A 57671-nucleotide genomic window follows, 5' to 3' on the forward strand; every position below is an offset into this window, starting at 1 on the left:
CTGGGATCGCAGATTGTGGCTGTCCACCCGAAATTTGAAGTGGTGTCCAGATTGGACCAGGAGCCACCGTATTGACCCGAATGCCTTTTTCACTTAATTGAGCAGCTAGCCCTTTACTAAAGGAAGTAATAGCACCTTTCGTGGCTGCATAGTCTAAAAGATGGGCACTAGGCTCCGCACTTTGGATCGAAGTGGTCGTGATGATGCTCCCACCAGCTGGCAGATAATCCAACGCTTCTTGGACTGTCCAATACATCGAGATGATATTCGTTGTAAAGGTATCTTGAATTTGTTGTGTAGTCAACTCTTTGATGTCCTTCACCGCTTGTTGCATCCCAGCATTTAGAACCAACGTATCTAACCCGCCTAATTCTTTGGCTGCTTCATGAACCAATTGACGAGCGAAAGTTTCATCTTTCAAGTCTCCTGGGATCAAAACTGCTTTGCGTCCAGCTTTTTCAATGACTGCTTTGACTTCTTGCGCGTCTTCTTCTTCAAAAGGAAGATAGTTGATTGCAACATCGGCGCCTTCTTTGGCAAAAGCAATCGCTGCTGCTCGACCAATACCAGAATCACCACCGGTCACTAATGCTTTGCGTCCAGCTAATTTGCCTGAACCTGCGTAGCTTTCTTCCCCGCAATCAGGTACTGGCTGCATCTTTCCTTGAATTGCCGGTGCTTCTTGCACCTGTTTTTCAAATTTGCCATCATAATACTTCGTTAACGGATTGTTGATTTTTTCTGACATGCTCGTTTCCTCCTTGATTATTTCTACTTCTATTTGTCATAGTTTGTTATGACCTTACTTAAAAGTGTAAAGGAAGATGGAGGGAATGAAAAACGAAACGCTCACCAGAAAAAAAGCATCTGTAAGAAAACAGATGCCTAGTAAAACGAAAAAGCTGCGTGAATCAGTAGTGAAAACGCCCACAGGTATCTCACTATTCTTCTGGAAAATCGTAGTGAAATTTCTGGGTGCAGTGTTTGATTTTGCTACTTTTCTAGCAGTTCGAGGAGGGCCCGATGAAAGGCCTCCATCTCCTCCGCGGTCTGTAGAAAAACATCGGGATGACTGTGATGGCTGTCGATCATCCAGTGTTTCGTGTCTGTAACTTTAAGAAAATCTGCTACTACGGCGTCGGTTTGCTGCGGTTGTGCAGCTTGAGCGGTCTTCAAGAGATAGAAATCTTCAATCCCCCGCTGTAGTTGTTTATACCTTAGGGACAACAATAAATGTCCGTGATTGCCAGGATAGACGAAACAAAGATCACCGATCGGTAGTGAGCTCGTATTGTACCGAATATCGGACCGAGCATGTTCTGGCCAGCAATTGTAGGCCCAACGCAGAAAGCCGTCTGTTTTGAACTGATACGATAAGATTCCTTGCATTCGCGTCTCTAACAGGGGACTATGCAAAAAGGTATTTGGTTTGTCGGGATAATTGCAGACATAGTACTGCATCTTGCCCGGATGGCTTTGTGCTAGTGTTTCGTAATGGTTGCAAGTACAGTAATAGGAAGTCACAGGATGATCGATCACTGGCAGCAGCTCAAATAACACGTCTTCTTTATCAAAAGCAGCTTTGATCTGGATCGACGGATCAATTTCTTTTAAAACAGCTAACGAGGCTCGGAAACTGTCGATTTGATGTTTCTTCGGTTCGTCAGAAACGATGCGAACCTTCTCCCACAGATTCTTTCCTTTAAAATAATCAAATACTTGGCGTAGATACTCCTGCAACTCAGCTTTTTGATGAATAAAGCCAAAGGCGCCTTTCCCCTCATCATAAAAGCGAATCACCAATTTTTCTGGATGGTCCAAGTTGACTAACGGAAAAAATAGCGGTTCCCAGACCCCTAATAAACCAAACACATCAATTTCATCTTTGATGCCCGCAGCAAAAAAACAATCAAGGTAACGTGTCAGCACAGAAAAATCGCAGGAAAGTTCTCCGTCTGGTGTCTTTTTGACCTTTACCATCGAATACTCATATAAATTGGCGGGATAATCTTTGACGATGTAATTGAACCAGCCCTTCCAAGGAATCTCTCCGGCGATCACTGTGATCGCTTTTTGTCCGATCACAGCGAGACTCTCAGCCATTTCCTTGATCAAGTCAAAGTGGGCATCGCTCCATAACGGAACGTCAAAGGTGCGAGCCAAATTGCTGGGCTGCTGCCACATATTTAAGTGGAACGTCTCTAAATAATCTTTTGGAAAAGTAAAAGCGTCCACTTCAATCATTAGGTTCTTTTCTAACAAGCACTCCTCTTGGCTAGTCAGATGTGCCCGATAGACCTTGATTTTCACAGGATAAGCTTGCGGTTTGATCGTCTCATCGATCTGCCACTCCAAATAAAGTGGTGCAAAGCGATCGCCAGGATAGGTTTTGGCAGTTCGTTCAAGTAATTTATCGGCGTACGCCAATTCCTGCTGACCGACATAATAGTCGACGAATTGCGCTTTGACCGGCAATTCGCTAAAAATCTCAACGCGTATCATGGGAATCTCGATTTCATCGGGGATCGAAAACTCGTCGCCAATAATATAATGATTGCGGTTGCCATCGTGCAGCAGCAACTGACAAGCAGCAGTACTGTTACGAACAGCTGATAACTGTTCAATCGCTTGTGGCTCTTGGGTGATCAATTCTGTTGAAGCCTTATAGCTTTCATGGACCAGGATTGCTTTCATTTTTACTCTTCCTTTCTAGGATCAATCAGCTGCAAAACAAGCGCTTGATAAGAAACATTCTCAAAAGCTTCTGGCATGATCGTTAGTAGTTGCTGCAAGCTGATGTTTTTTACGATTTTTAAGCGGCTTTTGTCTGCCCCTGATGGAAAAGCCTGCAACAGCAAGCGTTTGTTTTCACCTGACTCGAGTAATGCCCGAATTGGCCACTGCCCTAAATCAGGAAACAAAGCTGGCTGGGCAACTTTATCTGCCCAGTTCAACTCTAGCCATTCGACGCATTCATCAAACCAACGGGCAAAACGTGGATCAACTATTTCTTTACGATTACCGAAGCGTTCGGTCGCCAAAGAAAGACCGTGACGTCCTTTTTGGAAAATATGACTTTCAAAGGGAACCTCGTGATCTTCTAGGGCCTGCAGATACGCCAATGAATTTTCGATAGGAACGACATTGTCTTCAAAGGTTGAAAACAAAAAGGTGGGCGGCGTATCTTTTGTGACACATTCCTCTAATGAAGGGGCATCGATCTTCATCACAGTAGCAAATGAAGACAATATCGCTGGGTAGCCTAAAATACATAAGCTCGGTTTCATTGAGGAGAGTGTTGATAACGCCGCTGCCAAATGGCCGCCGGCAGAAAAGCCGATCACAGCGATTTTTTCGGCATCGATTCCCCATTCACTTGCAAGTTCTCGGATTTTAGTAATCGCTTTTTCTGCATCTGCTAAGGAATGGCTGAAACTGCGATGTGTCCCTACATGATAGCGTAAGACCCCGGCGTGAAAACCTTGGGCAGCAAAATTTAAAGCAATCGGCTCAGCTTCCCGCTCACTACAAAAGGAGTAGCCGCCACCGGGAATCACCAAGACAAACGGACGATCGCCCACCCGTTCATACTCGGCTTTTTCCTCATGCAGGTACACTGTCAAACCGGCTTGCGCTTCTGGATCAAATAGATATTCCTGAAAAAACATCGCTTACTCTCCTAACCCGTTTTTATCGATGACGTTTTGATACCAATAAAAACTATCTTTCTTGTATCGCGCCAAGTCCAACAGCTGCTCGTCCGTACGATTGACATAGATAAACCCGTAGCGTTTAGCGATGCCTTCATGAGTACTGACTAGGTCAATCGCACTCCATGGACAATAGCCGATCACATCGACGCCGTCTTCGATTGCGAGCGCCATTTGTTCGATGTGCTGTTGCAAGTAGTCGATCCGATAATCATCGTGGATTTTACCATCAGTTGTCAAAACATCCTTGGCACCAATGCCATTTTCCGTGATCAAAAGAGGCAGACGATAACGGGAATAGATTTCGTTCAACGTAAAACGAAAGCCCTCTGGATCAATCGGCCAGCCGAATTCAGTCATGGGCAAATGGGTGTTTTCTACTGCTTGGAAAAAGCCGGGAATCCCGAAACCAGACTGTTGATCGAGTTTTGTCTCTTTTTGAAAATAGCTGCTGACGGTCATCGTATTATAATAATTCAATGCGATGTAATCACATGTTCCAGCCGCCAAAATCTTTCGATCTGCTTCAGTGACTGTCGGTGCTGCACCAATCGTCTCTAACAAATGCCATGCGTTATGGTTGTATGTGCCGAAAACAGCCGCATCTAGGAATAACCAATTTCTCAGCGCACTCATAGAAAGAGCTGCCAGCTGATCGGCTGGTTTTTCAGAAGCTGGATAGACACTGGCGATATTCGGTGCTGGGCCAATCTTGCCGCTAAAATTACCGGCATGAAACTGTTGGGTCACCAATGCTTGTGCCACTAGCATATGATGATTTTCTTGAAATTTTTCTTTCATGGATTTTTGACTCGTCCCAATGACCAAACCAGCAAGTGCCATCACATTTTGCTCGTTGATGGTTTGCCATAGCGGGACTTGATGGCCAAAGTTTTCGAACAGTACTTGGCAGTAATCAGCAAATGCTTGGATCGTCTCTCGGTTTTCCCACCCGCCTTGCTTCGCGATCGTAACGGGCAGATCAAAATGGAATACGGTGACGATTGGTTGAATCTCGTTTTCTAGTAGCAGATCGATCAGGTTTTGATAAAACGCCAATCCTGCTGGGTTGATCTGACCATCGGGCATGACTCGACTCCATGATATAGAAAAACGATAGGCTTTTAACCCTAATTCTTTAAACAATTTCACATCTTCTTCATAGCGATGATAGTGATCTGATGCTACTTTAAAATCAGTGGTCCCTTGCGGAATCTCTTTGATGTCTTGCACTGAGGGACCTTTGCCGTCTTCTGCCCATGCGCCCTCTACTTGATAAGCACTAGTGGATGCTCCCCACAAAAATGCTTCCGGAAATTTACTCATCCCACGGTTCCTCCTTGGCTGCGCCGATCAAGTTGGCGTCCGCTTGAAAATAAGTGGCTTGGATCGCAACTGGCTGCAGCGTTTTCTCAATGATTGGTGCGGTTTTAAAAATAGCTTGATAGCTGCTAGATATGGCTTCGATCAAGCGTGGCTGACGGCTGATCCCGCCACCGATAACGATTTTCTCCAGAGCTAAAAGACACTGAAGATCGAAACACAAGACAGCGATTTCTTTGGTATAAGCTAAAAATAAAGCCTCTGCCTCAGGATCAGCAGTTTTCGTAAGGGTATCAAAGACCAAAGGACCATCAGGCGCGATAGCCATACTAGCAGCCAAACGCTCAATTAATCCGACAGCCGAAAGACCGATTCCCACAAAAGAGTCCGCGCCTCTCATTTGTCGGTCACGAATCATAAAACTGACTTCACCAGCTTGTCCATGATGCCCACGATAGAGTTTTCCATTGAGACAAAGACCAACTCCCACACCTGTTCCTAAAATGATTGCCGCACCATTTTGGATCCCTTGCAGATTGCCGGCTTTCATTTCCCCTAGCGCGGCGGCTTTTGCGTCGTTTTCGACAGTAACCTCTGTCACCATGCCATCGCTTAACTGGCAGATCAATTCTGGCAAATTTACCCCATCAAGGTATGGCAAGGCACCACCAAAGAAGACCGTCCCTGTTTCATTAACTGAACCAGGGACTGCGATAGCCACTTTCGTGAAAGAAACTTGACGGGCATAGCTTTGCAATAGCCCTTTGATAGCTTCTTTAAAGGGTTCAAAAGCTACAGGGGTTAAAATGGTGCGTCGTTTACTGACCTCGTCGTGTTCGACCCATCCCGTTTTGATGTGCGTCCCACCGATATCAATTCCTAAATAAACCAAATGTGCCACTTCCTTTGTTTACGCTTGAATTTCTTCCACGACTTTTTCTGTCATTTTTGCTGCTTCACTTGCTTGCTTTTTTTCAGCAGCCATTTCTAATTCGTACTCTTTTTTATCCGCAATTTTTAGAAACGGATACCACATAACAATACCGATCAGCATACAGATGATCATTAAGATCGTGTAGTTAAGTCCTCCTGAAAAGGGCATTTTGATAAAAGTCGGTGTGGTCCATGGCAATAGACTCATGGTTGGATTCAAGCTGATTGGGAGGATCGTTGTTGCCAATCCCCAGGTCACAAAGCCAGCGATCAATTGTGTAAAGACTTGCGGAATAAAGAACAACGGATTCAAAATAATCGGCATCCCGAACATGATTGGCTCTGTGATGTTAAAGATCGACGGGATAAACGACAATTTTCCTAATTGTTTCATTTTTGCCGATTTGCTGCGGATCATAAAGAAGGTCACAAAGCCCATGAAGCCAGCAGCATACATGCCCATATAAATCACTGAAGGAATCAGATACGGCAGCGCTTGTCCTTGTTGGTAAGCGGCAATATTCGAAACGACCATGGTCATACTAATCGCGCCGAGCGGTCCTTGTAAAACTGCGTTATGAATTCCGAAGAACCATAAAACGGCTAATACTTCCATAATGATGATGATCGATAGCGGGCTGGCAACTAAGGAGTTTAATGGTGCATTAATTACATCAATAAAGAATTGGAAAATCGAGCCGGATGAAGTAAACCCAAACAAGACGCGTATGACAAAGACGACGACAAAAATAATCGTGACCACAAACACTGGTGCTAAGGATTGGGTTACCATTGGGGGAACACTATCCGGTAGCTTGATCATAATATTTTTTCTTGATAAGAAAGCATAGAAACGTGTCACCAATAAAGCGGTCAGCATGCCGATAAACAGTCCTTGTCCGCCTAAGAAATCAAGCTTCAAAGCTCCAATCGTTTGTTCCACTGCTTGACCATCTTGCATGACAGTCGTTGCAACGGTTTGAGGCATCAACATAATGAAACTAGCTAAAGAAATAATCGCTGAATTGCGTTCATTGCTTCCTAATTGTTTTGCGTAAGAATACGCCAAACTGTATACCACATACAAGGCAAAAACGCCAGTTGCTCCGTTGGTGATCGCTTCAACATGCTGGAAGATGCCAATTTTCGTCAAATAGTCCGTCCAACCAGGAATCGGAAAATTTCCAATGATCGTGATAAACGCAATTCCTAAAGTGATGGGACTTGTTCGAATAAAACCCTCCATCAAAGCGGCCAATACTTTGTTTTGTTGTAATTTTTGTGACATTGGTAATAGTTTGCTACTTAAAAATGCTTCTAATTTTTCCATTCTTTCTCACTCCTTTAGTTTAGATCGTTACACTAAGCATCGTTTCTTTTTGATCGATCCGCATTAGGAATCGATAAGTACCTTTGGTTATGTGTTTCTTCCCTTGATTGTCATAGAAAACAAGTTCTGACAACGGCAGTGACAATCTGCGCTCTTTTTCTTCTTGGGGCGCGAATGAGATGAGGTCACTCGCAATTAATTGGCGACTTGGACGAACCATTGCCGCTGGACGCTGCATGAGATAAAGTTGGATGACGGTTTCTGCAGCTATTGCCGATTGGTTTTTCACTCGATAAGCCAAATGGATTGTCTCGCTAGATACTTCACTACCAAGCCATTCACCAGTAAACGAACTGTAACTAAGACCTGTTCCGAATGCGAATAAGGGTTCATTTGATTCATCTCGGTATTTTGACAAAAAGCGATCAGAATGCTCACTATCTGTCAAAGGTCTGCCCGTTGGCAGTTGGGCACTGTATAGTGGGATCTGTCCTTCACTCCGAGGAAAGGTCATCGCCAGTTTTGCTGTCGGAGAAGCCTGCCCACTCAGCAGATTGCCGATTCCGATCCCACCCATCGTTCCCGGATACCAAACCAGCAACAGACTATCAAATAATGCTTCCACTTGCGTTAAGACTAACGGTCTGCCAGTGTAAAGCACGCCAATCAAAGGCTTGCCAGTCTTTTTCAACGCTTGGATCAAACGAATTTGTTTCAATGGCAGCTGCAAATGAGCTTTTGATGCCCCTTCGCCGCTCTCCAAAAACTGCTCTCCAAAAGTCAAGACGATAACTTCGGCGGCTTCGGCGGCTTCCATGGCTTCCAAAAGCAACTGATCTTCTGGTTCGATCGGTCCATTCAGCTGTTCGATCCCGGCTTTTAAAGGACCAAATTGCTCATACGAGTCGAATAGATTGTATCCACGAGCAAAGATCAAGTTTTCGGGTGCGAAATGCTGCAGCAAACCGGTTTTTAAAGGAATCGTGTCTTGTGGCTTGCCGCTGACTGACGCCCAAAAACCTAAGGTCAACCGGCTTTCTCCATAAGGACCGATCACAGCGACGGTTTGGTCCTTTTTCAAAGGTAAGCTGCCCTCATTTTTTAAAAGCACACAGCTTTTTTCTACTAGCTTAACGGCTAGCTCTTTGGCTTCATCCGACAAAACTTCTCCCGTCTGTTGCGTTTTCAACCCTCGATAAGGGTCTTCAAACAGTCCTAGTTGATTTTTTAATACCAGAATACGCCAAACTGCTTCGTCTAATAAAGCCGCGAGTTCAGGTTGCTTGATCAGTTCTGGTAAGTAAGTTGCATAGACCGATGTCATCATATCAAAATCAACGCCCGCTTCCAAACCTTTCTGAGCGGCCTCCCGTTCATCTTTGACAAAACCGTGGGGGACCAATTCTTTGATGGCGGCATGATCGGAGACCAGTACCCCATCAAAACCGAAACGTTCGCGCAAAATCTCTCGGTTCAGCCAGCGGCTACCCGTTGCAGGTTCACCATTCAATAGGTTGAAGGCCGTCATCACTAGCAGTGCTTGGGCTTCGATCGCCGCTTGATAGGGTTGCAAATATTCATTGAATAAGCGCTGATTGGACATATCGACCGTATTGTATTCTCTGCCCGCTTCGGGTGCACCATAACCAGCAAAATGTTTGATGCAAGCAGCAACGTGATTTTCTGCCACTCCTTGATCAAGATTGCCTTGGTAGCCGGTCACAACGCTTTTAGCAAAACGTTTTGCCGTATACACATCCTCTCCTGGCGACTCCATCACTCTGCCCCAGCGAGGATCGCGAACAAGATCCAGCATGGGTGAAAAGATCACATGAAGGCCATTTTGGTAACATTCTTTGGCGGTCATCTCAGCGGCTTGCTCGATCAAATTAAAATCGTAGGAACCTGCTTGGGCAAGGGGAATCGGAAAAATGGTCCGAAACCCGTAGATGACGTCCGACATAAACAGCATAGGAATCTTGAGTCGGCTGTGTGCTAACGTTTCCCTCTGTAACTGAATCAATTTTTGGTAATCGTTCACATTATAAATCGAACCAATCTCGTGAATCTTCAAATTTGGTGGAAGCCCTAAATCGTGCATCGGGCCAGTAGTCATCACCTCATTTTCAATGACTAAACTGCCATTCAATTGAATCGTCTGAGCGATTTTTTCTTCTGGCGTCAATTGCTGAAACAATTCTTTCAATTTTTTACTATCCATGTTTGCTCCTTCCTGTAACCGTTTTATTTATCTGAATTATAGAAAGAATCCTTCCTTAGATATACTAAAAAACTAGTGTTTATAATAAATTGTTTATTGAATGCTAAAAAATTTACGTTATACTAAAAGAAAAAACAATGTTTGGACTTTGAGGTGTCTCATGAACAAAACAACACTTACGACCGCCATGGATCTGCTGTATCGCAAATATTTGATCCCGATGATTCTCTTGGATCAAGAAGGGACTCCGCTGTATCCCCCACTCACCTTAACAGCCAAGAATCCTCTGAAACACTATTTGGAAGAAACGAACGGCCCAGTTGCAAATCTCTATCATTTCGGCAAATATATGCTTGGTTGTTTTGCGTTTCAGTTAACTGGAAAAACCTGTTATATGGTCATCGGACCCTGTGGTGTGATTGGTACACCAGATACGTCTTACCTATTTCTTGAACATGAATACCACTACAATGTGCACTATTCCAAAGAAGACAAATACTCCTTTGAAGAATACATCCAGCTGCTTTATACGCTGTTTGCGGAGCAGCCGTTGGCAAAAGACCAAATCCATTGGCATTACCAAACTGAATCCCATGACCGATCCATGCAAACAGATCTTAGCTTGGAAACCAATCTTTATGAACGCCGTGTGCATGAAGCTACCTTTGATTCCTATCATTTTGAATTGCGCTATCTTGACTACATCAAACGAAACGAGCCGGAAAAAGTAGTTTGGGTATTTAACAAAATGAAAGAGACCTACAGTGTTTCCCTTTCCCCTCATGAACTTGAAGGCTTAAAACTAAAGTTTTCGGCCTTTGTCGCTGTCGTGACCCGCATGAGCATTGATGAAGGAGTACCAGTCAACCAAGCATTCGGCTTATCTGATTCCTTGATTCAAGGTCTGGTTTATATTCATTCTGCCGAGGAGTGCCTCCGCTATATCAAAGAAGCCACCTACCGCTTTATGGAGCTTTTACACAGCTACCCGCTGGCGCAAAAATCACTGCTGGTCAAGACGATCGTGAATCATGTTGATAGCCATCTTTACGAAAAAGTGACCATTGATGACCTCGCAGCCATCACTCAAAAACATAAGACCCATCTATGTAATCAGTTCAAAAAAGAAATGAACAAAACGATCCACAGTTACATTCAGGAACGAAAAATCAGCGAAGCCAAGCATCTATTGCTGTTCACAGATTTTTCCTACGAAAAAATCAGCACCCAGTTGGCATTCGCCAATCAAAGCCATTTTATCCGCAATTTCAAAGCAGTTACGGGGCAAACACCAAAAGAATTTAAAGAGAAACATTACGCTCATGCTTTAAGTTAAAGACACAATTTCCGAAAAAATGCTCAGAAACAATGGTTATTATTTTTAATAACAAACGTTGTAAGCTATCCTTTTACTCAAATCAATTTGAATGAGGAGAGATAAAATGATCCAACTTGCTCGCTTGATCTTTTGGGTACCAGTCATCTTTTTTTCGTTAGGATTGATCATCGTAACGAAACGATTGCCGCGTTTCACATGGGTTTCCTTATCCATCACGGTTTCTTTAGTGATCTTTGTTTGTAAGATTTTAGAGTATTCCTATACGATGCCTGACATGCAGCTAACTTTCTATTTTATGGGTTTCTTGATTTCGGCTAGTCTTCTTTGTTTTATTTTCTACTTGAGGATCAGAAAACGGTGAATGACAGTGGCGGGTTTTCCACGTAAATTAGTCAGGTCCCCAGTAACTAGGGACCAATAGCTTCATCAAATACACGGGTTTCTTCCTATCTTTTTAAAGAACTCCCCTCCCCTGAAAAGGGGCTTTTTTATTGCTAGTTCTGATTCTAACCTCAAGCTTACTGTGTTACTCTAGAAAGATTCGAATCAAAATACAAGGATGTGCCACTCGTTTTTCTCCCCCCTTCCTGCACACGATCGTTATTCCATGAGCTCCTTGCCTTTTTAACGAACTAAATATATAATGAATTTGCAAAATAATAACACGAAAGAACAAATCATCAATCCTCATAAAAGGAGCTTGCCCTATGAACTGGCTGACCTTTGTCGTCCAACCACTGACCCTGTTGTTTTTTCTTACAGTATTCTCTCTTGTCTATTTGATGCCCGAAGCCGTTGTGCCTAAGCCCAAAATGAAAAAATGGGCGTTGACTGTTTCATTGATCTTTCTAGCATGGCAGCTGCTAACCCCCTTTCTCTTCTTTTTTTACTGAGCACAACAAAAAAGCGGCTCTCTTTTTTGAGAGCCGCTTTGGTTTATTTTTTAATCCTGTAACAAACTACCGCCATTGGTAGCAATGACTTCTTTGTACCAGTAAAAACTATCTTTACGGGAACGGTCAAAGCTACCGTTTCCTTCATCATCCGCGTCTACATAGACAAAGCCGTAGCGTTTCGACATTTCTGACGTTGAAGCCGAAACTAAGTCGGTACAACCCCAAGGCGTATAGCCCATCAATTCCACACCATCTTCGATCGCTTCATACATTTGTTCGATATGCGCCTTCAAATAATCGATTCGATAGCTGTCATGGATCGAACCATCCTCTTCCACCGTATCCAAGGCACCTAAGCCGTTTTCAACGATAAACAATGGTACTTGGTAGCGGTCGTACAAGTTATTCAAAGTCACACGCAAGCCGATTGGATCGATTTGCCACCCCCAGTCAGAGGCTTCCAAGTATGGGTTTGATTCGCCTAAAGAAAAGTTGCCGGCCGTTGCTTCGCCGCCTTCTTCAGGATTGTGGCGGGCAATAGAACTCATGTAGTAAGAAAAGGACATGAAGTCGACAGGGTATTGCGCAAGAATGTCTAAATCGCCATCTTCGAAGGTCACTTCGATGCCGTTTTCTTTAAAGAAGCGCTTCGTATACGCTGGATACTTCCCACGAACTTGGACATCAGAGAAGAAGAGATTCTCGTGGTCACGCTTGATTTCTTCCATCACATCTGCTGGATTTGGTGTAGCTGGGTAGGCTTGCATCCGTGCCAACATCATCCCTACTTTGATATCAGGATTGATTTCGTGGGCAAATTTTGTTGCTAAACTAGAAGCCACAAATTGATGATGCACAGCTTGATACATGTCAGAAAGGTTTTGCGTGCCATCTTCGGATAACAAGGCACCGCCAACATAGCCAGAGATCCCCATGATATTGATTTCATTGAAGGTCAACCAATATTTGACTTTGTCTTTGTAGCGGGTCAACACAGTTTCTGCGTATTTGACGAACAAATCGATCACTTGGCGATTTTTCCAGCCGCCATAGTTTAACGCGATCCCGATAGGTGTTTCGTAGTGAGAGAGGGTCACTAAGGGTTCGATCCCGTATTTTGCACACTCATCAAACACGTTGTCATAAAATTGCAAGCCTTCTTCATTTGGCTGAACATCGTCACCATTTGGAAAAATTCTTGACCAAGCGATGGACAGACGGAACGTTTTAAAGCCCATCTCTGCGTACAAGGCGATATCTTCTTTGTAACGATGGTAGAAATCTGATCCCCAACGTTTTGGATACAAGCCTTCTTTGTCATTTAAGGCAAACAAGACTTTTTCCCGAGTCATTGGTGCAGCAAATTCTGCCATGTTTTTACGGTCTTCTGGTTTGACAGCGATCGCCGTATCGGATGTCGCTGGGCCACGTCCGCCTTCGTTCCATGCTCCTTCAAATTGGTTGGCTGCAGTGGCGCCGCCCCATAAAAAGCCTTTTGGAAATTGTTTTTCTGTCATGATTAGCCTACTTTCTTTTTCTTTATTGATCGACACAGCGGATCAGTAAGAAAGCATTCTTACTGATCCTACGACGTGCCGATAAACGCATTTATTTTACGACTTCGATCAAATTGTCGTTCGCTGTTACTTCTTTTGACTGTGTCGTTTGGATGTCACTGTAGTCGTTAGAGTTTGTGACGATGACTGGTGTCAGTAAGGAATAGCCTTCCGCACGAATCGCTTCAGTATCAAAAGAGATCAATTTTTGACCGGCTTTGACTTTGTCTCCTTGGTTGATGTAGGCAGTAAAGTGATTGCCTTCAAGTTCCACCGTATTCATGCCGATGTGGATCAATAATTCTGTCCCATCCTCAGTGACTAAGCCGATGGCATGTTTTGTTGGAAACAAGATTTTGACTTCTGCATCTGCTGGAGCAGTGATTTCACCGATCGCTGGTTCAACGGCGATCCCTTTTCCCATAGCACCTGAAGAAAAGACTTTGTCTTCCACATCTGCTAAAGCAACCACTTGACCGGTTACTGGGCTTTTGACTGTTTCATCTTTGACGCTGGCAGAAACGGTTTTCGCTTCTGGTGCTGGTGCTGCTGGTGTTGCTTGACCGTCGACTGGTGAATCAACAGTTGTATACAAAGTTGGTACTTTCAATAACATCATGATGATAAATGACGCTACGATTGCAATAACTGTACCGATGGCTAAGTGGATCACGCTATGGAAGCTGCCTGTTGCTGGATCGATATATGCAGGGTACAAGAAGATACCCATACCGCCCATTGCGTAACCAGTAACGTTAAAGATTGACAAGTAGATACCAACGAAACCTGAAACTAAACAAGAAACGATAAATGGTGTTTTCATTGGCAAAGTATAACCGTAGATCGCAGGTTCAGTCACACCGAAGATCGATGAGATCAATGCTGGCATTGCGCCTTGTTTGACTTTTGGTTCTTTCGTTTTCAACCAAATCGCTGCTAGCACACCCGTTTGCGTGAAACATGGTAGCACTGCGGCGGTCAAAATAATCGAAGAGCCGTTTTGCGCCATATCCATGATCGCCAATGGCACAAGACCCCAGTGAAGACCAAACATTACCAATACTTGCCATAATGCCCCTAAAGCAAATCCATAAATGATTGGGCTGAAATCATAAACCGCTTGGAAAGCAATACCGATCCAGCTAGATGCTGTATTTGCGACTGGACCTACCACAAAGAAGGTCAACGGCACAGTGATCAAAATCGTTACAAAAGGAACCACAAACATTTTGACTACATCAGGTGTAACTTTGCGCATAAACTGTTCAATTTTCGAAGCGACAAAAATCGCTAAAATAACCGGCAGTACGCTATTAAAGTAGCCACCTGCTGGTAAGGTCAAGGTTAGACCAAAGACTTTGCTCGCTTCAGCAACGCTTTCTGCTAAACCAGGATAGACCATCGCACCTGCAATCGCTAATGCTGTATAGGTATTCATCTTAAATTTCTTTGCAGCAGTTACGGCTAAGATCATAGGTAAGTATTGGAACAAACCATCGCCTAGGGTATTCATTACTACATAGATTCCATTGGTCGCTTCCATCCCAGTTGCTGCAAGTAGCGCCGTGATCCCTTTTAAAATACCGGCTGCCGCTAATGGACCTAAGAACGGTTGAAACAAACTTGAGATGACATCGATAAAGCGGTCAAACAAACTGCCTTTCTTTTCGTCGCCTTCGTCGATATCAAGACTGCCGCCATCGGCTAATCCGCCGACTTTCAGCACTTCATCGTAAACATCTGGCACATGATTACCGATAACCACTTGGTATTGTCCGCCTGCTTTGACAACGGTCACGACACCGTCACGTTTTTGCAAATAATCTGTGTCTGCTTTGCTTTCGTCTTTTAAGTGGAAACGTAAGCGAGTCACACAGTGTTTTACAGAAGAGACATTTTCTTTGCCGCCAACGTGGGCCAAAATGTCTTGTGCTAATTCAGTATATTTTGCCATTTTGATTTCTCCTTTTTAATAGATCATTTAATAAAAATAAAAAGACCGGCCATTTCTACAATAAACAAGCAGGAGTATCACCCATAAAAAACGAGACGGGTCTCCTCAACGAGTATTGTAAGAAAGTGCAGGTCTTGCCAGCCGAACTGTAACGAATCCATTTCCATTCTTAGGTTAATTTTGAGTGAGCGGCTAAGTTACCGATATGCAGAATCAAATACATCAATTCCATATCGTTGACATGCCAGCCCTTTTGTTCAAATAAGTATTCTTTGATCGAATCTGCGGTTTCTTTTTCTTTCGGATAGCTGCTGAAAGCCAAGGCAATCATCGGATTAGCCAATACTGGCTCTTCTTTTTCTTGACTTTGTCGAATTAAATAATAGCGAATGTGGGTCACAAACCGTTGGAAGTAGGAAGAATTCTCATCGTACTCGATGTTCATGCTATACTTAACGATCCGTAAAATATTGTTGGTCAACTCGGTGTGCTCATAGGCACTTTGATTGGCGCTTTTTTCAATTTGCGCATTGACGAAATGCAAAGTGATAAACGCAGCTTCTTCTTGCGAAAAATCGGGATACAGCTCTTTGCGGATCAACTCGACCGCTTGGACACTGACCGCATATTCCTTGGCATAGATTTTCTTGATTTCCCAATGCATGGGATTGGTCAAAACAATTTCTTGCTTTTGACGACTGATGGCAAACAAGATATGATCCATCAGTGTGAAATAAACGTTTGGATTGAAATCGGTTCCAACACTTTCCCGAAAAAGACGCACGATTTCATAAATGACGGCCATTTGTTTCTCGTCAGCCTTCGTCATGACTTTCGACATATGTTCCACTGTCAAGTCATCTTCTGGGTAGTATTTTTTTTCGATTCGCTCAGCCGGAATCAGGTCACCCGGTTTCGTTTGAAAGCCGATCCCTTTTCCCATTAGGATCACTTCAACTTCATCTTCTTTTGAAAGTACAACATTGTTGTTGATCCTCTTGATAATCTTCACGAACGATCCTCCTTGATCAGCATAGCGCATACACAGCTTTGCATCGTTTGACGTCTATGCAGAAGGTCTTGTATTTTTTTCTTTCTCTGACTTGCCATTAAGTGACGAGGTGAATGTCTGCTCCAGGCAGTACTGCAGGATATCGTCAAACCTAGCTGGCACTTCATTGCGTTTTACTTCTCCCCTCCTTTGATGATCAATGACTGGACCTTACCTTGGAACCGGTTCTTTTTTAGCGAATAGAAATAATGGAGCAAAAAAAGAAGACCAAAGCAAAAAAGTGTACAACCCAAGAAACTTTGGGTAATCAATGCACTTTTTTCCTCTGGTCTTGCCTGCCGAACAGTAACGAATCCAGTAATGAGAACACTCTCGTGTTCCGTTGAGATAATAGTACTCATTCTGAGAAAAAATGTCAACACTTTTTTTGCAAACGTTTTTCTTTTTTGGTTTTTGACTATTTTTCACTATCGTTCTCACTGAATTTCTTTTCTAGCTTTGGTCTTTTAGTTCACTTGAAATACAAGGTTTACTGTGTAGCACAATAAGACCACAAAAAACCGTAATCTTCGTGCATTACGGTCATAGCTGGAAGTATGATGCTTGAAAGACGATCAATCACAAAGAATCAGAAAATTGGGGAAGGTCTGGTGCATGACAGACATTCAACGGGACTGACCACCTTGCGCGATTCATGCGTTTCATGACTTCCACAAACGAAAAGGTCTCTTTGAGTGGGGGAATCAACCAAATAACCTTTCGATTCTTCAAGATCTTCTCTTTCCTGCTTAGAATGTTCGCAGTTCGCCGCGAAAAAAGCAGGACGTAAACTAAATTTCATTTATCAATCTGTCACTGATCCTTCAATGACAAGTATCTAAATGAAAGCCTGTACTAGTTTTTAAATGGGTTGATTTCCCAAGGACCAAATGGTTCAAATTCCATGAAAAACGACCTCCTTTATTATTTGCTATACCCTATTATATTTGATAACATGTTATTAAAATCACATTGTTCAGAAATGCGTCACAATTAAGGAGGTCCCCCATGAAACAGCAAGGCTCTTTAATCAAAAAACTGCGCACAGATCGCAAAATCTCGCAAGCCAAGCTTGCCGAAGGTATTTCCTCTCGCACCACCCTTTCTTCTTTCGAAAATCGCAAAACAAATCTCTCTTCACAAACCTTGTTTGACTACTTAGACAAAATGAATATCACGGTTCATGAGTTCAGTCTGTTGATCGACAGCGAAGCCACAGGACAGAAACGTCAGCTGGTGCAAGATTTCTATACCCGATACTATGATCGAACACTGACTATCGACTACTTGACTAGCCTTGAGGAACGCTACTTTGAGACACAAAATTTTTTTTATTATTCTTTGTATGTCCAAGGCCTGCTGCTGCTCAACCGTGAATCATTTCTGATGAATCGAGGAGCTTACACCCAAGAAGTTGAACTGGTAAAGCAATACTTGTTTGATATCGAAACCTGGGGGCGCTTTGAGTTGAACTTATTCTCAAATTTGTTATTTATTTTCGACCAAGAAACCATCAGTTACTATTTAGATCATGGGATCAAAAAAATTCTTCGCTATGCCAATGATCCCTTTTATGCAAATCTGTTAAGTGTTGTGATCTTAAATGGCTGCGCCTTTGCCAGTGAAAGTAAGGATTCCTATCTGCTTAACAAGTTTCTGCTTTTGTCTCATCCCTTGCCTAATACACCTCTGTATTTTTATTTGAAAATCCATCAAGTCTTGTATCAAGAAATTTACTCCTATTTGCAATCTTCTCAATTAAACAAAGAAGTGTTAAGAAACAGCTTAATCGTTATCGAACAAGCCGGTTACCAGAACCATAAAAATGACCTGCAAAACTTGATTCATACCGTGACGAATATCTCCATTTAACATTCTTCCCTTTGAATCATCCTATATACTTACAAGCATGATTTATCTTTTTCGTAAACGCCTGTCTGCTCATTGAAGGACAGGCGTTTTTCAGTCAAATGCTGGCCTAACTTGTACACAAAAAACCAGTTAGGTGCGTAGACCTAACTGGTTTTCGGGCTAAAATCTTAAAACGTATCTGGTTTATCCTGACCCAGATTTGATTTTGCACAACTCATCCCTCCGGTTAACTATAGAAGTAAACTGAGCTGGCTTTTCAGAAAACGACAAAAGCGTTGTTCTTTTTTGATTTCAGTGATTCAACAAATCGATTAGCGAGATTCTGAAGTCACTCCAACTCGTGCCCATGGATTATGATCTGGATCATATGCCCACGTAAAGTTTGCGACACGATCAGAGACCGGCAAAACTTGGTTACGGTACAATGTCGGAATAGCAAACGCTTCTTCAAATGCATATTCTTGCCATGCATCAAATGCTTCTTTACGTTTTTCTTCATCGAAGGAATCATTTGAATCGATGGCTGCTAACAATTCTGTATTGCGTTCAGACTCGTAACGGGTGTAGTTAAAGGCTGAATTTGGTCCCCATAAGCTAGTTGGTGATGGATCTGATCCAGTAGACCAAGCAGCTTGGAAAACATCGATATCTGGATCATCATTTTTCAACTTGTCATAGAATGCTTGGAAGTCGATCAAACGTCCTGTAGAGTATTGGACATCCAAACCGATTTCTTGCCATTGTTGGACATAGTAATCTGCCAGTGGTTGTGCCACTTCTCCACCTGACATTGAAGCAAAATTGATGGTTAATTTATTGCCATCTGGATCTTCCCGGAAGCCATCACCATCAACATCGATAAAGCCAGCATCATCTAGGAGTTGATTTGCTTTATCCATATCTAAGTGGTAACCTTCCACATCAGTGCTGTGCAAACTACCATAAACCGGTGGGATCAATGTTGTACCATTTGAACGCAAGCCATGGTAGAAACGCTCACCAATCGCATCATTATCGATAGCATAGCCCATTGCTTGACGCAATGCTTTGTTGGCCATTTTTGCGTTTGGATCAAAATCAACACTATTTGTTTCGTCATTCCATGTTCCTAAATTAAAACCAAGATAGGTGTAAGATTGTTCTGGTCGTCCTAACATTTGGTAGCCATCCATATCTTGATACGTATCGAACGTATCTGTTGGCATTTTCAATACTAAATCATATTGTTTTGCATTTAGTGCTTCATTGATCGATGCAGATGGAACATTACGCATCACAATTTTTTCTAATGTTGGTGTTCCCCCATAATAATGTTCATTCGGAACATACTCTACGGTTTCCCCAGGTACGATATTCGTCATCTTGTAAGGACCAAAACCAATTGGGTTTGTCCGTACAGGATCACTGGATGGCATATCTGCTACTTCAATACCTTCAAAGGTATGTTTTGGTAATGCCGCGTTCCAAATTGCTCCACCGGATTGCTGCATTCCAGGATGCATTTCCTTAAATTCGATCTCAACTACTTTATCGCTAACTGCTGTGATCCCAGAAATCGTATCTGCTTCACCGCTATGGTATTCTTCCATTCCAACAATATTAGTAAAGTCATTATTGTAGCGAACGCCATCATAGTCTTGATGACCAATGACTTCATAAGAAAAAATGACATCTTCGGCTGTAACATCTACCCCGTCCGACCATTTTAGTTCATCACGTAATGTGATCGTCGCTTTATTGTTTTCGACATCCAAGTCTAAGTCTGCAGGTCCACCATCAATAATCTTAAAATCCTCATCTTGTAAGAATAGATATTCATGACTTGGTAACATAAAGTCACGGTCATAGGCATCCTGATAGAACTCCCACTGGAATAATCCTTGGAACTGAGTGTCCATTACTACAGCAACGTCTAAAACTCCACCTTCAATCACTTCATCATCATTGACTACCGCTAGCGGTAATGTGCTGATATCTGATGCTGCAGCGTCTGATGACGACTCTCCTGTATCTGTCGAACCTGTTCCACCTCCGTTACTTTGTCCGCAAGCCCCTAAAACAAGCGCTGCCAATAAAGTAATCATGCCAAACTTCGTTTTCTTCATACTCTTCCTCCTTATTAAATCCCCTCATTTGTGATTCACTGATAAAAAAACCAAGCAAACAGTTTTTTTTATCTTAAAATGGCTTTTTTATTAGAAAATCTGAACGAGATTAACTAAATTATAACAATTTTCTCAAAACTCTTTCCGTCAATAATTTCATCAATCTATGAAATTATTGAAAATAAGACGAAAATCATTGATAAATCGCTATTGCTTTTTTTCAAATATCCTTAAGTTTTTCTTTTATGACGTTCCTTTTCTCTCATATTTTTCGAAAAACGCCTTGTGGAAACTGTCAAAAAAACCTTCTTAGACGAGAAAAGATGTGATACTATGAAAAAAAGGAGCGTTCAGTGAAACTATGTCAGACAAACGAATTTTCTTACAAACGAAATCGAAACCTTTTGCACCGATCTCACAGCTCTTAACTCAGCGGTTGCTTCTGGCTTACAGCTGTGTGTTGATTCTACTCGGCTTGTTCACCTCGCCGCCTCAGGCATTGTGGCAAGGATCGCTGGCTATTTTGAATGCCCCTAGCAATTTGATTTCTGATTATTTTGCAATCGGCAATCTCGGAAGCGCCTTTTTGAATAGCGGCTTATTGACTTTGATTAGTATCCTGCTTGCTAAAAAGCAAGGAACCATTATTAGTGGTCCGATGATCGCCGCTTTCTTTACCATATCCGGCTTTTCTTTTTTTGGAAAAAACATCTTTAACTCAATCCCCATTCCCTTGGGTGTCTATCTATACTCTTACATACAGCAAAGGCCCTCAACCCAGTACTCACTTGTCGCTTTATTTGGCAGTGCTGCCTCACCCGTCATTAGTTACTTAGCATTTGGCTTAGGCTTACCTTTGCCCCTAGGAATCGCGTTAGGTTATGGAATCGGCATTTTGATTGGCTTAACACTCCCCCCACTGGCAGCACAATTTTTACAATTCCATCAAGGATTTTCTTTGTACAATATTGGCTTTGCCACCGGTATTATCACTATGTTTTTCACTAGCTTTTTACGATTATTTGACATGGAAGTCTATTCGAACAAGCAATTGACGACTGACTATCACTATTATCTGACGGCTTTCTTGCTGATCCTTTGTTTTTTCTTGTTTTTTATTGGTTATTTTTTAAATAAACGATCGGTAAAAGGTTTAACGGATCTTTTTAAAACTTCTGGGAAACTGATGACCGATTATGTCACAATTTTTTCACTAGGAATCACCATGATGAACATGGCAATGATGGGGCTCTTGATGTTAGTCTTTATTTTCCTGCTGCAAGGCGAGCTTTCCGGTCCACTTTTAGGGGCTGTATTGACCGTGATTGGTTTCAGTGCCTTTGGAAACCATTGGAAAAATAGTTTGCCCGTGATGATTGGGGTGGTTTTAGCCACCAAAGTCGGTTTGACTTCTGATGTATCCACCTTCAGCTTATTACTAACAGCGATCTTTGGAACAAGTTTAGCTCCGATCAGTGGGTATTATGGTCCTGTAGCTGGTATCTTAGCAGGCATCGTCCATGCAGCACTGGTCACAAATATCACTTATTTACATGGAGGATTGAACTTATACAATAACGGTTTTTCCAGTGGATTTGTCGCGGCGGCAATGGTACCATTGTTAGATGAATACCAACAAATCAGAAGGCGGCGAAAAAAATGATTGAAAAAGAACGGGCACGACGAATCGTCGATGAAGTAGTCACCTACTTTTTGTCCCATGACTGTCAAAAGATAACGAGCGAGATGGCCTTTGAAGCAGAAGGTTTCAAAGCAGTCGTGCAGGGCCCTTTCCCTGAACAGCCCTCTGATCTAGAACATTTTATCAACATGCTCAATACACCAAGAGACAGTACCTTGGAAAACTATTACGTTGAACTGTTGGGCGGTCATCAAACGATCCATGAAGAAAAAGATTACTATTTATTGGGATTAATGATCGATGAAGCCGCCATTATGTATGATGAGGGACAACTAGTCGTTGAACTGTTTCGCAAAAAATATGACTGAAGAGTAACAAGCAAACGACGTTTCTGATTTGTGGATCACACAATTCAGAAACGTTTTTTTGTTCGTTCCTCGTGACAAAATTGAAAGTTTATTGATAGATTTTTCACACTCCTTTTCAGAAAACTAGCGTTATACTTTCATCATAATAAAAAACGAGGTGACCTATTTATGAAAAAATTTTTGATTGGACTAGCAGTTGTCGTGCTTGTGGGATTTGGTGCATTGCAAATTGCTGAATCAGTCATCATGGGAGGCGACAGCTATTATGTCCAAATCACGACAGATGGCGAAAAGACGACTTCTAAAGATGACAGTGGCAATGTCTATACTCAATACCACTATGAACTACCGGCTTATGACGAAAATGGCAAAAGCAAAACCCTTGATTTCAATGGTTTCCAAGAGCGGCCTTTGCGTAAAGAAGCCTATTTGAAACTTACTTGGAATGAGAAAAAAGGCGTGACCAGCTATGAAGAGGTCAAAGAAAAAGACATTCCCGCAAAAGCACTAACTCAATTAAAAGGAGCGTAACTTAATCATGGAAAAAATTATTCAAGCAAGTGAACTTACTAAAGTTTACGGAAAAGCCAACGAAAAACAAACCGAAGCCTTGAAAGGCATCAGCTTTGATATTGAAAAAGGTGAATTTATCGGAATCATGGGAGCTTCAGGCTCCGGTAAGTCTACCTTGTTGAACATTCTTTCAACCTTGGATCATCCAACCAAAGGTACGATCCGCATCAACAACAGCGACATCACCAAACTAAAAGGCGATGCCTTGGCAGATTTTCGCAGCCGTGAAATTGGCTTCATCTTCCAAGATTTCAATCTCCTAGAAAACTTAACAGCTTCTGAAAACATTGCGGTGCCCCTTTCTTTACAAGGGGTCAAACCAAAGATCATCCAACAACGGATCAAACGAGTCGCAGAACGTTTGTCTATCACGCATATCCTCGACAACTATCCGGCAGCAATCTCAGGTGGACAAAAACAACGGGTGGCAGCCGCTCGAGCCTTGATCACGGAACCAACGATTCTTTTTGCAGATGAACCGACAGGTGCCTTGGATTCAAAAAGTGCCAAAGACTTATTAAATATGATGGACGACTTGAATACCAATGACCAAGTATCGATTTTATTAGTCACTCATGATCCCCTTTCTGCCAGCTATTGCCAACGTATTTTATTTATCAAGGACGGGAAGATCCATCAAGAAGTGAAACGTGAGGATCAAAGCCGGGAAGAATTTTACCGCAAGATCCTTGTCATTCTAGGAAACTTGGAACAATAAGGAGGAAGAACACATGCTTTGGAAATTATCACTTACCGGAATCAAAGGCCGGTTGAAGGATTATATCGTCCTCTTTTCTGGTTTAGTCATGGCCTCAGCCATCTTCTATATGTTCGAATCAATGGCCAGCAATGAAGCCTTTTTAAAAAGCAACTCGATCATCAGTATGGTGGTCTTTATCTTTCGCTTTGGTTCTGTCTTATTGGGGATCATCACCTTTGCCTACATTTTATACGCCAATTCTTTCTTAATGGCGATGCGGCAAAAAGACTATGCCATGTTTATGATGCTAGGAGCCAAAGGACGTAAGATCGCCCAAATGATTTTCATTGAAACATTCTTGGTCGGGATCGCCGCCACTGCTGTTGGTTCATTACTAGGTATTGGATTAGCCAGTGGTGTCAATACCTTACTAGTGAACCAATTAAATTTACAGATCAGCCATTATGCGGCCTTTAATCTACAAGCATTAGTCGTGACACTTGCATTCTTCTCGATTCTCTTTTTGATCGCTGCTATCTTTAATGCACGGGCAATTGCCAAAAAATCAATTTTAGCCTTGTTACGAGAAACCAGCACACCGGCGCAAGTCAAGCAACGTCCTTTCATGCTCTTTTTGCAAACTGTCTTAGGGATTTGTTCTTTAGCAGTCGGTTATTATATGATGAGCGACTTGATGAAATTCCAATTGGTGGGGATCGGTGTTGCCCTAGTTACTATTATTTTAGGGACCTACCTCGTCTTTCGTTCCGTGATCATCACGATTTTATCTTTGCTGAAGAGGACCGATGCCATTGCTTTGAAAAGGTTAAACAATTTCACCTTGTCTCAGCTAAGCTTTCGGATTCGTGATTATACGCAGATGCTATCGATGGTAGCCATGCTCTTTGCTCTAGCATTAGGTGCTTTGACTGTTGGTCTGGGCTTCAAAAACGAGATCCCAATTATGGCAAAATCCGTTGCCCCTTATGACTTGTATTTGAATAATGCCCAAAATGCTTCTGACGAAAAAGTTGCAGCCTTAAAGCCGACTCTTGATGTCACATATAGTCTGAAGGAAACAGACGACACCCTTTATTACAATAAAGATCAATTCAACAAGAACAACTTGCTCAGCACCAGTACGAATCAGATGAGTATCGACGTTACCTACAACAAGCTGTCGGGAGACCAATTAGCCAAAGATATCACCGCGCAGGACCAATTGCGTAGCTACCTCTTGCCAGAACAACGAGGCAAAGAGATCCAAGTTGTCGATCAAGCCGCTTTTGACACAATCAATGCCCCTGAATCCAGCTTGCGAATGGTGCAAGTCAAAGACTTTCAAGCAAGTTACGATGCATTACATGAATTGGCGCAAACAAACCAAGAAACCAATACTACTGAAACTGCCGATACGAATTTTTCGCAACGGGTCTTCGTCTATGACACGTATAATGGTCTCTTCTCCGGTTTTGAATTTATGGGCTTTTTCTTGGGGATCGCCTTCTTGACGATGTTAGCAAGCTGCTTGATGTTTAAAATTCTTTCTGGGGCCAACAGCGACATTCAACGCTATACGATGTTGAAAAAAATCGGAACCCGGACTAGCTTATTGAAAGGATCGATCCGCAAAGAGATTGGTGTGCTCTTCCTAGTTCCTGGTATCTTAGGGATGATCCATGTCTTGTTCGGATTACAAATGTTCACAACATTGATGATCGATCCGTACCACGATCTATGGCTGCCCTTTGGCATCTTTATTGCTCTCTATGCCATTTATTACGTGGTGACCATCTGGTTATACACCAACATCGTTTTACGACCAAACAAAAAATAACTCGTACAGACTTTCTGAATTGCTCAACGCAAAGAGACCATCAATCCGCTTGATGGTCTCTTTCATTTCGTCGCTCTTCTATCGAAAAAAAACGCCGTTAGCTTTGAGGTTTAACGCCCATATGCATCGCGGCCGCACCTCCTGCATAGCTTTTGACTTGCAACACATCAAAGCCAGCTGCCTGAAACTCCCGTTTCAATGCCTCCTTGTCAGGAAAATCCCGCGCAGACTCCTGGAGCCAGGAATATTCTTGATAGCTTTTGGCGAACAATTTGCCAAATAACGGCATGACATGGTGAAAATAAAAAGTAAACAGTTGCCGCCAGCCGATCAGTGCGGGCTGTGATGTTTCGAGACAAACGATTTTCCCGCCTGGGCGCAGCACCCGATGGATTTCCGCCAAGACTTGTTGGCGATCCGCGACATTTCTCAACCCGAACCCGATCGTCACATAATCAAAGTGCGCGTCTGGAAAACTTAATGCCATCGCATTGCCGGTCTGCCACTGGATCTGCGTTTGTTGCTTTTTCTGTGCCTTTGCTTTGGCAACCGTTAACATTTCTTCGCTAAAATCAACGCCGGTCACTTGCCCCGTCGGACCGACCGCTTCATTTAAAGCAAACGCCCAATCCCCGGTACCGCAGCATAAATCTAATATCTCCGCACCCATTGGTACTGCCATTCGTTTCATGGTATCCTTGCGCCACCGTTTGTGCAGCTGAAAGGAGATAATACCGTTCATTCGATCATAACGGGAAGCGATCGATTCAAATACATCATGTACTTTGGTTTCTTTGGCTGTTGTTGCCATTGCGGCACGTCCTTTCTTTGTTCCCTTCGTTTTGCTGTTGCTTCACGTGCTTCTGCTTTTTAGTCTAGCACGAAAAAACCTGCGGAACAAAAACTCTGCTTTCTCCTTTTCCTCCAGTCATTTTCCCACCAAAAAACAGCCGTTCCTACATAGATCCCCGCATTGTTGACCGAGGCAATTCGGTCAGCAACAAGCGGATCCAGCAGTGAAAGACTGTTCTTCTAGCTTTTAAAGCAGGTTATTCAGGTTTAATCGATGAAGTCCCAGATATTGTTCCAATAAGAAACACGGTCTGCGCCATTTTCATCTTTGTAGCGCACAGAGATCAAATTACGGATGTCATGGACAGGAATATCAAGGGTGACAGAATCCGTGACGGGTCTTTGCTGCACGTTGTATGTTCGATAAAAGGTGCCATCCATATAGACGTCAAAGGTACTAAGATTGGAGTAAAAAATCTGCAGCTGATTGTTATGAACAGCAAGGTTGATCAACTCACCAGTGACAGCGCGTGTACCGGTCTGAAGCGTGAGACTGTCTTCCCCTATCAGGATGTTTTCCGTCTCTGGTTGATTCCCCGAAACTCTTCCGTTGATCGTTACCGGGGTCAGAACATTACCAGCAGCTGCCTGTTCATCCACTCGAGCAGTCAAGTTCCATTCCATGCGATCCCCCGGTGCGATTGGTCGTTCTAAGTGGATCGTGATACGATCGCCAGAAAGACTAGCCGAGGCTATATTGTCTTGGTACACGAGCGCATCGACATTTAAGAACGTCAATAAATTCGGCGAGATATCTAACGTCACGACAGCATTCTCAATATCGTCTTTCCCAGAATTTCGCGCATCGTTGCTTTCTACGATCGTCCGCAAGATCAATTGATTACCCACTGTGATAATCGGATTGCCTTCTTCATCACGATCAAAGCTTTGCGGTACTCGCAACGTAATCGATGGGTCAGAAGGTCGAATACTGGTGACTTCAAAGGAGAGCGCTGGTGGGAACCGTTCATCGCCAATGGCATCACGATACCCTAAATAGTCCTCGTAATCGCTGGCGGACGGATTCGTGCTCCCCAACTGACCATTGGGTTCCGTCGTGGTCGTATCTGGTAACGTTCCTACGAAATCGTCGTAACGATCATTTGCAAAATCTTTCGCGTAAAATTCGATATACACATCCTCTTCAGGATTAAGGCGACGTGGTAATTGATACTGCCAGGGCACGGAGTTGCCTTGTTCGGCATCAAGTGTAATGACATATGGGTCACCTGAAGCATCACGGATCAATCCTTGCGCGGTACTCGCATAAATGGCGACGCGCTCTTTTGGCTGGTCGTCTTGCGGAGAATGAAAATCCATGATCCCCGAAACTGTTGTCGTCCGTTCATTAAAGACCTGATCCTCTGCCACTTGCAGACCAGTCGGTGGTCGTACATCTACGACGACCGCATCAGGCAAAGCGGCAATACTCTCTTCTGTTGCATGAATGAAAATCGAATCGTCAACATCCTCCATCGTGGGGTATAATCCTCGGTGGGCACGCAGCACTTCAAAACGTTGACCTGTCTTGAAAAAGTCGTCCCGCGTCCATGCGATCACACCATTATGCACCTCCCCAAAAACATCGACAGTTGATTGGGAGGAAAGCCATTGCGTTTCAAGCTGGTTGCCTGCTTCGTCCTTCAAAGCAACTTCCACCCAGACTTCATCTTCCCAGGCATCGCGAATCGCCCCCGTGTATTCATACGGAACGACCGCTTTGGCATAAAAGGTTTTGTCGGCATTGGTCGGGGTCACTAAGTGCTGGATCATTGGCGGGTAATTATTAGCAGAAAATCGCGTGTAGGCATTTCCGCCCCTAAAAGTCGTACTGTTGAATTCATTTGAAAAAGGCTCTCCCGGCTGCGGACTAACGATTTGTGCAAAATTGACATTGCCTAGTTGATAGCTCAATGGATTCCAGAAATTGTCCGGATCACCATCTAGATTCACTCCGTTGCGTTTTTCCCAAACCGCTAGTCCAACACGATTAGACGTAAAGGTACTGTTGCGATTTGTGTTTGAGAATGCTTGTCCGCCATTCGGACGGTTATTTCGGAAGTCATAAAACAGTGGTTCGTCGATAGTGAAATTACTTACATTGGTGGAACTGATAATACCATTGTTGGCTCCACTTGTATGCCCCTCCATTCGAAAGGTAGCATCTTTGCCAGCTAGAAATTCGAACCCACCACTTTGTCCCCAAACTGCTGGTCCCCTGTGAGCATAAATATGAATTCGACTGTTTTCATCTTTTGCATTAAAGACCGAGGTTCCACTGCTATCAAGGGGAAACTGAATCCCTTGTCGACCTGCTCTATCTGCACCATTACTGGCAGTAATGGTGGAAGCGGCTGACGGATCAAATTCTCGTTCTTCATCATTGTACTGATCGAATACGGCAAAGCCTGTTTCATCAATATAGATGCCGTCATCTGCCGCAGTCCTGGTGCCGGCATGGTTAAAGATGTTCAATTGGCCAGCTGACTCCACATAGAACTCGTTGTTCCGCCCGTACATCCGCACTGCAGCCGCATTGCCATGGTATTTGACGATATTCATTCTCCCTTGGTCGGCAAGCACAAAGGTCTGTTCCCCTACTAAGCGAAACCGCATGACAGAAGCATAGTCATGATTTTGCCCATCGCCAAACAGATTGAACTGCGACCCTTCTCCCGTCACCGTCACATTGCCACCGAGTTTGGTGGTCGCTCCCGCTTTTGAAATTTGATTGACAAAAGAAGGGGTTCCTTGCGGTACACCATTCGTGGGACTGGGCGCTCTAGAATACGAGTTTACGACCGCCCCACCAGAAATAATCGTACGAGAAAACTTGTTATTCCCCTCATCCCGTTGTCCAATCAAGGAAATGATTGCACCGTCAGCTCCCGCTAAGTCCATTTGTGACGAGGCATTTAAAACCGTGCCTTCACCCTCGACTTCAAAAATCACCTCATTTGTGCGATTTTCCATATTCGCCCAAATTACTTGCCGCTGAACGCTGTAGAGGTCTACTTTAGAACCCTTATTGACTCGAAACGAGGTTGAAATGTTGTTGTTATTTGGATGAAGTCGAAAAATTGGCCGAGTATTTGAGATCTTGACATCCGCCTCATCCGTAATCAAGACACTTTTGACATTAAAGCTACCATTATCATTATTAGTACCGGCGGTTGGATTCTTGTGAGCCACCCAATGGAACGTTCCGCGAATCTCGAGATTTCCTTGCTGCAAATAAAGGAAATCATTGCCCGTACTTCCCTCTAGAACACCACTTTTTGCCTCGATATTTTCTACTTTGACCGTCCAAAAAGCTGAAGCTGCCAACGATTGTTGATAGATCAACGCGTTTAATCCTAGATTGTTCCCCTGAAAATCGATCGTAATATTTTTCAACTCAAAGACCGCTGGCTGATGATCATGGGTAGTCGTCAGTTCAAAGAAACGTCCAGTAGGATTCGTGCTATAGTTTGGTGTCCCGTTCGTGTTGAAACGCTTCGGTGTGGTTAAGGTAAAACCATTCCCATCGATGGACACCGACCGATTCAACGCAGTTAAACGATTGTTGGCCTCATTCGTATAATCAGCGGTAATGTCAGCGAGAAACACGATTTCAGAGATCGATGAATCACTAAAAGCAGCCCGCAGCGCTTGATAGTCCGAAACTTCGGCACGCTCTCCCTGTGTCGCCCGTTCTGAAAGCAGTTCGACTGCCGCTGACTCATTGGTTTCCTGCTGCTGAATGTCAAGCAAGGCTGCTTCTTCTACAGCCTTGTCGGCTTCCAATCGCAAGGTTTGTCGTTCCTCGAGAGAAGGCGGAGCGATTTTTTGCAGCGTCCGGTTTCCCCGCTTTAGAATAAATTCGATGGCGTCTTCTTCTCCTATAGAGACTGGTAATGCCAAGGACAACATTTCTTCCGTAGGCGCCACTTCGATCGCCACACCATAAACACCCTCTTGTTTAGCTGGATGCAAGGTCGCTTCTTCAAGCTCAAGCATTTCAAACATTTCTAATGACACCAGCGCTTCATGATTCGCCATCAAGAAAAGCGTCTCGCCCGCGGCTTGTTCCGATTCGATCGTCACTACATATTGTCCTGTTTCTGGGTCAAAGTGACCGGACACTTCATAAGAATTGCCACCATGGATAGCAAAGACCGCATACAAGACAGAAATAACGATAAAGCCCCCTAATGCAGCGGCAGCCAGTTTGATTTTCGAGACAGTCGCTAGAACAGTAAATGATTTCATCTAGGCACCCCTTTCCTTTGATTACTCCAACAGTTCTTGTCCCGTTTCAAAGCTCGATAGATAATACAGCTTGATAACGACACTTGCCGAAAACGCATCTGCTCCTGACGTATTGCTTCCTTGCCGATATTCGACTGATTCCACTTTTAAAAAGCGATTCAGGTTTTCCATCCGATCAATAAAACGCACGATTCCTTCATTCGTCTCACTCAGGAGGTCAAAGCCGATCCTTGTGACCCGAAATTGCGTAGCCAAAGGATTGTCACCAGTCTGATCTGCCATTTGTTCTGGTGTAGGGTAAAGCATCTCCTCATTAAAGGTCGATTGCAAAATCGTGATCGGCAATTCCGTTTCAAGGGCAGCGAGATCGGCAAAATAAGACTCGATCGCCATGCCATTGGGAATGATCGGCACCTCATTGACCGTCTCTGAGGAAAGAAGGTCTGGTTCCCCTTGCAGGTAGACCAACTGTTCTTGAATGTCGCGGATCTCAGCTTCGATCCCAGCTAATTCCTGAGCCAATTCGATCCCTTCGGCACGTTTGGGGTTCAGCAAAAATAGCCAAAATATGAGTACGGAGGTAGCGAGAACTAATGCAATCACCGCGGAGATGATGATGTGTTTTTTGGAGAAAAAGACTCTAGTCATCCGCTTCCACCTCGCTTTCTTCTTCACTGTCTTCACTGATTACTTGTGGTGCATCGATTCGTGAGAGGTAGACAGTGATGCGCCCATCTTGCGGCGTTGAACTATGAGAGAAGGATTGATAGGTCACATAATGTACCCAATCGATTGCTTCAAAAGCTGATTTAAGGCGAATCAGACTTTCATAAACATCCCCTTGGACCGCCAAGTTCACCGAAGGAAACAATGGCGTGCCGTCTTGGGCTGTTTCGGACGTTCCCCCATCGCTATTTAGCAGCAAATTATACGAATTGATGGTCACATCGATTCCTGATGCCACTTCCTCAAAGGTTTCCATAATAGGCGCTGTGAAATATTTCTCTTGCTTTTGCAGGGCAATGAATTCTTGTAGGTCTTGAGATTTTGACGCCAACATCTCTTCTAACTGGCGCTGAAAGACGATACGCTCTGCTTGACTAGACATGATATTGCTTTGATTATTGGTCACCAAACGTTGATAATACCAAAAGCCTAACCCACAAACCCCAACGACAACTAACGAAAAGAGAAGTGAAACCGAAAGAATGACTTCAAACGCCCGATTACGAATAAATTTATTAGGCAATAGATTGATGTTCATGGTTACACCTCTTTCGTCGCTAATCCCGCAGCCAAGACATAGCGGTCGGGAATTTTTTTCTTGCTGGTTTCACTTACTTTTGCAGAAATCGTTTTGACTGGCAAGGAAGATACGTCGTGAAAAATTTCTTGGACTTCTTTGCGCAGCATTGGATGACCGCCGACTAAGTAGATTTTTTTCAATTCACAATCAGGCGAGATTTCCTGATAATAGTAAGCAATCACCGAATTCAAGGTTTCTGCTAACCCTTCCAGAGCTTGGATCTCCGCACTTTCCCTAAAGTTCACTTGCACAGATTGAGCTTTTTCAATATATTTCCAGTTGGCTTGATTATAATCTTCATACTGCAGGTAAGTCGGCACCAATTCTTCAAAAAAGGTGATATTGGCGATGCCAGCATCTAACTCGACCAGCACGAAATTTTCACTCCAGTTGATCTGTCGCTGAAACATACGACTATACGCCAGAAAACTGCAATCGACGCCCATCAACTGATGGCCGCCTTTTTTCAATGTGTCGCCGAGTTGAATCAAAATCGGCTCTGATGTGACCACGACTGGCACATTGCCATTGATGGTAAACCGATTCCGCTGGATGACCACAGCTTGCGGTTCTGCTTTCTCTTCCTTCTTGCTGGCTTTTTTCTTTTGTGCTTTTGGTGCTTTTTCCTTGTTGCCTTTACCTAGGATCAGTAGATCAAAAATCGGGTTTTCAAAAGGCAAAGAGATGGACTCCCCCAATTCAAAATACAAGTACTCGCGAATCTCTTTTTCCGAGTTCATCTTACCGATTGGGATCTGTTTGATCAGCAGACGAGAATTTAGTGCCGTGATCACCACACTCATCGTGCGTAATCCCAAGCGTTTGGCAATCTCATTGAAGGCGGCTTCAAGACTATCAGGATTGCGCAGCTTATCATCTTTAAAAATCGTACCATTCACAACCAGCTCGCCGTATTTGAGACGGTCACCTTTTTTGGTACAGTAACGGATGCAGTTTTTTTGGATGTCGATCCCTACTAAGCGGGGAATTGTTTTTTTGCCAAACATACGAGGACCTGCTTTCTTCTTGTTGGTTTTATATGAAGGAACCAACGTTATTTCTATGTACAACGCTTGCTTAGCAAATCAAGCAAACGCCAAGGTCAGCAACCCAATTCAAAGGAACCAGCCGCTGCCAAGATAAACCATGCCGGTAGCAATGGCGATAAAGGGACCAAAAGCAATGTAGCGGCTTTTGACTTTGCCCCGTAGCATTTGGATCACGTAAAAGATCACTGCCAAGCAAGAAGCGACAAATAAAACCGTCAAGACTTGTACTGGGCCGATATACACGCCTAAGACGGCAAATAATTTGATATCGCCGCCACCCATGCCTTTTTTACTGAGCTCCGCTAAGAGATACAATGGCAAGAAGCCAGCAAAAAAGCCAACGAGCCAATACCACCAAAATTCATTTTGCGGTTGGATCAACCGTAAACCGATCCCTCCGGCGAAAAAAGGGACTAACACTTTATTGGGAATCAGCTGATAGAAGATGTCGCTGGCAGAAATAATGGCTAATAAGGCTAATAAACACCAAGCGGCGATCACTTCAGCAGTGCCCCAAAACAGCAAGGTCGTACCCGTAAATAGCATGCCGATCAACACTTCATAAAGAAAAGCAATCAGCGGGATCTTTTTTTGACACTTGCGGCACTTGCCTTTTAAAATAAGGTATGATAAAACTGGAATGAGGTCCCTTGCACCTAATGTCTGTTGGCAGTCATCACAGTGCGAGCGAGTCAGCAGGGATTCCTTTTTGGGAACCCGCCAACCAACCACTAGGAAAAAAGAACCTAGACACATTCCTATGATGAAAAGATATCCAATGATTAGGCCCATTGGGATCTGTTGCAAAATTTCGTTCATAAAAAACTCCTTTTTTCCTGGGGGTGGTAGTGCTTAAGTAATTTGGTTCATGGTTATGTTAAATGTTTTATGGTGTTGCGGAACCGAATAACTGAGCACGTGTTAAACTGCTCACCGCGTCTTGGTTTAACCCTGTCTGCGGAAGAGAAGGTTTTGTCCCAGCAGATAACGCCCCAGCTGGAAAACTCATTGTCAAAGTTCCTTCTGGTGTAATAGTGAAGGAAACATCATCCAAGTCATCGAACCCGCCACCATTATATAAACCAGCAATATTTACATCAGCAAGTGTGAAGGTATTATTATTTCCTCCACTAGCAAGACCATCAGATGTTGACTGGTGCAATACCGCCGCCGAATAAGCAGTCTGAACATCTGAAATCGCTGCATCTTCACGGGCGTTCTGAATAATATTTCCGATTGCAATTACCCCGATCCCTGATAGAATCGCAATGATCACAACAACAGCAAGTAACTCAACCAGCGACAAACCTGTCTCATCTTTCATTAATTTGTTAAAACGATTTTCTGTTTTGTCTTCTACTAAAATTGCACTAAGCATACTTTATTTACTCCTCCTACTTTTTCTAAAAATATATATCAAACAGAATGTCTAGGAACTCTGTTAATATCCAAATTGTTATCCTTGAATAGCACCAAAAAGATCAAACATCGGCACCATGATCGCCGCGACGATCAATCCAACAATGACACAAATAACTAATATCACTGTCGGTTCAAGGACTGTTTTGATTCGTTTACTGGATTCGTCCACTTCTTTTTGAAAGATAATACTTAGTCTTTTCAGCATATCTTCAAGGGAACCAGTACTTTCCCCGATTTCTACCATCTGAGTGACTAATAAAGGAACGTTAATGTTTCCACGAAAAACATCACTCATTTTGCCCCCTTCTTCTATTTGAAAGGCACAATTATCAATGATTCGCTTGATTGATTTATTGGACACGACATCCCGACTCATATTCAACGCTGTGACCATACCAACCGAACTACCAAGTAAAGTCGACAAAGTTGTCATAAACAGTGAATAATTATTTTTAATCGCTAATTCACCGAATAATGGTATTTTTAAAATGAAACGATGAACGGCAAAATCGATTTTTTCATTTCGACGGATGAGCCAAAAGCCGATCATAATGCCTACAATAAAGACTGCTAAAACCCATCCTCTAGTTTGAAGAAAGTCACTGATAGCCATGGTAATCACAGTAATTCTTGGTAAGTCTGTATCAAAACTTTCAAATACTTCGACAAACATCGGGACGATCATAACTAGTAAAATGATACCTACAACAAACGTCATCAAGATCAAAATGATTGGGTAAACCATCGCTGTTACAAGACCACTCCGATTTTCAGCACTTTTCTCATAGTAATCCGCCATATCCGTTAAGTTTTTTTCCAAAGATCCTGACATTTCCGAAACGGCGATAACGCTTGTCAACAGAACTGGAAAAGCATTTGGGTGGGCTTTATAGGCTTCTGAAAGCGGTCGGCCGCCGTCAATATCATCCCGAACTTCACCCAGAATCCTCTTGAAATTCGGTTTTTTTTGCTGCTCTTCCAGCATTCGTGAAGCATCAACAATCGTAATCCCCGAAGCGATCAATGTCGAAAACTGGCGTAAGTATGCAACTAATAATTTTAGAGATACTTTGTTGAACAATTGAATCTCTTTGTTCGCCAAGGTTTCTGGCTGTTCAATCAAACTGTTGACTTTGATGTGCTTTTGGCGGGCTTCAACGGAGGAACTGGCACGTAAGCTGCCAGAAAACGTTTCGCCTCGGACATTGGTGCCTTGATAGGCAAAGAGTGCCATCCGCTATTCGCCCCCTTCCTCCATTAAGTTATCTGCCACATCGGCATCGACCCGTTCCGCAGCAACCAGTTCTTCTAAAGAAGCGCTCATGGTATGCATGCCTTCGTTTTTCCCCATCTGCAGCATATTATGGATCTGGTGGGTTTTCCCTTGACGGATCAAGCTGGCGATCCCTCTGGTATTGAGCATCATCTCGGTTGCTGCTACCCGTCCATTGCCATCGATCGTTGGCAGCAAGCGCTGGGACAAGATCCCTAGTAAAGCGCCAGCAAGCTGTGTACGAATCTGAGTCTGCTGATCGGCAGGAAAGACATCGACGATCCGTTCAATAGTCGCTGGGGCACTTGACGTATGCAAGGTTCCTAATACCAAGTGTCCCGTTTCCACTGCCGTCAAGGCAATCGAGATCGTTTCAAAATCCCGCAGCTCCCCTACTAAAATGACATCTGGATCTTGCCGTAGGGCAGCTCGTAAGCCATTGCCAAAGGACATGGTGTCGCTGCCGACTTCCCGCTGGGCAACGATGCTTTTTTTGTGGTTATGGATGTACTCGATCGGGTCTTCCAACGTCAAAATATGCGTCTTTTTGGTGTCATTCAAATAGTCCAGCATCGCAGCCAGTGTCGTTGATTTCCCTGAGCCGGTCGGCCCTGTAACTAAGAACAAGCCTTGGCTTTTATGGATCAGAGTCCGCAAGACGGTCGGCATACCGAGTTTGCTTAACTTCGGGATCTCGATGGGGATCTGCCGCAAGGCGATCGAAACGGTATCTTTTTGACGGAAAATATTGACCCGAAAGCGGCAGATGTCGCCTAATTCGTAGGCCAAATCGGTTTCGCCTTTTTCCTTGAATTCCTCCCATTGCCGTTGGTTGCAAAGGATTTCGGCAATGGCTTCGATGTCCTTGGTGTCGATGGTCGGCACCCCTTCGATCGGTAGCAAGTCGCCGTGGCGACGAAAAATCGGTGGGACGCCTTCGACTAAATGGATATCCGATGCTTTTTGTTCGACGGCGATCATCAACCAATGATTGATCCGCTCTTTAGGTGACATGGCAGCAAATTGCGCCGCTTCGTTGCGATTGACGCCCTGTGTACTGTTGGCAGTCGTCGTTTTTGTCACTGCTTGCCGTTCTGCTTTTTGAATGATCTCCCGCGTCGAGACAGATCGGTCTTGATCGCTCTGGCGACTGTGGGCACGTTTTTTTTCTCTCAGTTCACGATTTTCCCGAATGCGGGTACGGGTCGGAGCTGTTTTTTCTCTCGTCGTCCTTTTGGTTGCTCGCTCTTGTGTTGCCACTCTCGTTTGATCCATTAAACCAGCCCCTTTCTATGTGCATTTTCTTCTAAAACAATGTATGTAGTTCTCCGGTGATCTCTGGATCACCGATAAATCAATCCGTGCCTCACTCTTCTGCAGCGACCACCTTCAAGACTTCTTCGATGGTGGAAAAGCCTTGTTGCACTTTGTCTAACCCATCATCCAACAAAAAGCGCATCTTTCGTTCCTGAACATAATCCATCAGCTGGTCGTTAGTCGCTTTGTTCGTGATCATACGACGCAGCTTGGCATCGATCGTCAACAGCTCTTGGACGGCCATTCGCCCTTTGAATCCCGTATTGCCACACTTTGGACAGCCCACAGGCTGTGCCAGTTCCGTAACCGTGATGCCATAGGATTCAAATAACTGCTTGTCCTTGTCGCTGGCTGGTCCTACTGTCTTACAAGAAGAACAAAGGGTTCGGACGAGCCGTTGAGCTAAGATGCCTTCTAACGCATTAGCGACCAGAAACGGTTCTACCCCCATGTCGACTAAGCGATTGATGGTGCTGACGGAATCATTGGTATGCAGGGTGGATAATACCAAGTGCCCGGTCATGGAAGCCCGAATCGCAATCTCCGCCGTTTCGCCATCTCGAATCTCTCCCACCATCACGACATTGGGGTCTTGTCGCAAGATCGACCGTAACCCAGCGGAAAAGGTCAAACCGACATTGCTGTTGACTGCCACTTGGTTGATACCTTGCAGCTGAAACTCTACTGGGTCTTCGACGGTGATAATATTGATCTCCGGCGTGTTCAACTCTTGCAGCGCCGCATACAAGGAAGATGATTTCCCTGATCCTGTCGGTCCTGTGACAAGAATGATTCCATGGGGTTTATGCAAAATCGCTTTAAAGGTCGCCAATACCTTCGGTTCAAAGCGAAACTCATCTAGGCGCCGAATGCCACTGGAGCGATCCAACACCCGAATCACGACTTTCTCCCCATGAATGACAGGCAAAACCGAGACCCGCAAATCAACCACGTTGCCCCCGTTACGAATCATTGCCCGACCATCTTGTGGCACACGTGTTTCGGTGATATCCAAGGAGGAAATGATTTTCAGTCGTGAAGTAACACCAGTCTGAATACTCTTAGGCAAGTTTTCATGGGTACGAAGCTCCCCATCGACCCGTAAGCGGACGACTAATCCTTTTTCTTGGGGATCGAAATGGATATCACTGGCGCCCCGATCCACCGCATCTTGCAGCAGGGTATTGACCAATTTGACAATCGGCGAATCATCTAATTTTGAGTCGCCTTCTGGGTCGATGGTTTCAACGAGAGAGTCGCTCAAGCCATCCAAACTGATCTCAGAAGGGTAATCGCGAACGATCAGTTGTTGGATATCGGCATTGTGGGCTTTTTGCGGACGAATCAATAACCCAGTGATCAAACGCATCTCATTGATCGCCGCATAATCCCCAGGGTTTGCCATCGCAACGGTCAAGCGGTTGCCTTTTTTTTCTAATGGAAAGACGCTGTGCTGTTTGGCAAACGAGCGGGGGATCAAGAACAAAACCTCTGAGCTGATCTCTAAGTCAAACAGGTTGCCTGTTTGTGTTTTCTCAGCAGTGGTTGAACTTGTGGTGTTCTCTGACTTTTTGAGAGGCCTTCTAGGTTTTCTACGTGGCGTTCTTTCACTTGATTGCGGCAACTGGCGCCCTCCTTTCAATAATCGAGTTTGTTGATATAGTCAAACATTCGTGTAACGGTTAAATATGCTTCATCATCAGACCACATGTTTCGATCCAAAAAACTTCTGAGGATCGTTACCTCCCTCGATTGCGCCTGACTTTCAAAGTCGCGGACGCGATAATTGACGCCTAATTGTTGCAGTTGATTTTCTAGTTCCACCTGGTCATCCATATAGTAAGGTACGAGAACGACCGTTCCTTCAAGACGACGGTTATGAGCCCCTGTTGCTAAAAAAGTCGGGTCAAATAATGCCAAATCTGGCAGTATTTCCATGACAAAGGTCGACTCTCTATCCACAGCTAAATGAAAGGGTTCAACGCCTGTATGACCCAAGATCAGCTGGGCACCATTTTTTAAGGTGATTTGATTCCAATACGCTGGATCTTCATAATAAGAATCAAAAACCGCGGAACTGCCGGCTTCTGCTAATGCCAATCTACGAGCAGTTTTCGGCGCATCGATAAATGAAAGCCCGTGAACCTCCATTATGGTATTGCTGCCATCCAATGTGATTCTTGACGGGTCATGGGGCACTGTGAATTGATTTTGATTCTGAAAATACGAGAAATCATCGATCGTTCCACCACTAGGCATCATCGTATTCGTCAGCATAAAATCACCATAAACAGTAATCCTTCGTTCCGTATCTTCGGTACTATGCACGATCGAGCCTTCCGTGACTGGTCCCGCATAAAAATTGCTGCTCGTCAGAACCATCGACGGCTTCATAAACGTCAAACTACCATCTGCCGCAGGGTTCTGTTTCGTGGCTTCTCGATGATAAAAATTAAAATAATTGCTATTTAATTCGCCTAACCCAGTGCCCGCATCCGGTGAATTTACGGAAACATTTAGATGGCCTTCAGCAAAGAGAACCCCTTCTTGCTCAACTCTCGAAGCCGAACTATTGGTGTTGTTGATCCATACGTTTCCAGCAAGGATATCCGTATATGCTTGTGATAGGACCAAGCGACTGCCAGCTCGACTGCCCAAATCGATATACATTCCTAAACCGGCTTGCAAGAAGATGTCTTTGATCACGTTCAACCCGTTACTAGGCTGTCCGCCATCATTCTGGATCGCAAGCAGACTTTTTGCCGAAAATTGCCCGCTTCCCTGTCCTTCCATCTGGACCCCATGATTAAAGAAAAAGGAACCATCGAAATGCAGCCAATTAAGAATCGGCTTTGTTCGAAAATCTAAAAATCTGCCGTCTTGAAAATCTTGCAGGACATTGTTGGCAAACCCGAATTGCAAGAAGTCATCCGATTCAAAAGCGAGATAATCAAACGATGGACGTACGCGTTGAAAATCGGCGACTTCAAACAATTTTCGAACCCAAGTATCGGCGGATACAGCTTGCCCTGCTGTAGAGGGTAAGTAATAGGGATAAAAAATGTTTCGCCAAATATCCAGCTGTGTTTGTCTTTGTTCGAGGTCTTCTTCTTCAAGCTGCATTTCATAGATATATTCGGCAGAAGCTGTATGTACTCGCGGTTGCCCTTCAGCCAATTGCGTCTGATCCGTGACTTGCGATTGAATTTGAATAATGATTTGAAGATTGGTTTTATCTGGCAGCATCGAGGCGGATTGGATCCATCCTTGCTCCCCACCAGATTTGGTCATTACATAAGGGGCGATCTCATTATATTCATAGTCAACGACAGAGGAGGTAAAAGAAAATTTATCATCGATGGTCTCATTCACATCGACTTCGTCCAGCACAAATCTCAATTCGTTATCTAGATGGTCTTGCCATTCATTATTATTAGAATAGAAGCCGCCATTCTGCATGGTTCGAGTGATGAAATCATCTATTCTCAGTTTTAGCTCCTGAGAAGCGAGTTGAAAGGAATATTCGTGTACATCTTCCACTCGACGGAAGCTATCTATCGTTCGAATTTGTGAATTGACATTTCGAGCAACAAGGAAGACCAAGCCAATCATCAAAGAGGAAAGAATGATCGCCGCGAGGGCATAAATCAGCGCAAAACCAGCTTCATTTTGTCTACCATCGTCCATTCCCGGGTACCCCCCCTCTTGCTTTCTCATTGTCACGATAATTGATCGTAAATTCTCGTTTATAGATAATCTGCTTGTGGTAATCAGTGACCAGCTCCTCCATCTGCCACCAGCCAGTCAAATCATCATAATAATCCGCAAAGTTGATCGTTTCCGTGTAAAATAAAACGAAAAACTTGGTCTGGATACTGAACGTATCGCGATAATTTGGCGTATAGTGATGGGTCAACGTCGCTTCATTCTCATTTTTTTGTTGAATGATCTTTAACTTAATCGTAGGATCTTTCGTATCATAGACTCTGGCACGAATATTGTTGGTATCTGTGATATCAGTCACAACCATTCGCGGACTGCCCTCTTCCGTAATCGTTGCCCCTAAGGTTCCTTCGGGCATTGTTTTGACAATATGTTCCTCGTGGAAAAGAAGACTATCATATTTTCCTAAATACCCCGCATGTTCATAGATACCATCAATTTTGGCGATTCGGTCTGCTTGCGCCAAGATTTCATTCGCTATCCCTTGAAAGGCAGCAATTCGACCTTGACGAACAGAGGCTTGGACGATCAAAAAGAGTGTCCCAGAAAAGAGTGCAATGATGATGCCGAATATGACCATCGCCCCTAACAATTCGACAAGCGTGATTCCTTGCTCATCCTGTAATCGATGCTTCATCTGCGCCCCTCCTTTGCAACTTCCGCAAGAACAGCCAGCCCTTTCAATAGTCTACTACCCAATGCAGATACGTTTCTGTCAAAAATGCGCCCGTTTGTTTATCGAAGACCTGAATAATAAGTCCGAGCCCGAGCTGACGACGGTCGTAACTGTCTTCTCGCAGTCCATGTCTGGGGTCTTCGCGAATGGAGACCTTGACCAAATAGTTGGTGGTTTCTTCATTCTCCGACAAGTACGTTCCCATATAGAGGCGATTTTCTTCCGAATTTACCAAGGGCTGCGGCAAATGAGCGCCAGAATGATCGTATACCACCTTGCGAATAAATCGGCCCCGATTGAGATCATCTACAGCAATCGGGATTTCTTCATACATCGGTTGCCCTTGCGCATTGTATTGAATCCCTGAATTATCGAGGACCAAATGGTGTCGGCGAACTTCTGAGGGATCATCTGGATCGACCATCATCCAAGAAGGTCTAGCCGTAAAGATCCCGATATTCAAATCCGCCAAGTCTTGAGTCTGTGCCCGGTATATTAGCCATTCCTTGACATCATCTCGTGCTGCGATGGCCTCTTCCATTCGGGTATTGTAGCTAAGGATCAGGTTGTTTTGGATGATCAGCATGGCGATCATGACCATTGCGATCCCGAGAATGACGATCGCTCCAAGGATCTCAACAAGGCTGAACCCTGATTCATCAAGTACTTTATGTGCTTGTCTGCCTTTTTTCAGTTTCATCACCTGCTTTTTGCCTAGCCCCCGATCAAGGAGAATCCTTTTCTTCTAGCTGGTTGATACTTGTATCTGGGTCAAGAAAAGATAATTTGCTAAGGGTAAACCCCCAGTGAATCAGTTTATTGAAATCAGGGTAGTCAGCTAATGGAATACTTTTTTTGGCTTTGCGTGTGATGCGGATTCGTTCCCTGATATAATGATACCTTTCTTCTTCAACCAGTCGCTGAATCTCGGCGATCCCTTTTTCAACATCAGGATCTTCGACATTCACTTGCATATATTGTTGGTAGAAATAATCCAAATACTTCCCGTATTGAAGAAAATAACGGTATTCAATTTCTTCAATGACCATTTTCACGTGAATCTCTCCTTGACTTATTTTCTAGCAACTTATTGAAGTGAGTGCAAATGCCGATAGATGATCGCAGTGGCACTCTCTGGCCGATCATTGTCTAACTGAAAGACCTCCCTTAATGATTGTCGATCAGAAGCCTGAATGACTTCGACTTTCGGTAAAAGTTCGTAGGCAAGATGGCTATCGTCTGCGACACTTGTATCGATCATCACTTGTTCGATCAGTGAACGGGTGACGCCATAACCGTCTTCACTTTGATAGGATCGGTCCAAAGGGAAACTATAATAAAACCAGCCATCATCGGGATTATAGATCCAAGTATTTCGATCGATCTGACGGTAATCGCTCAAAGAGCCGAATTCGATCATGATGGCTTCTGAGTCGATCTGGGCGGGACTTTCAGAGACAAAGCTGCTTAGCGTTTTCACCGATCGGGTCGGATACAAGCCAGCAGCATCGGGAAACGTACTGATCATCTCTGGCAATTGAAAGGCACTGCCTAACCCAGATTCTGTCGTCGTGTAATCAAATGACGACTGGTCAATCGTTCCCTGTTCTCCGAGATACGTGAATCCCGTAGGTTCCTCACTGGTGGAAAAGGGGCTGGCTAGCTGCGACTCCGCCCAGTTTCGAACAAAATAACAATACCCTTCAAGATAATAACTATAGGTCAAGTTGGTTGCTTCAAAGGTCCACTCAGCAACCGGATCAGCAGGATTGAGCAGCAGCAGTTCCCCACTCATTTTCTGCATGACCGGTTGTTGGTTTCGTCGAAAGGAATAGCTGAAGTGAGCTTCGACAAGGACCGGTTCTTGCCAGAGATCTGGTGGACCATCGATCAAGTCTGATGACGGTGGCTCCTCCATTTCTTCATTGCCTTCGGTGCGATCGTAGAAGTTCTCAGGATTTTCCTGTTCTTCAGCGTCTAATTCCCCCAATAACTCCTGCATCTCTTCACTATCGAAGGCATCCAAGGGAGGCGTGGGTGCCAACTCTTCGATCGTCTCATCGCTGATCCAAACCATCACTTGACCATCAAGAGCATTTCCAATGAGTTCTGGGATCTGCTGGGTCACGTTCTGATACCCTCTTGCTAAAATTTCGTTTTCATCAAAGCGAGACAGTACTGGTAATAAGTCTGGCGCATCACTCGCATCTGCCGCCTGCTCAAAAGCTGCTTCCTCACTGTCTGGCGCGATATAGCGCAGCACTTCTTCAAAGCTTGCTCGGACAAAGACTGGCACTTCACTAGCGTTCATTACCCGAACGGATCGTTGGATCGTCGTCCCTGTAAGGGTCATTCGTTCCTGCCATTCTTCCAAAATCTCGATTTTTTCGAACACTTCATTTTCATCCGCTAATCGACGAATATGAATAGACTGATTATTCTGCCAAATCAAGATGCTAAGCAACAAAAGAAAGAAAAGCAGACCCGCGATACTATTTCTTAACACTATTTTTTTTTGCACCCTTGTTTCCTCTTTTCTCAAGTAATGACGGCTCTCAAGTAAAGAGATAAATGCCTAATAGAATGAATAAGGCGATCAATGATACACAGAAGATGATGGATAATATCAAGTTTTGATCAATAAAACGAAACACATCTGCTACATGGTTGATACTCATTGAGACTTCTCCAACGAAACGGTCTGCTTCGATGGCTTCTTCCCCAAATGCCTGTCCATCACCAATGACGGATAAATGATAGCCCTGCTCTTCGTCAGCCTCGATCGATAGTACTCGGCGAGCAATATAGCCGGTTCCTGAGCCATTTGTAAAGACCGCGAGCCCGTTTGGCTGTACTTGAGTGAAGGCTTGTTCTCTTAAAATGATCAAATCTTGTGTGCGTAATGCGGAGCTGTCAAGATTCGCCATCCCATTATCTGATAAACGCACCACCCGATGATTAAAAACCGTCATTTCGTTTTGATCAGTCACATATAAGCCGATAAACGTAAATAGGACAGTCATGCTACAAACCAAGAAAATCAGATAGATGATTTTCAGTACGAGATTGCCAGATTTCTTTTTGGCTGTTGGTTTCTTCGTCGCGGCTTTGCCTTTTTGCGGGGGTCGTCGTTTCTGGGAAACTTCCGCTGGTTTTTTGCCTTGCTTGTGGGTCCCTTTTGATTTGGCATTAGGATGACTTGATTTTTTGATTTTCCCCTGCTCGTTGTGCTGACTTGGACGTGCTTGCTGCAGTGGACGCTTTTTCTTTTTGCGTGGTGCTTCACTGGTCGTACTGGCAGCTGCTCTTTCTTTTTGCTTGCTAGGATGCTGCTTTTCGGTCGGTAATTTGGGGCGATTCGCTGTACTAGCCGCTTTTTTTCGTTTCTTTTTCACAGGCGCCTGTCCTGTCGGTTCTTTTTGGGTCGGCTTTTTTGGTCGTTTCTTGCCACTAGAAGGGCTGGCTTGCTTTCCTTGCGCCTGAAACTTTTCGATTCGGGGATTTCTCGGTGTATCCTCTGATTGGTCTCGTTTTTTTTCACGTTTGGCAGGCTGTGGCGGACGTTTTTTTCTTCTAGGTGCTTGCGACTGATTACTCATTGGCATCTACCTCGCTGCCCGCTCGTTCCATCCCTCTTAATTGGTTTGCATAAGTATTGGCATTGGCATTTTCCTGCAAGCGATCCTTGACGGTCCGAATGGACGCTGGCAAATTCCCTGAGCCTCGACGATTTGCCGCGCTTCTTTGCAAATCTTCAAACAACGAACGGGTCGTCTCCGCTTCTTCCTTGCGGGCTGCTTCGATTGCTTGTGCACGTGTGCGTTCAATCTCTTCCAAAATCTCTTCGGTCGGCTCATTATCATAAATGGTTAGATCATAGGCCTCGATCAACGCATTCAGCTTTTGGTCATAATGGATGTCCGTAGCATAGCGCCCTGTCAACCACGCAGTTGCTTCCCGATAAGTTGGGGCATTTTCTTTCCAAACGGGGGCATAAAAGCGCGGGTTGCCAGTGATGCCTCCTCTTAGTAAGCGAGCGTAATCTTCGATGGATTCACGGTAACTTGGGTATTTACGGAAATTGGAAGAGATCGTATACCACGCACCACTTCCATCATCTTCTTGCGTATTGAAGGTCACTTTTTGCCCACGAAAGCTGCCCTTGATGCCAAAGAGATTGTGGTTCGGCGGACTGGATAAGGCACTATTTCCTGAGCCAGTCTCCAAGATGGCTTGTGCGATCATCACTGAGGCATAAAGATCATTGTTATAGGCAACATCCTGCGCGTCAGAACCAATCTCATTGATGAATTGTTGTGTCGTTAGATTACGTGAAACCGAAAACTGAAAGTTGCTTTCCCGCTCTTCTTCATCGATCGGCGATTCGGGTTCTTCAGTGATTGGATCGGGCTCTTTTTCTTTGTCCTGATTGGTTTGATTCCCATTTGATTGGTTGTTTCCGCTATTGTTGCTGCTGTTGGTATCGTTGGTTTCTTGCTCATTCGTTTCAGGTCCAGCAGGCTGATTCGGCTGTTGATCGCCTTCTGAAGGATCTGGCGTCGACGGAACGTTTTCGGCCTCTTGGTCTTCTGTTTCATCCGAGCCGCTCTTTATCTCTTCCTCGTCTGTCTGTCCCTCGTCTGCCGGTCGTTCCACATCATTTACGACTTGGACTTCCGTTCCTTTTTCGGCCTGCTCCGCTTCTTCTGGAAGGGTTTCTTTTGTTTGTTCTGGAGGAGTATCAAGTTGCTCCGTTATCCTGTCAGCTCCTTCGTAAGAGACCGGTCGGAGGGCATCCGTTATCGATTGCCCACGACTTTCTCGTTGTGCATCGATGGTTTCCATATAAGTAGATGGTTCTACACCTAAGATCGATCGAACCATGGCTTCAGAAATCGTTTGATTATTGATGATTCCGATAAATGCTCCGATCGCTAACAGACTTTTTACGTTTCTTCTGGGCTTTTTCATCTTCTTGATCCTCCTCCTTGGGGCTGTTCTTGCTGGTGCCTTTTTTTGGTCGTTCATGGTCTTTGCTTTCATTTTTCTCAAGCTGCACAAGCAGCAATTGATAATGAAAGGCATTGTTCCGCAAATACATCGTAAAACCTAGCAAAAGAGCGAGTAAAAACAAGTGACTGATAGTGACATATTCTCGAAAGGCAGAGAGATAAAAATAGGCGGTCAGCTGCAAAAATACCGCTAATGGGATCAAAGAAGCAATAAAGTAGATGCGGTATAAGAATAAGAATCGTTGTTTTTGCTTTTGGGTTCTCATAGACTGCTCCTAACGTCTGTATTGCCTTCGATCAATGCTTTTTTTTCTAATAGATAGCTTTCGCTTTGGAGAAGATCAAAGTAAGCGGCTTTTCGTAAAAGATTGTCATAGTCCATCTTCATAATGCGTGCGTAAGGTTTTCTAAACCATGGTCGCTCATACAATTTGACTCGTGATTCAATCACGCTGCATTCATAAAAAACCAAACTGATATCTTTAGCAGATAGGTTGTTGTCGACCACTTGCTGCACTTGCCCTCTCTCATAGGTCAATTCTTTTTCGTTCAAGGTCATTTTTTCGATCTTTTGTACGAGATTGTTATTGATGCGCCAAACCTGTTCGAGGTATTTGGCTTTTTGAAAAAGATAGGTATATTCTCGTAAGCTGATTTTCAATTGCGTATGCCAGTTCTCGTCTTCTTCATCGGTCAAACTGTTTAAATAGTGGATACTATTTTTGATCAAAGAAGCTTCTAAGTTTTCGATGTAGATCTCAAGCTTTTGATTGGCCAAGCGCAAGCGCTCTTTGCTTGCTCGTTCTCGTTTCGCCTCTTCCTCCAATGCTAATTCATTGGCGTTGACTTTAGGCAATTGCTTGGCTTTTTTTGACTGTTTTTTTTTGCTGCTTTTTTTTCGAACTTTCTTTTTGAACTTTGGTGGCTCATCCGCACTGACCTTTTGGAACTCGAGCGTGTCTTCCAGTTCTTTTTTCATTGCATTGGTTTTGCCCTGACGTTTTTCTTCATGGACTTGCGCTTTCGGGCGACTCACAAACGTGACATTTTGTTCGTCGATCACGCTTTGTACGATTTTTGCCAGTTGCTCTTTAAAGTCGTTCGCATCACTTACACCAACGGGGGCTTGCTGCTGCAAGCTAGCATGCAACTGCATCGTAAAGGGAAACTCTTCTTCTGTGTATGCGATTGGTACAAACTCCAAAAACAAATTGCTTTTCTCATCGGACACATGATTGATGCCGATTTGCGTCCACACAAACTGAGGAAATTGCTGTTCCAAGGGAATGCGTAATTTTGAGTAATCGATTTTTTTCCGTAAGATCTCCATCTCGATATGATGGGTGAAGGCTTCGATGGAATAAAATTGCTCAAAGTAATGCGTCACTTGTTTGCGAATCGACGATTTGAGCGGCCACTTTTTTTGATAGAGGTTGTCACAGGCAGTGATTACTGATGGAAGTGCCTCTTGTTTGTAAAATAATTCCTCAAGATTTGGACTCAAGGTTGGATAGATGGCAATTTTTAAAATATCATTCGTCACATTCGTCCCAATGACCAACATTCTCATAAGAAATCAAGTCGTAGTTGTTGCCTGTGATTTCTTATACAGCATATATGGTCCTAGTGGGTTTCCCTCCTTTGTCGTGTCGCTCTCGGAAATTATTTAGCAGACCTTTTCGTCTATTCCGACTCATAACCTTCTTTTTAGTCTGGCAGATTCAACACTTTGCTATGCTGGATCAACTGCTCAAACAACCCTTTCGATTCATGATGAAACGTCGTAAGTCGTTCTTGGTATTGCTTGATCTCTTGACGGATTTTCATCACTTCCATCGATGCTTCTGAAATGATCTTGTGGGCTTCATTTTCCGCCATCTGACGTCTTCTGTCGGCTTCCAGTTCTGCTTCAGCAGCGGTTTCCCGTGCTTTTTCTTTTGCTTCGATCAAAATCGTCGCCAGCTCGTCCTTCATTTGTTCGACCTTAGTCAATTCACGTTCCAAGTCACGCTGTAAGACATTCTTATCTGCCAACTGTTCGACTCTTGAACGCTCGAGATCACGATATTTCGCTTCGGCTTCTTGCAAGCGCATGTTCAACTGTTGATTCTCATTTTCAAGCGAAGTGATCCGCCGCATGCTTTCGACTTCTTTTAATTTGTAGTTTTCGATAATCGCCGCTTTTTCTTCTAAATGAATCGCTTTTTCTTCAAAAGCCTGGACTTGCTTGCTTTTTTCTTCTAATTCTTTTAGCAGTTCATCTTCTCTTTGACGCAATTGTTCGAGCTCTTCTTCTACTTCGATCAATTCGTCTTCTTGACTCGTCAACTGCTCAATTTCTTGCTCATAATTGGTTTTGAGGGCTTCTTGTTGACGTTCTGCTTCTTTTAACTGCTGCTGTAACTCGTTGTAGCGCATTTGCAGCTGCTTGTTTTCATAAATGATACTTTCTTGTTGCGTCGCTTGCGAAGCCATCCGATTGATGGATTCTTGTTTGTTTTCCAATTGCTTGGTCAAATGTTCGACGGTCTTGGTCAGTTGTGAAACGGTATTTTCTAATGCCAGCAGCTCTTCTTGGGCATCATCGTCATACTCGTCTTCCTCGTATTCTTCATCCTCGTACTCGTCGTCCTCATATTCTTCATCGTCATACTCATCGTCATCATATTCTTCATCATCGTACTCGTCTTCGTCGTACTCTTCTTCATCATATTCCTCGTCGTAGACATGAACGCCTTCGTAAGTTTCTTCATCTTTCTTTTTGCGAAATAATGCCATGTTACCCCTCCTGATTCCTCACTCATCGATGATTTGATTCGTTGAACAATTTAATGTGTCTACAAATTGGTCTGCTTGTTCGTCTGCTTTCGTGAAAAGTTGCACTTTCGCAGTTCTATCCGCGGTCGTTCTTTCAAACGAGCTGACGTTTCTGCTGTGACCTTTTGAGCAGTGATGTCCGTTTCCTTCTTGCCATCATTCGTTCAAAAAAAGAAAGCAAAAACCACCACACCCCTTGATTTTCACGACCTCCATTTATTTTGGAGGATAGAAATCAAGTCAGTGAATCGGCCTGTTTCTCAATAAAATAGCCATTAAACGAAAAGACGGCTTCCGTTCGCAGAACATCTGTTGTCTATTTGATAGTATCAAAGCAAAAACAGATTGAAAAATCAGATATTTCTTCACTTGATGAAATATCTGTCAGAGCAAGTCGGTTATCCACATGATATTGTTAAAAATTGAGCAAAATATCCTCGTATTAAGGAAACGAATGGTCTTCTTTAAACGATCTTTATCTTAAATCAACAATCACGCCTTCCTAACCGCCGATCAATCCCCTCAAAAAAAATCAGCGACCTTATAAGCCAAGGTCGCTGATCGATTCTTTACCTATTATATAGTTTTACTGCTCAGTCATCTTTCATCCATTGGAAGCGATCCCTTTTCTCTCAGTTTGAAAGCCGGTTCCTGTCTACCGATCCGCAACTGTAAGTCTTTTTTCTCCCTGATGGGCTGCTTTTCTCTTGCCTTCAAAAAAAGAAAGAACCGTTTCTTGAAAATCAGTTTGCTTTAAACGAATAACTTTTTATGCATGTATAATGTCGCCATCCGATAATCATAATGGATCATCGAAAAGGCTAATAGCTCCCCATTTCTCAGATAGCTGTCATCTCGTACGATCAATGCGGGCATGCCTTCTTCTAGATGAAAGAACGCAGCTTGTTCCTGTGATAACGGTTTGCTTTGAATGAACTTGTCGATGAAGGCGACTGTCAGTTGTTTTTCTTCTGCCAAAGTTTGGAACATTGACCCCTCCATCATCGTTTCGGAGATCTCCCCTACGATTTCAGGTATATAATAGGAACGCTCAATCAAATACGGTTTGTCATCTAGCGTGCGAAACCGTTGGACTTCGATAAAGTGCTGATCTTTCGCAAATTGTTTTTGACTTGGTAGAAACAACGCCTCTGATACCTTGACCAGTCGCTTTGAGGCTTTGACCGTTCGAATGTTTTTCTCGCCTCGGGTCAAGTCTTCATTGAAGCCAAGATCTCCTTGTTCAATGGTCGGTTTTTGGTTGTTATGAAAACGAATATACGAGCCGCGGCCTTGCATCTGGTAGATCCAGCCCATCTTGCTCAACTTATTGAGGGCTTGGCGTAACGTATAACGAGAAACTGGATAAATTGCCAAAAGCTCTCGTTCACTAGGCATCTTCCCCTGCTCATTTCCAATGTCACCGGCTTCGATCTTTCTGATCAATTCTGCTGCTAAGTCTTCAATACTGAGTTTCGTCATCTGCCTACTCCTTTCCTTGCGATTCTCTACTACTATTATCGTCTTTGGCGTAAAAAAAGCCAGCTATTTTTCATAGCCGGCTTATCAAAAAAACGGATAGATTATGCCTTCGTTGCGTTTGCTTGTTCGTCCTTGTATAATTTGCCATCATACATTTTGATGAATGGGAACCAAATCAAGAAAGCAACGACTGCACAGATGATTGCTAAGACAAAGGCACGCCAGTCACCACCTGAACCAATAAAGCCGGATAAGCCAATTGGGGTTGGCCACGCTACTTGGGCAATCGGTGGGTTAACAAAGCCTAAGTTGATGCCAAAATAAGCAACGGACATTGAAACCATCGGTGCTAAGAAGAATGGGATCGCTGTGTACGGGTTGTATACCACTGGCATCCCGAACAAAATCGGTTCATTGATATTGAAGAAGGATGGCACGATCGCTGCTTTTCCTAAAGCACTTAACTGTGCTGATTTTGCAAAGAAGGCGATGAAAATCACCATTCCTAACGTTGCTCCTGAACCACCGATCGTTACGAAACTATTGTTAAACTCACCCGCAAAGGCAATGTTGGCACCATTTTGGTTTTCCACCATATTCGACAATACGATTGGCGTCAAGAATGAGGTCACGATCGTTGCCCCATGAATACCCACGATCCAGAGCGCATGCATGAAGAAGTAGATAACAAGTAGTCCGACCCAGGTACTGGTCAATTGCGTCACGAAACTAAAAGGAATCGCAATGACTTTGAAAATATCTGTGCCCATTGCGACTAATGCACCATTGATGACGATTACAGCTAATGAAGTCAGTGCCGTTGGGATCAATGCTGTAAAAGAGGAAGATACTCCTGTTGGCACTGTGTCAGGCATTTTGATGACAATATTGCGTTTCACACAGAATGCGTAGATTTTTACGGCAATAATCGCCATGATGATCGCTGTAAAGATCCCAGTTGTTCCTAAACGAGTCACCCCGCCAGCCATTTCCCAACCATCGATGATTTTTTGGTCATCAGAAATGACATTGACTAATGTTGCCATACCGCCTTCAAAAACTAATTGTGGCAAGCACATAAAGAACGCCATCATTGAAAGCAACGCGCCATTGACTGGACTAAGAACGATTTTTTCTTCTTGTGCTTGGATTTTGGTGTACTCGTAACCAAACACGACACAGAAGTAAAGTGCTAAAATCCCCATCGTTGCGGTATTACCTAACATGTAAAGATTTTGGATCTTATCGAATGACGCACTCCAAATGCCCTCTAATGCAGGGAAGCTTTGTGGCAAAACGCTGACGATCAAGAACATTGATCCTACAATAGTGAAAGGAATCGACGCCATCCCGGCTGCCATGACCCCACGAACGATCCGTAATTGTGAGATTTTCCCCATTGGACCCATTAAGTAGCGGTCCAAGAAGGCAAACATTTTGTTATTTTCTGAATCCATTGACTGTTCCTCCTTGAGTTTCAAATGTAGTCAAATACGTGAAATATTTGTCGCGGTCATGCTCGATCAACCACGCTTTACGCTGGATGAACAGGCACGCGATCATGCCGACAGTAAACAAGGCAAGTAAGATGCCTCTACCCGATTGATTCATAAAAGGAATCAATGTTGCTTGCTGCCCGATCAAAATAAATAGAATTGCAATCAGATTGACACCGAATTGGAGCCAATATCCGATTTTTGTCACCAGTAAACGATTCGATTGCTGCCAATATTTTTGAGTTTGTTCAATAAGTATAAGTCCATCAACGATCAATAAGGCAATGGGAATCAAACCAGCCCATGTCCATTGAGACAGACTCAATAGGGTCCAATAAAGATTGACAAAGAAAAAGATCGCAGTCATATAACGAAAAAGTAAAAAACGATTAAACCGCATACTTTTGTTTGCATATTCTTTCTTGGCTGCTTGGGTTACCGGTTTCCTTTTGGTCACAAGTCCTCCTCCTTTCTTTTTGCTTTCGCTCAACAACTTGTTCGAACAAGTTATATTCTAGCAGAATTCTAGTTGAATGCAACCGATTTCTTTTTGAAAGTTTTCTCTGAAAATAACCTGCTTTTTCATTTGTTATTTCTGAAAAGTTAAGCTGATCTCAAGGAACCTTGCAGGATAATACTGGAATGTTCCTGATGTTTGGCTTTTGTTCGAGCAGAAAAAAAGTTGTTTTTAGCGTTACTTTTTGCAAAAAATGTTTGTTTCTGAAGGCTTTATCCCCATGCAAGGCAACAGGTTTGTCAACTTACTAACTTTACAGTACACTCTAAGTAACAAAATAGTTGATTTCAAACATGCGTTATTTTTATTAATCGACATTGCCTGTACTCGTTCCTTAAAACGAAAGGAGATCTCCCAATGGATGTATTAGAAACTTACTTAACCAGCATTGAAGATCCAGTAAAACAAGAAAAACTGCGTGCCTTATTTGCCGCTATTACCAAGAAATTTCCTGACCTCGTTCCAGTCATTAAATGGAATCAGCCGATGTTCACCGCACACGAAACCTTTATTATCGGTTTCAGCGTTTCAAAACCGCACTTTTCTGTCTCTCCAGAAACCAAGTGTCTTGAACAGTTTATCGATGCCATTGAAAAAGCTGGCTACAGCCATACGGATAACATTTTTCGCATCAAGTGGACTGAGCCGATCGATCAAGCATTGATTGAAGACATGATCGCTTTCAACCTGAAAGACAAAGCGGAGATGACCCGCTTTTGGCGCTGAGCCAATTGAGACTTCGTAAAAGAATAGCAACCAAAAAATCCGCAGAAGCCTGTTCGCTTCTGCGGATTTTCTGACTATTATAAGCCCAATTCTGGTGCCGGATCAAAGAATCCTGACCATAAGCTTGTTGACATCCCTAAATGTAGATGGACGCCAGTTGAATTTCCAGTCGTTCCCATACCGCCTACATATTGTCTAGCTGAGACGCTTTGTCCGACCGAGACAGCTGGCAGTGTACTAAAGTGCATGTAGTAGCTGTAAATGCCATTGGCATGTTTGATGATCACATAGTTACCAGTTGACGGACCATAGCCCGCTTCGACAACTTCGCCTGCTTGAATCGCATAGATCGGTGTTCCTGTCCCCCCGGTAAAGTCGATGCCATTATGTTGATTTCCTGATGCCCCTGTTGGATCTGTTCGATACCCAAAACGACTCGAAATATGAACCGAATCGACTGGCATTTGCCATCCACCTGTGCTTGCTTGTTCTTTTGGCTCAGTTGCTTGCTGCACAGGTGCAGGAGTAGCTGCAGTTTTTTCTGGAGCCACCGATGTTTCGGGCGCCACTGCTGCTTCCGTCTTCGGCTGTGCTGCTGCCACTGCTGCTTGTTGAACGGCAGGATTTTCAGCAGTTTTAGCTGACTCGGCTTCTGCTGCTTGCTGGCGTTTTGCTGCTTCTTCTGCTTCTTTGCGCGCTTTTGCTTCTTGTGCTTCTTGCTCAGCCAGTTGCTTCAACGCTGCTTCTCGTTGCCGTTTTGCTTCTGCTTGGTCCGCTTCCAATCGGTCTTTTTTCTCTTCTTCGGTGTTCAATGCCAAGGCAAGGTCCGCTAGTTCAACTTCTTGATTCAATTTGACATCAGCTAATTCCGCTTGTTTTCCTTGCAATGCGTTTGACTGCTCTTCGATCACAACCAATTGTTCCTGCAACTCTTTTTCCAATTGCTGGCTCGTTGCGATATCTTCTTGCTGTTGTTCGACGATGCTATTGCTGGCATTCATGATCGTTACTGAAGCGATCGCCCGTTGAATGGCTTCTCCGATGGATTCAGCATCAACGATTTTTTGGAACAACCGATTGGAAGGTTCCGACGTTTGAATGTCACGCGCTTGATTCGCCAGTACCTCTGTGCGCTTGATTATTTTTTCTTCAAGGACTTGGATCTCTTGTGCCAAGGCATTGACTTCTTCTTCCGTCGTCGTTTTCTTTTGTAGGATTGCTTGGATTTCTCCTTCAATCGATTGAATCTCTGCCTCTGTGGAGCGTTTCAGTGATTCTAATGAGGTAGATTCATTTTTTATGTCATTGATTTTTTCATTTTGCTGCTGGATCTTCTGATCAAAGCTGTCTGCGGATACCGTCACGACAGGCAGCGTCAGCAAAACAAGTGAACTTGCAACCAAAAGTGTCTTTTTCATTTTTTCTCCTTAACTAGATGTGTCTTATCGCTTTCTCTAGCATACCGAAAGATTTCATTCTTGGGGTTGTTTTCACACAAATAACATCTGGCTGCAAGAAATTGACATCTAGCTGAAACAAAATTGTTAGAATATTTCAACGAAAAAGATTGCTTTTCTTCGTCATTTAACCTTCGTTACTTATCAAGCGGTTCGTCTCCTGACCGATTGCCTACAAAAGTGCCGCTATTTGCAGCAATCAGTACTGGACCTATGCTATACTGAATAAAAACGGAGGTTCTCATGATACAACAAGTGACCCAATTTACTGATTCTGAATTAGAAACCATCGCCCAGATTTGGCTGCAAAGTAATTTGGATGCCCATGACTTTATTTCGGCTGCCCATTGGCAAGATAACTATGATTTTGTGAAAAAAGCCTTCTCTGATGCCCTTATTTACACCTATTCGGTGGATGATCAGCCCGTCGGCTTCATCGGGATGTTGGGTGATTATATCGCTGGTATTTTCGTTTTGAAAGACTATCGTGCCCACGGCATTGGCAAGCAGCTTTTACAAAAAGCACAAGCAGAACACGAGAAGCTGACTCTGAATGTCTACCAAAAAAATACAGCTGCTATTGCGTTTTATCTCAAAAACGGCTTTACCATCGTTTCTGAACAACTGGATTCTGATACCAATGAAATCGAAAACACCATGGAGTGGCATCGTTGATGCTGCTCTTTTTCCTATTTTTTTCTACCTGTTAGTTAACGAACCCTTTGGAAACTGTTTAATAAAAAAAGTATAACTGATCAAACAACATATTTCCCAGCAATACATATAGGACAAATATACAAAATTTGAATGAGCAACATGATTGATTATTTTCCCCTTCGTGCAGTCCCATCTTCCCTTGGATTGGCACTGTCAAATGGTATAAAGCAGTGGATACTATGGTCATTGATGAAATGAAAGTAAACAGCCTCCTCCTAAATTTTAGGAGGAGGCTGTTTAGGATTGAATCGAACTTATACAGAAGATTCTGCTGGATACTCCCGCAAGCGATACCCGACGCCGATTTCAGTGATCAAATATTCTGGCTGCAGCGTATTGGTTTCGATTTTTTTGCGAATGTTTGAGATATTGACTCGTAAGGTTTGTGCATCCGCTGCAAAAGGTCCCCAGACTTCACTGGTCAGCGTATCGTAAGTGACGACTTTGCCTAAATTCTTGAACATTACTGCCATGATACGGTATTCGTTTTTGGTCAAATGGATCTCATTTTGATTCTTGTACAGGATTTTCTTCTCAAAATCGATCGTTAACTCCTTGTTTACGAGAATCGGGCTGCTACTAAAGGCAGCTGACTCCTTGTGCCGCAATGCCGTGCGGATACGGGCAAATAATTCATTGGTACTGAAGGGCTTTGTTACATAATCATCGGCACCGAGGTCTAACGCTTGCACTTTGTCTTGTTCATCTTTGCGGGCAGAGATCACGATGATCGGTGTGTTCATGCGCTTACGAATGATTTTTAACAGCTCCATGCCATCAATGTCCGGTAAGCCCAGATCCAGCAAGATGAAGTCAATAGTTTCTTCCTGTAAGAGCATCAATGCCTCCATGCCCGTACCAACTGACGTAAAGTTGTAGTGTTCTCTTTGCAAGACGACCTCCATAAAATCAACGATATTCGAATCATCTTCAATCAATAAAAAATGTCGCTGCATGTTCTTCCTCCTTACTGCTTTAAATAAATACGAAAGATGGTACTGCCGGCTTTCGTTTCGATCGCCAATTTGCCTTCATGGGCATGGATGATGGTTTTAACGATACTCAGTCCGATGCCTAGTCCATTTTTGGAATCCACCGGCACTTCGGTGTCATTGGTCAAATTCGCTTGGATTTTTTGGTATTGCCCTAGGGGGATCTCCCCTTGGTTCTCGATTTCAATGACCACTTCTTGCTCCTGAAAAACCCGCAAGAAAATCGGTGTATCGGCGGTTCCATGGCGTACGCCATTTTCAATCAAATTAAACAAGGCTTGTTCGATCAAGATGGGATCGACTTGGACAAAAATCAGCTGATCGGGCATCTTCACGATGATTTTTTGTTGCGGATAGACTTTTTTTAGGTGCGTTAAAACCGCTTCGATAATTTCTTCGATTGGTTCTTCACTGCGCTTGACCGCCATGTTAGTCAAATTGATGCGGGTCACCGACAGTAAGTTTTCGACCATGCGGATCAACCACTGGGATTCACTTTGGATATCTCCTAGCAGCTTTTGTTTCGTTTCCTTTTTGATCGCGCCTTCGGTTTCGCTCAATGTTTCGGCAATGCCAGAAATCGTCGTCAGTGGCGTCCGCAAGTCATGAGAAACCGCACGCAGTAGATTGCTGCGGACTTTTTCCCGTTCGTTTTCTAATTGGATCTGTTCTTTCTCACTCGCCAGAGAGACTTGCTCCAACACGGTAGCAATTTGGGTGATCACAAGGCGCAAGTAATTCAATTGACTATTGGCCAACTGATGCTCCTCGTTGCGTTCTACCCCAAGGGCGCCTAGTGGTTTGCCGTTTAAAACGATCGGCAAGTAAAATCCATTGGCACCAATCAGAGTATCTGTGCCGCGACCGGCTTCTTTTTGATTTTTCACGACCCAAAAAGCGACGGCTTTCTCATCCTTGCCAGTTAGTTGAGACAATGTTTCTCTTGAAGAATGCAGACTTCTCAAGTGACCTTCTCTGTCATATAACGCCACTTCTCGCTGGAGTAAGCGTGCCAAATAGGTGGTCGTACTTTCATAAATGTCTTGCTCATTCCGCGTTTCCATGTATTGTTTGTTCAACTCATACAATATCTCCATTTGATGCTCTTTTTCCTTGGCATTTTCTGCCTGGGTCTTCAATCGAACCATCAAATTACTGATCATTAAGGCAACGATC

The 57671-nt window shown here is 43.7% G+C and carries 48 protein-coding genes (2 of these 48 only partly in view); 11 read left to right on the forward strand and 37 right to left on the reverse strand.

The window, feature by feature from the left end:
• The 7 genes from IGI92_RS10235 to IGI92_RS10265 all read right to left on the reverse strand — a co-directional run.
• Positions 1-748, reverse strand: partial view of an SDR family oxidoreductase gene (locus IGI92_RS10235; protein ID WP_005235175.1) — the 5' portion only. It extends 140 nt beyond the left edge of the window; the window shows 748 of its 888 coding nt (coding positions 1-748); it begins with the start codon at positions 746-748; its stop codon lies off the left edge, out of view.
• Positions 749-993: 245 nt separating this feature from the next.
• Positions 994-2694 carry a DUF4091 domain-containing protein gene (locus tag IGI92_RS10240; RefSeq protein WP_430606885.1) on the reverse strand — a complete coding sequence of 567 codons (1701 nt, stop codon included), beginning with the start codon at positions 2692-2694 and terminating at the stop codon, positions 994-996.
• Between the two features lie 2 nt (positions 2695-2696).
• A complete protein-coding gene (locus IGI92_RS10245; protein WP_430606887.1) occupies positions 2697-3668 on the reverse strand; it encodes an alpha/beta hydrolase in 972 nt (323 codons plus the stop codon).
• 3 nt (positions 3669-3671) lie between these two features.
• Complete coding sequence (locus IGI92_RS10250; RefSeq protein ID WP_430606889.1) at positions 3672-5036, reverse strand: glycoside hydrolase family 1 protein; 1365 nt, start codon at positions 5034-5036, stop codon at positions 3672-3674.
• A complete protein-coding gene (locus IGI92_RS10255; protein ID WP_430606891.1) occupies positions 5029-5934 on the reverse strand; it encodes an ROK family protein in 906 nt (301 codons plus the stop codon). The genes IGI92_RS10250 and IGI92_RS10255 overlap by 8 nt, the downstream gene beginning before the upstream one ends.
• Before the next feature lie 9 nt (positions 5935-5943).
• Positions 5944-7296, reverse strand: coding sequence for a PTS sugar transporter subunit IIC (locus IGI92_RS10260; protein ID WP_430606892.1), 1353 nt, complete (start codon positions 7294-7296; stop codon positions 5944-5946).
• A 19-nt stretch (positions 7297-7315) separates the two neighbouring features.
• Complete coding sequence (locus IGI92_RS10265; RefSeq protein ID WP_430606893.1) at positions 7316-9517, reverse strand: glycoside hydrolase family 3 N-terminal domain-containing protein; 2202 nt, start codon at positions 9515-9517, stop codon at positions 7316-7318.
• A gap of 160 nt (positions 9518-9677) precedes the next feature.
• Here IGI92_RS10265 and IGI92_RS10270 point away from each other — a divergent pair, with 160 nt between their 5' ends.
• From IGI92_RS10270 to IGI92_RS10280, 3 genes are all read left to right on the forward strand, one after another.
• Positions 9678-10853, forward strand: a complete 1176-nt coding sequence (locus IGI92_RS10270; protein WP_430606896.1) for a helix-turn-helix transcriptional regulator — start codon at positions 9678-9680, stop codon at positions 10851-10853.
• A gap of 106 nt (positions 10854-10959) precedes the next feature.
• Positions 10960-11217: a hypothetical protein gene (locus IGI92_RS10275; protein ID WP_005235163.1), complete on the forward strand. Its 258-nt coding sequence runs from the start codon at positions 10960-10962 to the stop codon at positions 11215-11217.
• 346 nt (positions 11218-11563) lie between these two features.
• Positions 11564-11749 carry a hypothetical protein gene (locus tag IGI92_RS10280; protein ID WP_016613442.1) on the forward strand — a complete coding sequence of 62 codons (186 nt, stop codon included), beginning with the start codon at positions 11564-11566 and terminating at the stop codon, positions 11747-11749.
• 50 nt (positions 11750-11799) lie between these two features.
• Here the strand turns inward: IGI92_RS10280 and IGI92_RS10285 are convergent, their stop codons facing one another.
• The 3 genes from IGI92_RS10285 to IGI92_RS10295 all read right to left on the reverse strand — a co-directional run bounded on the left by IGI92_RS10285 (position 11800) and on the right by IGI92_RS10295 (position 16274).
• Positions 11800-13269: a glycoside hydrolase family 1 protein gene (locus tag IGI92_RS10285; protein WP_008378658.1), complete on the reverse strand. Its 1470-nt coding sequence runs from the start codon at positions 13267-13269 to the stop codon at positions 11800-11802.
• Positions 13270-13360: 91 nt separating this feature from the next.
• Positions 13361-15262 (reverse strand): beta-glucoside-specific PTS transporter subunit IIABC, encoded by a 1902-nt coding sequence (locus IGI92_RS10290; RefSeq protein ID WP_430606898.1) that lies wholly within the window; start codon positions 15260-15262, stop codon positions 13361-13363.
• A 169-nt stretch (positions 15263-15431) separates the two neighbouring features.
• Entirely contained in the window at positions 15432-16274 is an 843-nt protein-coding gene (locus IGI92_RS10295; protein ID WP_008378663.1) for a PRD domain-containing protein, read from the reverse strand.
• Positions 16275-17321: 1047 nt separating this feature from the next.
• Here IGI92_RS10295 and IGI92_RS10300 point away from each other — a divergent pair.
• The gene (locus tag IGI92_RS10300) at positions 17322-18185 is read left to right on the forward strand and encodes a helix-turn-helix domain-containing protein (RefSeq protein ID WP_008378664.1); all 864 of its coding nucleotides are present in this window, start codon (positions 17322-17324) and stop codon (positions 18183-18185) included.
• A gap of 311 nt (positions 18186-18496) precedes the next feature.
• On the opposite strand, the gene IGI92_RS10305 is transcribed toward IGI92_RS10300, so the two are convergent.
• Entirely contained in the window at positions 18497-20290 is a 1794-nt protein-coding gene (locus IGI92_RS10305) for an oligopeptide ABC transporter substrate-binding protein (protein ID WP_008378667.1), read from the reverse strand.
• A 361-nt stretch (positions 20291-20651) separates the two neighbouring features.
• On the opposite strand from IGI92_RS10305, the gene IGI92_RS10310 reads away from it, so the two are divergent.
• The 5 genes from IGI92_RS10310 (at position 20652) to IGI92_RS10330 (ending at position 25410) form a co-directional block, all read left to right on the forward strand.
• On the forward strand, positions 20652-21953 hold the full coding sequence (locus IGI92_RS10310) for a DUF1576 domain-containing protein (protein WP_218192944.1): 1302 nt from the start codon (positions 20652-20654) through the stop codon (positions 21951-21953).
• Positions 21950-22300, forward strand: coding sequence for a hypothetical protein (locus IGI92_RS10315; protein WP_008378669.1), 351 nt, complete (start codon positions 21950-21952; stop codon positions 22298-22300). Before IGI92_RS10310 ends, IGI92_RS10315 begins: the two co-directional genes overlap by 4 nt.
• A 168-nt stretch (positions 22301-22468) precedes the next feature.
• Positions 22469-22831, forward strand: a complete 363-nt coding sequence (locus IGI92_RS10320) for a YxeA family protein (RefSeq protein WP_005235132.1) — start codon at positions 22469-22471, stop codon at positions 22829-22831.
• A gap of 7 nt (positions 22832-22838) precedes the next feature.
• A complete protein-coding gene (locus tag IGI92_RS10325; RefSeq protein WP_005235131.1) occupies positions 22839-23591 on the forward strand; it encodes an ABC transporter ATP-binding protein in 753 nt (250 codons plus the stop codon).
• A 13-nt stretch (positions 23592-23604) separates the two neighbouring features.
• Entirely contained in the window at positions 23605-25410 is a 1806-nt protein-coding gene (locus IGI92_RS10330; protein ID WP_430606900.1) for an ABC transporter permease, read from the forward strand.
• A 97-nt stretch (positions 25411-25507) separates the two neighbouring features.
• On the opposite strand, the gene IGI92_RS10335 is transcribed toward IGI92_RS10330, so the two are convergent.
• The 23 genes from IGI92_RS10335 to IGI92_RS10445 form a co-directional block, all read right to left on the reverse strand.
• Positions 25508-26221, reverse strand: coding sequence for a demethylmenaquinone methyltransferase (locus IGI92_RS10335; protein ID WP_008378674.1), 714 nt, complete (start codon positions 26219-26221; stop codon positions 25508-25510).
• A 248-nt stretch (positions 26222-26469) separates the two neighbouring features.
• Positions 26470-30513, reverse strand: a complete 4044-nt coding sequence (locus IGI92_RS10340; RefSeq protein WP_430606902.1) for a pectate lyase-like adhesive domain-containing protein — start codon at positions 30511-30513, stop codon at positions 26470-26472.
• Between the two features lie 21 nt (positions 30514-30534).
• Entirely contained in the window at positions 30535-31161 is a 627-nt protein-coding gene (locus tag IGI92_RS10345; protein WP_142967754.1) for a hypothetical protein, read from the reverse strand.
• Positions 31154-31777, reverse strand: a complete 624-nt coding sequence (locus IGI92_RS10350) for a hypothetical protein (protein WP_430606904.1) — start codon at positions 31775-31777, stop codon at positions 31154-31156. Before IGI92_RS10350 ends, IGI92_RS10345 begins: the two co-directional genes overlap by 8 nt.
• Positions 31778-31779: 2 nt before the next feature.
• Positions 31780-32826: a type IV pilus biogenesis protein PilM gene (gene pilM / locus IGI92_RS10355; protein ID WP_430606906.1), complete on the reverse strand. Its 1047-nt coding sequence runs from the start codon at positions 32824-32826 to the stop codon at positions 31780-31782.
• Positions 32827-32934: 108 nt separating this feature from the next.
• Positions 32935-33687: a prepilin peptidase gene (locus tag IGI92_RS10360; RefSeq protein WP_005235117.1), complete on the reverse strand. Its 753-nt coding sequence runs from the start codon at positions 33685-33687 to the stop codon at positions 32935-32937.
• Between the two features lie 67 nt (positions 33688-33754).
• Positions 33755-34246 (reverse strand): pilus assembly FimT family protein, encoded by a 492-nt coding sequence (locus IGI92_RS10365; protein ID WP_430606909.1) that lies wholly within the window; start codon positions 34244-34246, stop codon positions 33755-33757.
• A 78-nt stretch (positions 34247-34324) separates the two neighbouring features.
• On the reverse strand, positions 34325-35524 hold the full coding sequence (locus IGI92_RS10370; protein ID WP_430606911.1) for a type II secretion system F family protein: 1200 nt from the start codon (positions 35522-35524) through the stop codon (positions 34325-34327).
• A 3-nt stretch (positions 35525-35527) separates the two neighbouring features.
• Positions 35528-36838: a type IV pilus twitching motility protein PilT gene (locus IGI92_RS10375; protein WP_430606913.1), complete on the reverse strand. Its 1311-nt coding sequence runs from the start codon at positions 36836-36838 to the stop codon at positions 35528-35530.
• Positions 36839-36929: 91 nt separating this feature from the next.
• Complete coding sequence (locus tag IGI92_RS10380) at positions 36930-38504, reverse strand: GspE/PulE family protein (protein ID WP_430606916.1); 1575 nt, start codon at positions 38502-38504, stop codon at positions 36930-36932.
• Between the two features lie 14 nt (positions 38505-38518).
• Positions 38519-40567, reverse strand: coding sequence for a type II secretion system protein (locus tag IGI92_RS10385; protein WP_430606917.1), 2049 nt, complete (start codon positions 40565-40567; stop codon positions 38519-38521).
• On the reverse strand, positions 40554-41240 hold the full coding sequence (locus tag IGI92_RS10390) for a PulJ/GspJ family protein (RefSeq protein ID WP_430606919.1): 687 nt from the start codon (positions 41238-41240) through the stop codon (positions 40554-40556). The genes IGI92_RS10385 and IGI92_RS10390 overlap by 14 nt, the downstream gene beginning before the upstream one ends.
• Positions 41241-41283: 43 nt before the next feature.
• Positions 41284-41979 (reverse strand): type IV pilus modification PilV family protein, encoded by a 696-nt coding sequence (locus IGI92_RS10395; protein WP_086316324.1) that lies wholly within the window; start codon positions 41977-41979, stop codon positions 41284-41286.
• A gap of 25 nt (positions 41980-42004) precedes the next feature.
• Positions 42005-42328, reverse strand: coding sequence for a hypothetical protein (locus IGI92_RS10400; protein WP_430608492.1), 324 nt, complete (start codon positions 42326-42328; stop codon positions 42005-42007).
• Between the two features lie 38 nt (positions 42329-42366).
• Entirely contained in the window at positions 42367-43821 is a 1455-nt protein-coding gene (locus IGI92_RS10405) for a hypothetical protein (RefSeq protein ID WP_430606923.1), read from the reverse strand.
• Positions 43822-43834: 13 nt separating this feature from the next.
• Positions 43835-44878, reverse strand: coding sequence for a hypothetical protein (locus tag IGI92_RS10410; RefSeq protein ID WP_194188345.1), 1044 nt, complete (start codon positions 44876-44878; stop codon positions 43835-43837).
• A complete protein-coding gene (locus IGI92_RS10415; RefSeq protein WP_430606926.1) occupies positions 44871-46250 on the reverse strand; it encodes a glucosaminidase domain-containing protein in 1380 nt (459 codons plus the stop codon). The genes IGI92_RS10410 and IGI92_RS10415 overlap by 8 nt, the downstream gene beginning before the upstream one ends.
• Positions 46183-46557, reverse strand: coding sequence for a hypothetical protein (locus IGI92_RS10420; RefSeq protein ID WP_005235091.1), 375 nt, complete (start codon positions 46555-46557; stop codon positions 46183-46185). Before IGI92_RS10420 ends, IGI92_RS10415 begins: the two co-directional genes overlap by 68 nt.
• Positions 46554-47861 (reverse strand): hypothetical protein, encoded by a 1308-nt coding sequence (locus IGI92_RS10425; protein ID WP_430606928.1) that lies wholly within the window; start codon positions 47859-47861, stop codon positions 46554-46556. The genes IGI92_RS10420 and IGI92_RS10425 overlap by 4 nt, the downstream gene beginning before the upstream one ends.
• Positions 47862-47998: 137 nt before the next feature.
• Entirely contained in the window at positions 47999-49069 is a 1071-nt protein-coding gene (locus tag IGI92_RS10430; RefSeq protein ID WP_430606930.1) for a DivIVA domain-containing protein, read from the reverse strand.
• Positions 49070-49861: 792 nt separating this feature from the next.
• A complete protein-coding gene (locus tag IGI92_RS10435; protein ID WP_430606932.1) occupies positions 49862-50590 on the reverse strand; it encodes a GntR family transcriptional regulator in 729 nt (242 codons plus the stop codon).
• A 101-nt stretch (positions 50591-50691) separates the two neighbouring features.
• Entirely contained in the window at positions 50692-52047 is a 1356-nt protein-coding gene (gene celB, locus IGI92_RS10440; protein WP_005235081.1) for a PTS cellobiose transporter subunit IIC, read from the reverse strand.
• On the reverse strand, positions 52031-52543 hold the full coding sequence (locus IGI92_RS10445; protein WP_034878497.1) for a hypothetical protein: 513 nt from the start codon (positions 52541-52543) through the stop codon (positions 52031-52033). Before IGI92_RS10445 ends, celB begins: the two co-directional genes overlap by 17 nt.
• Positions 52544-52960: 417 nt before the next feature.
• Between IGI92_RS10445 and IGI92_RS10450 the strand changes: the two genes are divergently transcribed.
• The gene (locus IGI92_RS10450) at positions 52961-53329 is read left to right on the forward strand and encodes an iron chaperone (protein ID WP_005235074.1); all 369 of its coding nucleotides are present in this window, start codon (positions 52961-52963) and stop codon (positions 53327-53329) included.
• A gap of 77 nt (positions 53330-53406) precedes the next feature.
• On the opposite strand, the gene IGI92_RS10455 is transcribed toward IGI92_RS10450, so the two are convergent.
• Entirely contained in the window at positions 53407-54747 is a 1341-nt protein-coding gene (locus IGI92_RS10455) for a peptidoglycan DD-metalloendopeptidase family protein (RefSeq protein WP_142971650.1), read from the reverse strand.
• 282 nt (positions 54748-55029) lie between these two features.
• Between IGI92_RS10455 and IGI92_RS10460 the strand changes: the two genes are divergently transcribed.
• Positions 55030-55461 (forward strand): GNAT family N-acetyltransferase, encoded by a 432-nt coding sequence (locus IGI92_RS10460; RefSeq protein WP_016613476.1) that lies wholly within the window; start codon positions 55030-55032, stop codon positions 55459-55461.
• Between the two features lie 296 nt (positions 55462-55757).
• Here the strand turns inward: IGI92_RS10460 and IGI92_RS10465 are convergent, their stop codons facing one another.
• On the reverse strand, positions 55758-56459 hold the full coding sequence (locus IGI92_RS10465; protein ID WP_016613477.1) for a response regulator transcription factor: 702 nt from the start codon (positions 56457-56459) through the stop codon (positions 55758-55760).
• An 11-nt stretch (positions 56460-56470) separates the two neighbouring features.
• Positions 56471-57671, reverse strand: partial view of a sensor histidine kinase gene (locus IGI92_RS10470; RefSeq protein WP_301388469.1) — the 3' end only. The gene runs 1400 nt beyond the window's last position; 1201 of the gene's 2601 nt are visible here — the last part of the coding sequence; its start codon lies off the right edge, out of view — the gene reads right to left on this strand; its stop codon occupies positions 56471-56473.

This window comes from Enterococcus sp. DIV2379 (assembly GCF_050542965.1).
In the GTDB taxonomy this organism is placed as follows: Bacteria; Bacillota; Bacilli; order Lactobacillales; family Enterococcaceae; genus Enterococcus_D; species Enterococcus_D entomosocium.

Excerpts from the sequence above, each read along its gene's own strand:
- IGI92_RS10240 (WP_430606885.1), bottom strand. The coding sequence starts at position 2,694 with ATGAAAGCAATCCTGGTCCATGAAAGCTATAAGGCTTCAACAGAATTG.
- IGI92_RS10245 (WP_430606887.1), bottom strand. The coding sequence starts at position 3,668 with ATGTTTTTTCAGGAATATCTATTTGATCCAGAAGCGCAAGCCGGTTTG.
- IGI92_RS10250 (WP_430606889.1), bottom strand. The coding sequence starts at position 5,036 with ATGAGTAAATTTCCGGAAGCATTTTTGTGGGGAGCATCCACTAGTGCT.
- IGI92_RS10260 (WP_430606892.1), bottom strand. The coding sequence starts at position 7,296 with ATGGAAAAATTAGAAGCATTTTTAAGTAGCAAACTATTACCAATGTCA.
- IGI92_RS10265 (WP_430606893.1), bottom strand. The coding sequence starts at position 9,517 with ATGGATAGTAAAAAATTGAAAGAATTGTTTCAGCAATTGACGCCAGAA.
- IGI92_RS10270 (WP_430606896.1), top strand. The coding sequence starts at position 9,678 with ATGAACAAAACAACACTTACGACCGCCATGGATCTGCTGTATCGCAAA.
- IGI92_RS10275 (WP_005235163.1), top strand. The coding sequence starts at position 10,960 with ATGATCCAACTTGCTCGCTTGATCTTTTGGGTACCAGTCATCTTTTTT.
- IGI92_RS10280 (WP_016613442.1), top strand. The coding sequence starts at position 11,564 with ATGAACTGGCTGACCTTTGTCGTCCAACCACTGACCCTGTTGTTTTTT.
- IGI92_RS10285 (WP_008378658.1), bottom strand. The coding sequence starts at position 13,269 with ATGACAGAAAAACAATTTCCAAAAGGCTTTTTATGGGGCGGCGCCACT.
- IGI92_RS10290 (WP_430606898.1), bottom strand. The coding sequence starts at position 15,262 with ATGGCAAAATATACTGAATTAGCACAAGACATTTTGGCCCACGTTGGC.
- IGI92_RS10300 (WP_008378664.1), top strand. The coding sequence starts at position 17,322 with ATGAAACAGCAAGGCTCTTTAATCAAAAAACTGCGCACAGATCGCAAA.
- IGI92_RS10305 (WP_008378667.1), bottom strand. The coding sequence starts at position 20,290 with ATGAAGAAAACGAAGTTTGGCATGATTACTTTATTGGCAGCGCTTGTT.
- IGI92_RS10310 (WP_218192944.1), top strand. The coding sequence starts at position 20,652 with ATGTCAGACAAACGAATTTTCTTACAAACGAAATCGAAACCTTTTGCA.
- IGI92_RS10315 (WP_008378669.1), top strand. The coding sequence starts at position 21,950 with ATGATTGAAAAAGAACGGGCACGACGAATCGTCGATGAAGTAGTCACC.
- IGI92_RS10320 (WP_005235132.1), top strand. The coding sequence starts at position 22,469 with ATGAAAAAATTTTTGATTGGACTAGCAGTTGTCGTGCTTGTGGGATTT.
- IGI92_RS10325 (WP_005235131.1), top strand. The coding sequence starts at position 22,839 with ATGGAAAAAATTATTCAAGCAAGTGAACTTACTAAAGTTTACGGAAAA.
- IGI92_RS10330 (WP_430606900.1), top strand. The coding sequence starts at position 23,605 with ATGCTTTGGAAATTATCACTTACCGGAATCAAAGGCCGGTTGAAGGAT.
- IGI92_RS10335 (WP_008378674.1), bottom strand. The coding sequence starts at position 26,221 with ATGGCAACAACAGCCAAAGAAACCAAAGTACATGATGTATTTGAATCG.
- IGI92_RS10340 (WP_430606902.1), bottom strand. The coding sequence starts at position 30,513 with ATGAAATCATTTACTGTTCTAGCGACTGTCTCGAAAATCAAACTGGCT.
- IGI92_RS10345 (WP_142967754.1), bottom strand. The coding sequence starts at position 31,161 with ATGACTAGAGTCTTTTTCTCCAAAAAACACATCATCATCTCCGCGGTG.
- IGI92_RS10350 (WP_430606904.1), bottom strand. The coding sequence starts at position 31,777 with ATGAACATCAATCTATTGCCTAATAAATTTATTCGTAATCGGGCGTTT.
- pilM (WP_430606906.1), bottom strand. The coding sequence starts at position 32,826 with ATGTTTGGCAAAAAAACAATTCCCCGCTTAGTAGGGATCGACATCCAA.
- IGI92_RS10360 (WP_005235117.1), bottom strand. The coding sequence starts at position 33,687 with ATGAACGAAATTTTGCAACAGATCCCAATGGGCCTAATCATTGGATAT.
- IGI92_RS10365 (WP_430606909.1), bottom strand. The coding sequence starts at position 34,246 with ATGCTTAGTGCAATTTTAGTAGAAGACAAAACAGAAAATCGTTTTAAC.
- IGI92_RS10370 (WP_430606911.1), bottom strand. The coding sequence starts at position 35,524 with ATGGCACTCTTTGCCTATCAAGGCACCAATGTCCGAGGCGAAACGTTT.
- IGI92_RS10375 (WP_430606913.1), bottom strand. The coding sequence starts at position 36,838 with ATGGATCAAACGAGAGTGGCAACACAAGAGCGAGCAACCAAAAGGACG.
- IGI92_RS10385 (WP_430606917.1), bottom strand. The coding sequence starts at position 40,567 with ATGGACGATGGTAGACAAAATGAAGCTGGTTTTGCGCTGATTTATGCC.
- IGI92_RS10390 (WP_430606919.1), bottom strand. The coding sequence starts at position 41,240 with ATGAAGCATCGATTACAGGATGAGCAAGGAATCACGCTTGTCGAATTG.
- IGI92_RS10395 (WP_086316324.1), bottom strand. The coding sequence starts at position 41,979 with ATGAAACTGAAAAAAGGCAGACAAGCACATAAAGTACTTGATGAATCA.
- IGI92_RS10400 (WP_430608492.1), bottom strand. The coding sequence starts at position 42,328 with ATGGTCATTGAAGAAATTGAATACCGTTATTTTCTTCAATACGGGAAG.
- IGI92_RS10410 (WP_194188345.1), bottom strand. The coding sequence starts at position 44,878 with ATGAGTAATCAGTCGCAAGCACCTAGAAGAAAAAAACGTCCGCCACAG.
- IGI92_RS10415 (WP_430606926.1), bottom strand. The coding sequence starts at position 46,250 with ATGAAAAAGCCCAGAAGAAACGTAAAAAGTCTGTTAGCGATCGGAGCA.
- IGI92_RS10420 (WP_005235091.1), bottom strand. The coding sequence starts at position 46,557 with ATGAGAACCCAAAAGCAAAAACAACGATTCTTATTCTTATACCGCATC.
- IGI92_RS10425 (WP_430606928.1), bottom strand. The coding sequence starts at position 47,861 with ATGAGAATGTTGGTCATTGGGACGAATGTGACGAATGATATTTTAAAA.
- IGI92_RS10430 (WP_430606930.1), bottom strand. The coding sequence starts at position 49,069 with ATGGCATTATTTCGCAAAAAGAAAGATGAAGAAACTTACGAAGGCGTT.
- IGI92_RS10435 (WP_430606932.1), bottom strand. The coding sequence starts at position 50,590 with ATGACGAAACTCAGTATTGAAGACTTAGCAGCAGAATTGATCAGAAAG.
- celB (WP_005235081.1), bottom strand. The coding sequence starts at position 52,047 with ATGGATTCAGAAAATAACAAAATGTTTGCCTTCTTGGACCGCTACTTA.
- IGI92_RS10450 (WP_005235074.1), top strand. The coding sequence starts at position 52,961 with ATGGATGTATTAGAAACTTACTTAACCAGCATTGAAGATCCAGTAAAA.
- IGI92_RS10455 (WP_142971650.1), bottom strand. The coding sequence starts at position 54,747 with ATGAAAAAGACACTTTTGGTTGCAAGTTCACTTGTTTTGCTGACGCTG.
- IGI92_RS10460 (WP_016613476.1), top strand. The coding sequence starts at position 55,030 with ATGATACAACAAGTGACCCAATTTACTGATTCTGAATTAGAAACCATC.
- IGI92_RS10465 (WP_016613477.1), bottom strand. The coding sequence starts at position 56,459 with ATGCAGCGACATTTTTTATTGATTGAAGATGATTCGAATATCGTTGAT.